Source organism: Dictyobacter arantiisoli (genome assembly GCF_008326305.1).
Taxonomy (GTDB): Bacteria; Chloroflexota; Ktedonobacteria; order Ktedonobacterales; family Ktedonobacteraceae; genus Dictyobacter; species Dictyobacter arantiisoli.
This window is the reverse complement of record NZ_BIXY01000037.1, coordinates 1-57,671: the sequence shown is the minus strand read 5'-3', so window position 1 is coordinate 57,671 and position 57,671 is coordinate 1. Positions and strand designations below refer to the sequence as shown.

46 protein-coding genes, 1 other RNA gene and 1 pseudogene are annotated in these 57,671 nt (G+C 51.1%); 18 read left to right on the top strand and 30 right to left on the bottom strand.

The window, feature by feature from the left end:
- Positions 1-419 precede the first annotated feature (419 nt).
- The 5 genes from F1593_RS13620 to F1593_RS13600 form a co-directional block, all read right to left on the bottom strand.
- Positions 420-2,117 (bottom strand): peptide ABC transporter substrate-binding protein, encoded by a 1,698-nt coding sequence (locus tag F1593_RS13620; RefSeq protein WP_149402119.1) that lies wholly within the window; start codon positions 2,115-2,117, stop codon positions 420-422.
- A gap of 412 nt (positions 2,118-2,529) precedes the next feature.
- The gene (locus tag F1593_RS13615) at positions 2,530-4,293 is read right to left on the bottom strand and encodes a peptide ABC transporter substrate-binding protein (RefSeq protein WP_149402118.1); all 1,764 of its coding nucleotides are present in this window, start codon (positions 4,291-4,293) and stop codon (positions 2,530-2,532) included.
- A gap of 422 nt (positions 4,294-4,715) precedes the next feature.
- Entirely contained in the window at positions 4,716-6,161 is a 1,446-nt protein-coding gene (locus F1593_RS13610; RefSeq protein ID WP_149402117.1) for a hypothetical protein, read from the bottom strand.
- Between the two features lie 53 nt (positions 6,162-6,214).
- Positions 6,215-6,994 (bottom strand): hypothetical protein, encoded by a 780-nt coding sequence (locus F1593_RS13605; protein ID WP_149402116.1) that lies wholly within the window; start codon positions 6,992-6,994, stop codon positions 6,215-6,217.
- A gap of 209 nt (positions 6,995-7,203) precedes the next feature.
- A complete protein-coding gene (locus tag F1593_RS13600; RefSeq protein ID WP_149402115.1) occupies positions 7,204-9,444 on the bottom strand; it encodes a tetratricopeptide repeat protein in 2,241 nt (746 codons plus the stop codon).
- A 283-nt stretch (positions 9,445-9,727) separates the two neighbouring features.
- Here F1593_RS13600 and F1593_RS13595 point away from each other — a divergent pair, with 283 nt between their 5' ends.
- A complete protein-coding gene (locus F1593_RS13595; protein WP_149402114.1) occupies positions 9,728-10,153 on the top strand; it encodes a cyclic nucleotide-binding domain-containing protein in 426 nt (141 codons plus the stop codon).
- A 135-nt stretch (positions 10,154-10,288) separates the two neighbouring features.
- On the opposite strand, the gene nrdR is transcribed toward F1593_RS13595, so the two are convergent.
- Together nrdR and F1593_RS13585 are read right to left on the bottom strand one after the other, a co-directional pair.
- Positions 10,289-10,810, bottom strand: coding sequence for a transcriptional regulator NrdR (gene nrdR / locus F1593_RS13590; protein WP_149402113.1), 522 nt, complete (start codon positions 10,808-10,810; stop codon positions 10,289-10,291).
- 185 nt (positions 10,811-10,995) lie between these two features.
- Complete coding sequence (locus tag F1593_RS13585) at positions 10,996-11,292, bottom strand: DUF6788 family protein (RefSeq protein ID WP_149402112.1); 297 nt, start codon at positions 11,290-11,292, stop codon at positions 10,996-10,998.
- A gap of 442 nt (positions 11,293-11,734) precedes the next feature.
- On the opposite strand from F1593_RS13585, the gene hpf reads away from it, so the two are divergent.
- Positions 11,735-12,346, top strand: coding sequence for a ribosome hibernation-promoting factor, HPF/YfiA family (gene hpf, locus F1593_RS13580; protein WP_172632105.1), 612 nt, complete (start codon positions 11,735-11,737; stop codon positions 12,344-12,346).
- Between the two features lie 125 nt (positions 12,347-12,471).
- On the opposite strand, the gene F1593_RS13575 is transcribed toward hpf, so the two are convergent.
- From F1593_RS13575 to F1593_RS13565, 3 genes are read right to left on the bottom strand one after another with little or no spacing between them, the layout of a single operon-like run.
- The gene (locus F1593_RS13575) at positions 12,472-13,107 is read right to left on the bottom strand and encodes a ClpX C4-type zinc finger protein (protein ID WP_149402110.1); all 636 of its coding nucleotides are present in this window, start codon (positions 13,105-13,107) and stop codon (positions 12,472-12,474) included.
- 36 nt (positions 13,108-13,143) lie between these two features.
- Entirely contained in the window at positions 13,144-14,037 is an 894-nt protein-coding gene (locus F1593_RS13570) for a type 1 glutamine amidotransferase (RefSeq protein ID WP_149402109.1), read from the bottom strand.
- A 3-nt stretch (positions 14,038-14,040) separates the two neighbouring features.
- Positions 14,041-15,747 carry a MurT ligase domain-containing protein gene (locus tag F1593_RS13565; RefSeq protein ID WP_172632104.1) on the bottom strand — a complete coding sequence of 569 codons (1,707 nt, stop codon included), beginning with the start codon at positions 15,745-15,747 and terminating at the stop codon, positions 14,041-14,043.
- An 87-nt stretch (positions 15,748-15,834) separates the two neighbouring features.
- Between F1593_RS13565 and F1593_RS13560 the strand changes: the two genes are divergently transcribed.
- The 3 genes from F1593_RS13560 to F1593_RS13550 all read left to right on the top strand — a co-directional run bounded on the left by F1593_RS13560 (position 15,835) and on the right by F1593_RS13550 (position 19,897).
- Positions 15,835-16,101, top strand: coding sequence for a hypothetical protein (locus F1593_RS13560; protein WP_149402107.1), 267 nt, complete (start codon positions 15,835-15,837; stop codon positions 16,099-16,101).
- 101 nt (positions 16,102-16,202) lie between these two features.
- Positions 16,203-18,707 carry a type I DNA topoisomerase gene (topA, locus tag F1593_RS13555; protein ID WP_149402106.1) on the top strand — a complete coding sequence of 835 codons (2,505 nt, stop codon included), beginning with the start codon at positions 16,203-16,205 and terminating at the stop codon, positions 18,705-18,707.
- A gap of 104 nt (positions 18,708-18,811) precedes the next feature.
- Complete coding sequence (locus F1593_RS13550; protein ID WP_149402105.1) at positions 18,812-19,897, top strand: isocitrate/isopropylmalate dehydrogenase family protein; 1,086 nt, start codon at positions 18,812-18,814, stop codon at positions 19,895-19,897.
- Positions 19,898-20,350: 453 nt separating this feature from the next.
- Here the strand turns inward: F1593_RS13550 and glpX are convergent, their stop codons facing one another.
- Together glpX and gmk are read right to left on the bottom strand one after the other, a co-directional pair.
- A complete protein-coding gene (glpX, locus tag F1593_RS13545) occupies positions 20,351-21,355 on the bottom strand; it encodes a class II fructose-bisphosphatase (protein ID WP_235932575.1) in 1,005 nt (334 codons plus the stop codon).
- Positions 21,356-21,359: 4 nt separating this feature from the next.
- Entirely contained in the window at positions 21,360-22,019 is a 660-nt protein-coding gene (gmk, locus tag F1593_RS13540) for a guanylate kinase (protein ID WP_149402104.1), read from the bottom strand.
- Between the two features lie 521 nt (positions 22,020-22,540).
- Between gmk and F1593_RS13535 the strand changes: the two genes are divergently transcribed.
- Positions 22,541-24,532, top strand: a complete 1,992-nt coding sequence (locus F1593_RS13535; RefSeq protein WP_149402103.1) for an Rqc2 family fibronectin-binding protein — start codon at positions 22,541-22,543, stop codon at positions 24,530-24,532.
- 57 nt (positions 24,533-24,589) lie between these two features.
- Here F1593_RS13535 and rpoN read toward each other — a convergent pair whose 3' ends face one another.
- The 6 genes from rpoN to F1593_RS28340 all read right to left on the bottom strand — a co-directional run bounded on the left by rpoN (position 24,590) and on the right by F1593_RS28340 (position 29,588).
- On the bottom strand, positions 24,590-26,050 hold the full coding sequence (rpoN, locus tag F1593_RS13530) for an RNA polymerase factor sigma-54 (RefSeq protein WP_172632103.1): 1,461 nt from the start codon (positions 26,048-26,050) through the stop codon (positions 24,590-24,592).
- A 184-nt stretch (positions 26,051-26,234) separates the two neighbouring features.
- A complete protein-coding gene (gene rnc, locus F1593_RS13525) occupies positions 26,235-26,921 on the bottom strand; it encodes a ribonuclease III (RefSeq protein ID WP_149402101.1) in 687 nt (228 codons plus the stop codon).
- Complete coding sequence (gene selD, locus F1593_RS13520; protein ID WP_149402100.1) at positions 26,921-27,979, bottom strand: selenide, water dikinase SelD; 1,059 nt, start codon at positions 27,977-27,979, stop codon at positions 26,921-26,923. Before selD ends, rnc begins: the two co-directional genes overlap by 1 nt.
- Positions 27,980-28,339: 360 nt before the next feature.
- The gene (locus F1593_RS13515; RefSeq protein WP_149402099.1) at positions 28,340-28,942 is read right to left on the bottom strand and encodes a hypothetical protein; all 603 of its coding nucleotides are present in this window, start codon (positions 28,940-28,942) and stop codon (positions 28,340-28,342) included.
- Between the two features lie 67 nt (positions 28,943-29,009).
- Positions 29,010-29,147 carry a hypothetical protein gene (locus F1593_RS28345; protein ID WP_172632102.1) on the bottom strand — a complete coding sequence of 46 codons (138 nt, stop codon included), beginning with the start codon at positions 29,145-29,147 and terminating at the stop codon, positions 29,010-29,012.
- Positions 29,148-29,438: 291 nt separating this feature from the next.
- Positions 29,439-29,588, bottom strand: coding sequence for a hypothetical protein (locus tag F1593_RS28340; RefSeq protein WP_172632101.1), 150 nt, complete (start codon positions 29,586-29,588; stop codon positions 29,439-29,441).
- Between the two features lie 216 nt (positions 29,589-29,804).
- On the opposite strand from F1593_RS28340, the gene rnpB reads away from it, so the two are divergent.
- Positions 29,805-30,187, top strand: an RNA gene (rnpB, locus tag F1593_RS13510) — RNase P RNA component class A.
- 143 nt (positions 30,188-30,330) lie between these two features.
- Here the strand turns inward: rnpB and F1593_RS13505 are convergent.
- Together F1593_RS13505 and F1593_RS13500 are read right to left on the bottom strand one after the other, a co-directional pair.
- Positions 30,331-30,702, bottom strand: a complete 372-nt coding sequence (locus F1593_RS13505) for a Tn3 family transposase (RefSeq protein WP_268907049.1) — start codon at positions 30,700-30,702, stop codon at positions 30,331-30,333.
- A gap of 48 nt (positions 30,703-30,750) precedes the next feature.
- The gene (locus tag F1593_RS13500; RefSeq protein ID WP_149402097.1) at positions 30,751-31,656 is read right to left on the bottom strand and encodes a LysR family transcriptional regulator; all 906 of its coding nucleotides are present in this window, start codon (positions 31,654-31,656) and stop codon (positions 30,751-30,753) included.
- Between the two features lie 145 nt (positions 31,657-31,801).
- Here F1593_RS13500 and F1593_RS13495 point away from each other — a divergent pair, with 145 nt between their 5' ends.
- Together F1593_RS13495 and F1593_RS13490 are read left to right on the top strand one after the other, a co-directional pair.
- Entirely contained in the window at positions 31,802-32,215 is a 414-nt protein-coding gene (locus F1593_RS13495; RefSeq protein WP_149402096.1) for a PPOX class F420-dependent oxidoreductase, read from the top strand.
- A 56-nt stretch (positions 32,216-32,271) separates the two neighbouring features.
- Positions 32,272-33,564, top strand: coding sequence for a multidrug effflux MFS transporter (locus F1593_RS13490; RefSeq protein ID WP_149402095.1), 1,293 nt, complete (start codon positions 32,272-32,274; stop codon positions 33,562-33,564).
- 409 nt (positions 33,565-33,973) lie between these two features.
- Here the strand turns inward: F1593_RS13490 and F1593_RS13485 are convergent, their stop codons facing one another.
- Together F1593_RS13485 and F1593_RS13480 are read right to left on the bottom strand one after the other, a co-directional pair.
- A complete protein-coding gene (locus tag F1593_RS13485; protein WP_149402094.1) occupies positions 33,974-34,174 on the bottom strand; it encodes a hypothetical protein in 201 nt (66 codons plus the stop codon).
- Positions 34,175-34,481: 307 nt separating this feature from the next.
- Entirely contained in the window at positions 34,482-35,636 is a 1,155-nt protein-coding gene (locus F1593_RS13480; RefSeq protein WP_149402093.1) for a glycerate kinase, read from the bottom strand.
- A gap of 226 nt (positions 35,637-35,862) precedes the next feature.
- Between F1593_RS13480 and F1593_RS13475 the strand changes: the two genes are divergently transcribed.
- Positions 35,863-36,744 (top strand): cytochrome c oxidase assembly protein, encoded by an 882-nt coding sequence (locus tag F1593_RS13475; protein WP_172632099.1) that lies wholly within the window; start codon positions 35,863-35,865, stop codon positions 36,742-36,744.
- 44 nt (positions 36,745-36,788) lie between these two features.
- On the opposite strand, the gene aat is transcribed toward F1593_RS13475, so the two are convergent.
- The 4 genes from aat to F1593_RS13455 form a co-directional block, all read right to left on the bottom strand.
- Positions 36,789-37,376: a leucyl/phenylalanyl-tRNA--protein transferase gene (gene aat / locus F1593_RS13470; RefSeq protein ID WP_149402091.1), complete on the bottom strand. Its 588-nt coding sequence runs from the start codon at positions 37,374-37,376 to the stop codon at positions 36,789-36,791.
- Positions 37,377-37,407: 31 nt separating this feature from the next.
- Positions 37,408-39,081 (bottom strand): lipopolysaccharide biosynthesis protein, encoded by a 1,674-nt coding sequence (locus tag F1593_RS13465; RefSeq protein ID WP_172632098.1) that lies wholly within the window; start codon positions 39,079-39,081, stop codon positions 37,408-37,410.
- 135 nt (positions 39,082-39,216) lie between these two features.
- Positions 39,217-39,675, bottom strand: a complete 459-nt coding sequence (locus F1593_RS13460) for a hypothetical protein (protein ID WP_149402089.1) — start codon at positions 39,673-39,675, stop codon at positions 39,217-39,219.
- A 22-nt stretch (positions 39,676-39,697) separates the two neighbouring features.
- Complete coding sequence (locus F1593_RS13455; RefSeq protein ID WP_149402088.1) at positions 39,698-41,056, bottom strand: glycoside hydrolase family 3 protein; 1,359 nt, start codon at positions 41,054-41,056, stop codon at positions 39,698-39,700.
- Between the two features lie 375 nt (positions 41,057-41,431).
- Here F1593_RS13455 and F1593_RS13450 point away from each other — a divergent pair, with 375 nt between their 5' ends.
- The 3 genes from F1593_RS13450 to F1593_RS13440 all read left to right on the top strand — a co-directional run bounded on the left by F1593_RS13450 (position 41,432) and on the right by F1593_RS13440 (position 49,287).
- The gene (locus F1593_RS13450; RefSeq protein ID WP_149402087.1) at positions 41,432-46,690 is read left to right on the top strand and encodes a HEAT repeat domain-containing protein; all 5,259 of its coding nucleotides are present in this window, start codon (positions 41,432-41,434) and stop codon (positions 46,688-46,690) included.
- Between the two features lie 36 nt (positions 46,691-46,726).
- On the top strand, positions 46,727-48,688 hold the full coding sequence (locus tag F1593_RS13445) for a WD40 repeat domain-containing serine/threonine protein kinase (RefSeq protein ID WP_149402086.1): 1,962 nt from the start codon (positions 46,727-46,729) through the stop codon (positions 48,686-48,688).
- Positions 48,689-48,780: 92 nt separating this feature from the next.
- Positions 48,781-49,287: a pyridoxamine 5'-phosphate oxidase family protein gene (locus tag F1593_RS13440; protein WP_149402085.1), complete on the top strand. Its 507-nt coding sequence runs from the start codon at positions 48,781-48,783 to the stop codon at positions 49,285-49,287.
- A 47-nt stretch (positions 49,288-49,334) separates the two neighbouring features.
- Here F1593_RS13440 and F1593_RS13435 read toward each other — a convergent pair whose 3' ends face one another.
- The gene (locus F1593_RS13435) at positions 49,335-50,300 is read right to left on the bottom strand and encodes a helix-turn-helix transcriptional regulator (protein WP_149402084.1); all 966 of its coding nucleotides are present in this window, start codon (positions 50,298-50,300) and stop codon (positions 49,335-49,337) included.
- Between the two features lie 112 nt (positions 50,301-50,412).
- Between F1593_RS13435 and F1593_RS13430 the strand changes: the two genes are divergently transcribed.
- On the top strand, positions 50,413-51,978 hold the full coding sequence (locus F1593_RS13430; protein WP_149402083.1) for an MDR family MFS transporter: 1,566 nt from the start codon (positions 50,413-50,415) through the stop codon (positions 51,976-51,978).
- A 131-nt stretch (positions 51,979-52,109) separates the two neighbouring features.
- Positions 52,110-53,252, top strand: a complete 1,143-nt coding sequence (locus F1593_RS13425; RefSeq protein ID WP_149402082.1) for a winged helix DNA-binding domain-containing protein — start codon at positions 52,110-52,112, stop codon at positions 53,250-53,252.
- On the opposite strand, the pseudogene F1593_RS13420 reads toward F1593_RS13425, so the two are convergent.
- Both F1593_RS13420 and F1593_RS13415 read right to left on the bottom strand, forming a co-directional pair.
- Positions 53,203-53,787, bottom strand: a pseudogene (locus F1593_RS13420) (alpha-ketoacid dehydrogenase subunit beta); the annotation flags it as partial. The gene F1593_RS13425 and the pseudogene F1593_RS13420 overlap by 50 nt on opposite strands.
- 193 nt (positions 53,788-53,980) lie before the next feature.
- Positions 53,981-54,277, bottom strand: coding sequence for an EthD family reductase (locus F1593_RS13415; protein ID WP_149402080.1), 297 nt, complete (start codon positions 54,275-54,277; stop codon positions 53,981-53,983).
- Positions 54,278-54,480: 203 nt separating this feature from the next.
- On the opposite strand from F1593_RS13415, the gene F1593_RS13410 reads away from it, so the two are divergent.
- Both F1593_RS13410 and F1593_RS13405 read left to right on the top strand, forming a co-directional pair.
- The gene (locus F1593_RS13410) at positions 54,481-55,179 is read left to right on the top strand and encodes a TetR/AcrR family transcriptional regulator (protein ID WP_149402079.1); all 699 of its coding nucleotides are present in this window, start codon (positions 54,481-54,483) and stop codon (positions 55,177-55,179) included.
- 137 nt (positions 55,180-55,316) lie between these two features.
- On the top strand, positions 55,317-56,366 hold the full coding sequence (locus F1593_RS13405; RefSeq protein WP_216368865.1) for an amidohydrolase family protein: 1,050 nt from the start codon (positions 55,317-55,319) through the stop codon (positions 56,364-56,366).
- Between the two features lie 377 nt (positions 56,367-56,743).
- On the opposite strand, the gene F1593_RS13400 is transcribed toward F1593_RS13405, so the two are convergent.
- Positions 56,744-57,316, bottom strand: coding sequence for a carbohydrate ABC transporter permease (locus tag F1593_RS13400; RefSeq protein ID WP_235932574.1), 573 nt, complete (start codon positions 57,314-57,316; stop codon positions 56,744-56,746).
- Position 57,317: 1 nt separating this feature from the next.
- On the opposite strand from F1593_RS13400, the gene F1593_RS29295 reads away from it, so the two are divergent.
- Positions 57,318-57,548, top strand: coding sequence for a hypothetical protein (locus tag F1593_RS29295; RefSeq protein ID WP_235932573.1), 231 nt, complete (start codon positions 57,318-57,320; stop codon positions 57,546-57,548).
- Positions 57,549-57,671 lie beyond the last annotated feature (123 nt).

The window sequence follows — 57,671 nt, the reverse complement described above, 5'->3', positions numbered from 1 at the left end:
TGTTGCTCGCCATCCTTGAACCAGATAACGTAAGGGACCTTTCTCTTGTATCTTCTGCGGTTGGTTGCGCCAGGAATACTGGAAGCGATGGCACATTCGCCTGGTTTACCCTGTTCAACCGAGATGCCGATATCGATACATGAGCCAGATTTTTTGCTATTTTATGTGAGGCCACCAGTATTGTCAAGGCGAGTAGCTATTGGAGGGAGAATAGTATCACTCTTTTTACGTCTCCCTATCCATGCAGTATCTCTACCTGACATAGAACCTTTTCTTACTTTGCTGTCTGTTTTTTTCTTCTTATAGTAGATAGTACGAAAAAAGTAGGGATAGTGAAAACACTGCTGTTTCGCTATCCCTGAGGGTGCAATAGAGGCACTCAAAGCATGTCTTTGTGCGCCCCATTGCGGGCTGAAGGGCTAGTGACTGCTGACAGTCATCAGTGCCCAGTCATCAGGCGCATTGAAGTCACCGGCATTGAAAGCACGGCCATGAATGTAGGACTTCAAGACGCGAGAACGAGCTTTCTGGTAGATCGGTAGCCAGACCACATCGTTGATCAACTGTTGCTCGGCAGTATTGTATGCCTGCAGGCGCTTGGTGGGGTCTTGCTCGATATCGGCGGCAGTCAGGGCTTTCTGAACCGCAACTTGCGCCGCAGCATCGCTTGAGTGGTTCTGACCATAATTGGTCTGGTTATTGGGGGAGCCAGCAGCGAACTGAAGGGTCAGGAAGTCCTGAGCATCTGGATAATCATCACCCCAGCCGGTCTGGAACATCTGAATGTTCGCTGTGCCAACGTTCTTGGGCAATTCTGTGCTTAGCGTTTCAAAGTCTGTGGGAACTTGCTTCACTGTGACACCGAGGACATCTTTCCATTCCTGAGTGGCGATAGTGATTTCTTTGTCAAGGTCAGCGCCACCACTCTGATAGGGGAATTTGAGTGTTGGCAGAGCGGCCGCGTTAGCATAGCCTTCTTCCTTCAAACCTTGTGTGAACAATTGCTTAGCCATCGTTGCATTACCTGCGGTGCTGGTGGTGCCGTCGACACCTTTCAGGTTTTCATTATAACCAGGCATGCCTTGAGGAACGATATGATTGGTTGGCACATTAATGCCTCTCCAGGCAGTCTTGTTGATCTGGTCTTTGTTCAGCGCGAGGGCGAAGGCCTGGCGGATATGAATATTGTCGAAGGGTTTGGACAGATAATTTAGTCCATAGTAGAAAATTGAGAGAATAGGGACAATGTGATACTCTTTGGAGTTTTTTACCTGAGCCAGATCCGGAGACGGCACTGCCGCCTGATCGACCTGTCCATTCTGATACGCCTGGAAAGCTGTTTCAGCGGTTTTGTAGAAGGTTGATACGACTTTAACCGTCGCCTTTGGTCCTTCATAGTTCGGATTAGGCACGAAGATGATGTCTTTGCCGTGCTTGTATTCTTGAACCTTGTATGGGCCACTACCGCCGCCTGTGGTTAAATGGTCGGTGAAGTTTTTGTTGCCATACTGATCGATCAAGCTTTTCTCAACCACAAAAGCGGTCGAGTAGGTCAACGAGGCCAGGAAGTAACTGGCTGGCTTGTTGATTTTGATGGCCACTGTGCTGGCATCTGGCGCAAGCAGGCTATCACCGATGAGCGTATTGATCGTGCCACCCAGACGTTTGTCTGAGTCTTTGATCAGATTCAAATAGCTGGGTGACGCAGGGGAGTTGAGATCCTTGGATAAGGCGCGATCCAGGCTATAGACAACATCAGTTGAGGTCAGAGGTTTGCCATCGCTAAACTTCAAACCGGGTTTCAATTTGAATGTCCAGGTCAAGCCATCCTTACTGGTGGTCCAGGATTGGGCCAGTTCTGGAATAACTTTCTGATCTGCATTCAACGAAACCAGGCCGACGAATACCATATTAATGGCCTGTGAGGAGAGTTGGTCTGTTGCCATAGCAGGATCAAAGGTGGCAAGGTCTGCAATTCCTGCCAGTGGATAGTTAAAGACGGGAGTTGCGGTTGGGGTCGACGAGGAACCACTGCCGCCACAGGCGCTCAGCACGACACCCAGGAGAACCAGCATTGTTGTGATGATTCCCAGGGCTGACTTTTTGGTCGATCGCATGAAGATTTCTCCTTGTATAAAGGAATAAAGATAACTACGTTGGGAGTATTCTTTGCTTATACTGTATCGGCATCAGTCTCAGGTAGGACTATACAGAATAAACATATCCCTGTCTCCCATGTGTTTTTCATGGATTACATACATATTGATATATATTGTTCCATGAATTCATTGGCAATGATTTTTTGCTCAGACCACAATACCGAATTGTGTACAGCCGGTATTGTGGCATTTAAAATAGCTGGCAAAAAAATCTTTCTGTAATAATTACGTCATGTCTTGAGTAAATCTCACCAAAAAACGAGGAATTTCAAGATTTCTTTGGCTTCTGGAGTTTTTAGGGAGTGAATAGGGAGTCAGGAGAACATCTCCATCCTCGGCAGGGGGATGGTTGTCCCCCTGTCAGGAGATTTTACTGTACGCGGTAGATGTGCGCCCAGTCGTCGGGTGGGATGGTGTTCTGGGCGTTGTCGGAGATGCCGACGATGTTGGGATTGCGCAGGAATGTCTGGGTGACCTGTTCCATAGGGAGCCAGGCGACGTCGTTGATCAGACTTTGCTCGCTCTGAGCATAGCCTGACATGCGGGCGCTGATCTTCACATTGCCGTCATCTGTCGCAAGTTGCTGCTGTACGATTTGTTGCTGGGCCGCGTCGCCACTGGTATTTTGTCCATAGTTCATATTATTGTTGGGCGAACCGGCCCCGAATTGTTGCGAGAGCCAGTCCTGGGGATCTGGATATTCTCCTACCCAGGCCAGCCCCCACATTTGAATGCCGTTGGTGTTACCGGTCGCGCCTGTCACTTTGTCGAGCAGGGTATTGTAATCAACGGGATTGGCCGCGACCTGTACTTTGAGGACCGTTTGCCAGTCCTGTATCATTGCCTTTACCTCTTGATCGAAGCTGGTCACTCCACTGACATAGGTGAGTTGAATGGCTGGCATATCCGCCACTGATTGCCATTTCTCTTCATGAAGCCCCTGTTGGAGCAGCGACACGGCCTGTTGCGCGTTCCCTTTCAAATTGCTGTTGCCAGCGGGTCCGGTGATCGCGGCATTGTAATCAGGCAGTCCCGGCGGCACGATATGGTTGGTTGGCTGCACAGTATTCTGCCAGACACTGCTGGCGATAGCTGTTTTGTCGATGGCAAGTGCGAAAGCCTGACGAATGTGAATATTATCGAAGGGTTTTGTCAGATAATTCATGGCATAGTAGTTGATCCACAATTGCGGCGTTCGATGGAAATCTTTGCGTTTCTGGTCACTACTCAATGTATTGCCTGGCACGCCAGTGAGATCAATTTTGCCATTCAAATAGTCCTGATAGGCCTCCTGGGATGTATGGTAAAAGGCAAAGGTGACCTTTTGCAGTTGCGGTTGCACGTTGTAATACGCTTTATTGGGCGCGAAATCGATGTGGGAATTATGGACATAGTTTGCCACCGTGAAGGGACCCGAAATGCCTCCTTCATTTAAATGATCGGTGAAGGCTGTTTTATATCTGGTGAGCAGACTCTTTTCAACGACAAAGGCACAGGGATAGGTAAGCATCGCAGGAAAATAGGCCGCATGTTTGTTGGTAGTGATGACAATCGTGCGTGCATCAGGGATTTGAATACTATCCCCGATCAGGGTTGAAATGCGCCCGGCCAGGAGTTGATCTGAATCCTTGATCAGGCGTAAGTAGATAGGGGCGACGCTCGATTTGGTCGCGGGTTGCAAGGCACGATCCAGGCTGTAAGCGACATCCGTTGCTGTCAGGGGACTGCCATCATTAAATTTTAGATGAGGTTTTAAGGTAAAGGTCCAGGTGACACCATCGCTCTCGAGTTTCCAGGATTGTGCCAGTTGCCCTTTGACATGCAATGTATCATCGGCCTGTACCAATCCTGTATAGAGCATCTGGACGGCGCTGATCGAGGCTGGATCGTGGGCCAGCGCGGGATCGAGGGTATCCAGATCGGTGATACCAACTTCGGGAATCGTCAAGGTTTGTTTATTGGCAGGGGCTTTCACCAGAGATGGGGCAGTATTGGTGTCGCCCCCAAATGGATTGCTACAGGCGGCCAGTAGCAAGGTTAGCAAGGTCAGCCTGATTAGCTGGCAAAAGAATAGGAGGCGAGGTGATATTGGGGGCATCCTATGTTTTGCGCTAACAGTATTTTTATCGATCATTAGGCGCAGCTCCTCCAGGCGCGTTAGAAAATTTTTAAGCGATCCATGCGATGTTGGGCTAGAAGTGGATGGACAAATCGGGATTGGAGATCATGATGGGCACTGTAGGTGCGTGCCAAGGTCGCAACCGAGGTGCGCTTTCCCCTTCACGTATCACCATCTCGCTCCAACTGTGACTGGCAGGACGGTTATGGTACGAATGAGCCTACGAGCGAGGGATCCGGACGATAATGGGGAAAGCGGGACTCACGTTCGTTCGTGCTGCACCTACGTTACCCATCATTTGCGGTTTTCCTCACATTCCTCTTCTTTGAGCGGTATTGCCCGTGAAGGATTAATAGGGGGAATATCCCTGTACATGTCAATTGATGGTGTTGTCAGAGGAATCTGACGCGTATAGGGATATTCCCGCAGATCTTGGGTTATACCTGTGCGATTAATGTATCGCGTTTACCCAGGGCGGCGGCACGCAGTGCTAACTGCAGAAACACATCGATATTGGTTGTCGAGAGATCTTTGCCCCAACTGGTAAATTCCTCACCGGCTGCCTGTACAATCTGCAATGAATGGCCCTGATCGAGCGTGGTATCGTTCCATGCCGCAACCAGTCCGATGGTACCGAACAGGGCACGGGGATCGTGACCCAGTTTGAGGTAGCGCTGTGCAGTGCTGTAGGCTCCGTGGATATCCTTATTCTTTAATTGGGCTTCCAGTGTCTCCAATTGAGTGACCGCGATCAAGCCGCCACCCACGGCTGCTGCCGGGGCGCTACTTGCTGTCGTACTCTCTTTACTGGCGAGCGGCGCAATTTCCTTATACAGGGCATTCACATACGCAGCAACCGTAAAGACCAGAGTGAAGAGTTCCTCATCCTGTACCTGGCGTAACGCGTTACGTGCGGCGGAGGCGAAGAGCAATCCATGGGAGGCGCGAATAAAGAGATCGCGATCAGCATCCCCAACGGATTGGAGCAGCTCGGCGGCGGCCAGTGCAGCAACCGCGGTCACGGCCAGTGGTGTTGCCTCACCAGTAATAATCGCATCATAGACCTGCTGACAGACCGCGCCCGTCTCTGCATTGCTGAGGATAACCTGTTGTAACGGCAATGCATTGGCGTTCTTTGGTGCGGATAATCTGGTGCGCACACTGGCAATGCTATGTTTGGAATCGGCAACGAAATCGCGTACCGTCTGAACCCAGGCCGCATTAGGCTTATTGGGTTGAATTGGCAGTTGTGGTGCCAGCCAGTGCAACAACTGCGGTACCTGTTTGCCCCATTCCACCGCATCCAGCAACTGGAAGCCGCGCACGGTATCCATCAAAGGATGTCCACCATTGGCAAAGGTTGTTGCGACCGCCTCATAGGCACGAACCTGAAGCGTGCGATAGTCTGCGCCAGTGCTATAGAGGCCCAGCAAGAGACGTTCGGTCAGGGCAGCGTCATTCTGTTGAATTGCGTCATTCAAGACCTGATTGACACTTTTTCCCTGATCCAACAACTCGCTAGGGAAGAACGGGCGTGGGCTTTCCAACTTCGCATCTTTGCCCTTGCGAATCGCGGGTGCGGCCGTGCTGAGGGCACGCACGAAAAGGGGCAGAGCGCGTGTTTGTAGTGGTGCCTCGGTATCCAGGGGAGCGGGACGGGCGCGCAAGAAGCGTGCCAGCATCGCGGCTGCTGCCAGTGTAATACTGACATGACCTTCGGGATCGCCCTGGCTTGCCAGAATGCCAACGCGGCCAATCAAGACATCGGCATTGCGTTCTTGTTCCAAAAGACTTCGTGCACTGGAGATAATTTCAGCATTATCTCCTTTCACTACTGCATCAATCAATGTTGAGAGGTCCACTCTCAGTTCTACTGCAGCCATATATGACTCCTACATATGTAAGTACGTATTTATTAGAACATGCATAGAAGGTGCTACTCTTCTTTTAATTCGCGAATAGCACTCTCAATGCGGGGGATTTCAGCATAATCTTCATCCAGCAATTTATATGCTCGACTTAAATAAAGTTCCGCCAATTTTGCACCGCGCTCTTCAGGTGCGGTTGCGGCCTTGACGATTTCAGCCCCGCGATACTTTTCAGGCAAAGAACGTGCGAATTGTTCGATGCGTCGTCTGGTATCCTGAAGGAGGGCTGTATCATGACCACCCAATGCATAGCGAGCCATACCCACCAGTTTGCCGACCTCGGCCAGTTTTTGTCGTTCCGACAAGGTTTGGATCAGTAATTCTTCTGCATCCAGATTATCAATCGGAGCGGTTTCAGTCACAGCCGTTTTGGCATGTGAGGCTGGCAACTGGCTGGCATGAGAAATATAGGTGGCATAGAGTTGAGCATATTCCTGACTGCTCATCGTTGCCAGTTGCATGCGCTCAATCTCTTCGGTCGATGTGCTGCCAATATCGCAGAGATCATCGCTACGGCGTTCGGCCAGTGCCTCCAACTGTGCGAGGCTCATACCTTCTTCTAACATTGGAGGAATGGGCATGCCGGAAATGTTCTCTGCGCCCTGTAGTTCTTCCGAAGGGATTTGGGCGGCGAAGAGAGGGGGTAGGTACTTCGCAATCGACATGGGTATTGGTGGTACAAGACAGTAGGTGCTATAGACAACCTGTGAGTTGCTTCTACTTCTTGCTATGAAAATAGCATGCCCCCTGGGAGCTTGTGAATCTCCACGTAAGAATTGTATACCCATAACGAAGTGTCCCTTCAACTTTCAGTGCGAATGACAGTGTTTCTATGCATTGCCATGCCTGGTCGTTTCGTTTTTTATACCCCTCAGTTGTGGCTATGCCACTTTGCAGAGGGGATATCCTTGAAAAGAAATGAGTGATTGTTCTTTTGAGTCCTGTGCCAGGCACATGACACGCCTTCTAGTATATCATTGATAGCAACATTCATGCCTTAAAGGCGGTGGCGAATCTGGCTTAATCTTTTCACAAGATCGGTATTCGTTTGTATTTCCTCCGCGGAAAGCTCTTCGCCCGCAGTTGGAATCGATTCCTCATAACTTTGCAGATAGCTGACGATTTCTGTCTTGCCAGCAATCTTGACGAAGTTCTGTAATAGCGTGCTGACCTGTGCGTCATTATTCAATTGTAGTTCTGTGACAGTGGTATCCGCATACTGCTCGGCGTACTGGCGTAAGAACGTGCCCCAGCGCTCCGGTGTCTTGATGCTATTCATGACTCGCTCAACCTGGATGATAGCCTTGCTCTGTTCATCGTGCGCACGCTCAAAGTCTTTACGCAGCAGATAGATAGCTCCTCGGGCAAAACGTGTATCTGCCACACCCAGTGGACGACGTTGTTGATGATAGAAGCGCAGTGCCTGTTCAAAATCCCCTATTGCGTTATCAAACGCTTCATTTGCGCGTTGAACCAGGCCGCGAACCAATAACGCATCGGCCTCGCTGGGTTGATCATCCGTCTGACGGAAGCGAATCAGGGCAGCCTCGCAATTTTCCAGGGCCTCATCATTCTGTTTCTGCCCAATATTGACCTGCGCGACACCAAGGACGGATAGCCCATCGCCATTGGTATCTTCAAGCAATTGGAACTGACGACCGACCTCAAAGAACGTATTCTGGGCCGCTTCCAGTTCACCCTGCGCCAGTCTGGCCTGTCCCTGTCCCAGCAGCGCTTCGACCGCCAGATTCGCCTGCTGTAACGCCTCGGCCTGATTATGCGCGCTGCTATAGAGAGCCTCGGCTGCTGCAAAATCTCCCTCAGTCTGGCGTAATTGTCCACGCATCGCCAGGACCGCAGGCAGAAGTTGCGCAGCCTGGGTATTCTGTTTTGTTTTGGCCTCGGCGGCATCCAGATAATCTTCTGCGTCGTTGAGATTGCCGCTCAGAATCGCCAGCCGAGCCAGATTGATCTCGGCTAGCACGATATTGGGTGTTCCCACGCGCTCATCCGCTTTTTCTGCCAGGGCATGTGCCTCTGTGAAGATGTTCCTGGCGGGACCCAGTTCACCCTTCTGGCGTTGTACTTCACCCAGACCAAGCAGGGCGCGGGTTTCCAGTTGACTATCCTTCAGGGTATTGGCCTGTTTCATGGCGCTCTCCAATGTTTGTTGGGCGCGACTCAAGAAACCACGGCGAAACTGGATTAAGCCCAGCACAACTGATGTCTCTGCCTGTCCCAGGCGGTAGGAGACTGCCTGATAGGTACGCAGGGTACGATCCATAATCGAATTGGCGTACGCGAGTTGTCCGCGCCGCAGATTCACTTCACCGAGTAAGCGGCCAGCATTCGCTGTGCCCAGACTATTATGTTGATCGGTATAGATCTGTAAGGCGGATTGAGCACCAATCAAGGTTTGATCGATATTGGATTGCTGAAAATTGATCTCGGCCAGACCCAGATTGGCATCGGCCTGCCCCAATTCATATTCGATCAGGCCTGAACGTGCCAGGGCATCTCCCAGGATCTGAGCTGCCTCATCAAAGCGTTCCTGCGCGGTATAAATGTTGCCCAGGCCAACCTGAGCATCGACGATCCCATAGTTATCGCCTGTGTTCTGATAGATCTCCAGGGCACGCTTGTAGCCCGTTTCGGCTTCTGTGAACTCGCGCCGCATGCGCTGGATATCAGCAAGGCTCCGTGCGGCATCTGCCTCATTAGTCTGCTCGTTCGCTTCTTTAAAATAAGTAATCGCATCCTGATAATGTTCGGCTGCATAGGCTGTATTTGCACGCTGCAATTCGATATGGCCTAATGCAAGCTCGACGTTGCCAAGTCCTTTGGGATTCTGCTGTTTGCGATAGATCTGTTGTGCGTTTTGATACGCATCCTGCGCTTGATCGAGATGAGCGAGCTTGCGCTCAATGTGGCCGCGTGAGAGTTCGCTGGATGCTACCAGCAAGGGACGGTCTGCCTCTTGATAGTGACGGATTGCTCGCTGATAACTATTGATCGCCTGTTCTAATGCGTTATTTTGCTCATAGATATCCGCAATCATGGCGCGGCAATCACCGGCCCGCTTAAAATCGCCAGTCATACGAAAGCGGATCTCAGCATCTCCAAATGCCTCGCTTGCCTGATCTAACTTTCCATCATTATAAGCGTTGAAGCCTGCATCAAGACGCTTTTCTGCTTGCTGTCGGTCTTTTTCTTTTTTTTCGTTCTCTGATGTGGTCATAACTATATATTCCTTAAACTCATGTCTAGCTGAGCATAAATGTTGAATGCTTTGCGTTCTGTATGCATTGTATATTCACTTGCTTTCGAAAGTCAAAGTTACCCGTGAGAGATCAATAGATGCTATCCACAATCGTGCTGGCTAATGCTATAATAGAAGAGGAATTTATAACTATATGCACATCTTTTTACGCTGACATGGTTGCTTTTGTGGCGCAATTCCTTTTTTTTGAAGCGTTGGCCAGAAAGTGTGTATGATTATTTTTTGAAAGGTAGTCCCCATTATGTATGAAGACGCTCTTTCACGTGTCGATCTCTTTTCAGAATTAAGCAAGAAAGAACTTCAGGCCCTGGCAAAGAGTTGTCAGGAGCGTTCATATAAGGCTGGCTCAACTATTATCGCTCAAGGTGATAGCGGTGTTGGTCTTTATATCATTACGGCTGGGAACGTGCATGTGACCAGACAGACTGCCGGTCATGAGGAAGAGGATTTAGGCACGCTGGGTGCTGGCAATGTGTTGGGAGAAATGGCCCTGCTCGATGATCTACCCCGTTCGGCCACTGTGAGCGCGGTTGATGATGTCACAGCCCTGTTATTGCCAGTCTGGGAGTTTCGCTCTTTCTTGCGCGATCATACAGATGTGGCTTTAAAACTGCTGGTTGTGTTGAGCCGCCGCTTACGCAAGGCTGAGAGCCAGCACGCCGAATAAGGTCCCTTTTTTCGGATAGACCTGAAAAAACGCACGAAAGTATGAGAGTGTCTTAACAGAGAAGCTTACACAATATGATCATCTGTTGAAATACTCTTTTATGATTCATCACATTCTCGACCATGAATAGCTCAGTTAGAAATCGTCGCGGCGATAGCTATCCGAGCTTTCATTAATTATTATCTGTTGGAGGTTAGCCGAGTCTGGTTTTTCGCGATTGAGCAGTTTCTGGATCTCCTCGAACATGGTCTCAACATCTCCAAATGATCGATAGACGCTTGCAAAGCGAATATAGGCGATTTTATCGAGCTGTCGGAGATGTTCCATAACGCGTTCTCCTATCACACTACTCGGAATCTCTTGCTTGCCAAAGCGATAGAGTTCTTGCTCAATCTCTTCAACGGCGTTCTCAATTTCGCCTGCGGGTAAAGGACGTTTCTCACAGGCTTTGCGAATTCCTACGTAAAGTTTCTGTCGATCAAATGCCTCACGACGCTGATCTTGTTTAATCACCATCAGGTGAAACTTCTCGACGCGTTCGTAGGTGCTAAAGCGGCCTTTACAGTGCTCACATTCGCGTCGCCTATGAACGGCATCTCCAACGTCGCGGGAATCTTTAACCCGTGACTCTGTGCCTCCACAAAAAGGACATTTCATCGATATCTCCGCTTGTTTCCTCCCTGTGCCTTCATCGATATCTCCAATGCTGGATCCCCTGCATGTATGCCTGGGGAGGAAACAATTGTTGCCCGAAGGCAGAGCGTTTTTGCATGGGAACGCCCAAAACCTTGCTCTTCCTCTGATTCAGGATTATTCTATCACAATCCTCGATTTTTTGGTTGTCATCTGCGTGCAGAGGAGGTCGTGGTTGTTGCGGAGGCTGCTGAGACTGCGTAGCTGTGTGCTACTGCTACTGGTTGCTCTGCCAGCTCTTTCGTTGTGACTGAGGCTGCCGTTGAGAGCTGACTTGGACGCACTTTCCCGATGTAACCTGAGCGTAACCGTGAGCCGACACGCCAATAGGCGTACCAGTAGGGCCCGTGCCCTTGACCGTTACGACAGGTGCTACATGATGCCTTGCCACATTTGCGATACTGTAACTGGTAGGTAATATGTTGATCGCTTGGTATAGTTGTCATGAGTCACTTACCCTTCCACAAATCAATTAACTTCAACATGACCTTCAAAGATAGTTCTATGATAACATCATTCGATGAACATTTTATGAATTTGTTATATCTGATTATTAAACATTGTTCATAATTTGCGCCAATTCTTCTGCATTGATATGTTTTTGTATAACACCTTTTTCATATACAAGAGAACTCATTCTTTCAGCTTTTTAGGTACAACCGTTTAAACATATCTATGCAATTCTTCTGGCAAAAAGAAAATTCGCTATAGACAGTTTATGTCATCTACAATAAGTGCTGTGAGTATAGAAAAGGGGTAGAATGTGTCAACATATACCCACTACGTTTGGGGAATGGTGATATAATGGTGTCTGTACCCGCTTTTTTCAGCAAAGAGCCATCTGTTACGTTCGTTACACTGTGTTGTTGGATTGAAAGAGAGCGAACTATGCAAATAATTATCAAAAGCAGACAGATGCAAATTACACCACAATTACGTGCAAAGATTGAGCGCAAGGTTCAGCGCCTATCACACTGGCTGAATGATGATGCGCGTGTTGAAATAACCGTCCTGGAGGAACAGACGCGCAGCGCCGGGGATCGTTACACCGTTCAGCTTGCCCTGGCAAACAATCCATTTCCTTCGCGAAGTGAGGTAAGTGCTTTAACCGCGACTGCGGCTCTTGATCTGGTGCTCGATAAAGTGGTGGCACAACTGGGACGTCAGAAAGGTCGTGTGACGACGAGACGCCAGAAGGCTGAACCCATTAAGATGCTTGCCCTCTCCCGTGGTGGTGCACTTTCCACCTTTGATGAATATGAAGACACCGACCTGCCTCCCGCCCCGGTTGATGAAGAAGATAATGAAGAGATCTGGACTAAAGTCCTGGAGATCCGACGTTTGCCGACCACATCCATGACGGATCATGAAGTGATCGAGCAGATGGAGAAAAGTGGCACCTCCTATTATCCCTTTTTCAACTCTGAGACCAATAGTGTCAATGTCATGTATAAGTTGGATACCGGCGGGTATGGGTTGCTAGTTCCAGCACAGGAATAAATAGCGTACTGGCTTTGAACTGAATAAAGCGGAAATGGAAATGCAGTATGTTGCAAAAGTGGCACATTTCATAGATTTGAAATGTGCCACTTTTGTCATATTTGCTGTGAGCGTGTCGACTTCTATTACAAGGTTATTTCGAATTCCCAGGGGCGTGGAGGGGATTCTTCAAATTGTCCCAGGGGATCAGCGGCGCGGATTGTCAATGTCCGTGCTCCCGTTGAGGGTAGGGGACGAAAACGCGCGCTTCCCTGATAGACGGCATTATTAGGGCCACTCGCCAGATCAGGGCGGGCCAGAATCATGCCACCGCGATCTCCTGTCCATTGGGCGCCTGTCGTATCCTTCAAAAAAAAGATGATGCGAGGGACAAAGGCAAAGCCCGCGGTAAAGGGTGGTCGAATCCACAGATACTGAAGCTCAAAGACATCCTGGTAGTATTGAATACGGTGTAAAATCAGGGTGTTTCCCTGTTGCTTCTGCTCAAGCTCAAGGATAACTGTACGTACAGGCTCACGTGTCGTCGTTGTTGTGCTTCGGTCCTCTCCCAGCGGCGGGGGTGCCGCAACAACCACCGGAGGACGAGAAGCTAATTCCAGAGCCTGGGGTGAAAACGGCGTTGGATCGCGGAGAATATCATTACATACCTGTAAACAGTCATCGCAAATGTATGCTGCTCCTGGTCCAGCGATCATCCGTCGTACATCCGAGGAATGACGACCACAAAATGAGCAACGAGCCATTGACCGATCAAAACTCATAGCATATTCCCCATCAGGTAAACCAGTGAATCAAGCCTAAACCAGCCTAAATGAGTCAATATGAGCGCGCAAAACAGAGGCAGCCTCAGTATATAATCCAAGGCGCTCCAGTAGAGAGGCGTGTGCCTCCCATTCTAACGTATCATCCAATGGTGCCAGGAGTGATGGCAAACTTGTTCTTGGTAATTCTAACACAGTGGATCCATGTTCCGTAGCGACACTGTTGAAAGATGGAACATTTTCCGACTCGGCATGGTTATATTTGCGTTGCAGAGCTAGCTCGAGTAAATAATCCGCGAAGTGTGGATTTTTTGGTAACAGCGAGCCATGCAGATAGGTGCCGAATGCGTTGCGATAGATCGCGCCTTCCGTATGATCCTCAGCGTTATTGCCATGGCCTTTGATAACTCTCCCCAATGGTTGGGCGGTTCCCAGATACGTACGACCGCCATGGTTTTCAAAACCGACCAGCGTCTGGTCGCCCCAGCGAATAGCGATATCTCCGATACAGCGTGGCACCTGAGATCCTTTATGCTCTGTCCAGGCGTCAAAGACACCCAGGCCACGCATATCGGGACCTTCGGCGGGACGATAATAATGGGCGAGCAGTTGAAAGCCGCCACACACCGCCAGTACAGGCATATCATCCTCGATAGCCGCCCACATCCCAATCCCTTTCATTTCATGGAGATCCTGCGCAACGGGAGCCTGTTCTTTATCTTGCCCACCACCAATAAACAAAAGATCATACTCATCCGGGGCCAGCGCATCGCCGACGCCCAATCCTACGACCCGCAATTCAATACCCCGTAACTGGCAACGCCTTTGTAACGTCAGGATATTGCCACGATCCCCATATAAATTCAATTGATCGGGATAGAGATGCCCTAACGTCAGGCTAAGTTTTTGTGAGCGATAATCTGAGATCATCTTTTATGCATCTCTTCCTTCCCAGTAGCGCGAGGTAAAGCCACGCTGTTCCAGTTCACGATGTAATTCAAGTAATGCTGTATACGTTGGTACGATGAAAAGTGTTTCGCCTACAGGTGTTTTTTGTAACGCGCCATCCAGGGCGTTTTTTATCCCATAGACATACTCAGGTAATTTTATATTCTCTTGCGTATTATACTCTACATTGTCCTTCTTTGCGCGCCGAATATGGAGCTTTTTCTGCTGGCGGCTGTGGGTGGTATGCAGTGTCTTAAGCGCCTTAAGTGGTGTAGGTGGGACGACCATAATTTTTTGCTCATCTACGCCCGCATATTGCATACGTAAGGCCAGATCGAAGGCCCGGGTGCCGCTGACAACAAGCGTTTCAATATGGTGGACCGCGCGCTCAAAATCCACATCCCAGATCCAGGAAATATCCTGTCCATCTGCGATGTTGTCATTCAGGATGAAGAGGATGTGGCGTGAACTATTATCCGAGAATAAGGTGCGCAGGACCTCGTTGAAGCCGGTAGGATTCTTGGCGAGGAGCAGGCGAATGGTTCGCCCCTCGACTTGAATGCGTTCGCCGCGCCCGAAGACTGGTTTGGATTGTTCAATACCAGTGGTCACGGCATCCCAGCCAATCTTCATTGCATGCGCAACGGCTGCCGCCGCCAGAGCATTGTAGATATTATAGAGTCCAGGTAAAGGTACGATTATTTCGTGGGCTGCCTCTTCGCCTGTCGCGATCTGTAAGCGGATACGATCAAAGCTCTCCATCTCCACCCGGCTAATACGGATATCGGGGGTTGGACGCCGCTTGCCGCACGAGGGACAATAGTAATGTCCCATGTGGCTGTAGAAGCGGGCGCTATATTCATATTCAGCACCGCAGTGAGCGCAGGTGCGGGTATCCAGTACCTGATAGCGTTTCTCTGTATCAGTCTCGGCTGGCTCTGCGGCCTCCAGTTGAATATCATCAATGCCATAGTAGATGATGCGACCGGGGAAGTTCTCTCCCAGTTGGGTAATTGTAGGATCATCGGCATTGAGAATTAATGTAGTACTTGCGGGTAACTGGGCAATCGCTATTTTCCATTTATTGACAACACTATCCACCTCACCGTAACGATCCAGTTGATCGCGAAAGAGATTGGTAAAAACAACGATGCGTGGTGGGATAGCGCGAACCAGTTTGGGGAGGGCTGCCTCATCGACCTCTAAAATCGAGATGGCCGCGCCAGAGCGGCGCAGGTGACCATTGGGTTGGGCGCGAATGACCAGAGAACTGGCGACGCCGCCAACCAGATTTGAACCTTCACGGTTGCGCCAGACACGCAATCCGTCGTCGCGTAGAATGGCGGCGATAAAGCTACTGGTCGTGGTTTTTCCATTGGTCCCCGTCACCATGATGCTGCCGTGTTCAAGTTCCGTCGCCAGATGAGCGACGATATCGGGGTAGACACGCTGGGCAACGACACCGATGATGCTTGTTCCGCCGCCAATATGGAGTCGACGGCTCAAAGCCCCGGCGGTACGACCAGCGATGACAGCCATACCGGCGCGCGCCGATCCTCGTTGACGCTTCTCTGCTGACTCCTGATGTGCTTCTGCTGGCACTGTGGGAAGCGAGGCGGCATCGGATTGATTCGTTTGTTGCGAGTGATCGGTATCAGGCGGAATTGGCTGGGATGGTTGTTGTTTTCGCATACTGTTCCTCCGCATCGGCGCTCCTGCTTCTGTCCTCTATAGTAGATGCATGCAGCATAGCATGCATGCCTTGATGGGGTCAAGTATATGGTAAAGATAGCTCCCTGGATGAGCTTTCTCCTCTTGTCAGAGTATGGTAAAGATAGATATGCTACTGAAATAACTCTTGCCAGGTATGGTATGCTTCAAAAGAAATTTTTGATGCTCCCTTTCATCCTGTCTGGAATAATGGCCCGTATAGAGCGGCAGGTTGGTGGTAGTGGAACAATGGAATGCAAGATGTTCATGGAAAGCCGGAAAAGATTGCTCGACGAGCTGCAATCCACAGACTGGCTTGCAATAGCTGTAAAATAGGATGGAATACCTACTTGTCAAACTATGCTATTCTATCCTTTAAGACAAACACTTATAACTGTGCGGGTTTTGTTCAATAACGAAGGTCAGGTATCAACTCAATGGCGAAAAAATTAGTAATTGTCGAGTCACCGGCCAAAGCAAAAACGATTGAAAAGTTTCTTGGTCGCGATTTTGAGGTCCGTGCTTCGATGGGCCACATTATCGATTTGCCTAAAAAAGGGCTTGGCGTGAATACGCGCAAAGACTTCGCTCCTAAATATGAGATTATCGAGAAAAAAGACAAATTAATCGACGAGCTTAAAGCTGCGTCAAAGCGTGCCGATGAGGTGTATCTGGCCCCGGACCCTGATCGCGAAGGCGAGTTTATTGCCTGGTCGCTCAAATATATCCTGGATTTAAAGAATCCTCATCGTGCTGTGTTTAATGAGATCACCAAGCATGCGGTCCAGGAGGCTATTCGCAAGCCCCGACAAATTAATGAAGACCTCTTTAATGCGCAACAGGCACGTCGTGTGCTGGATCGCCTGGTCGGCTATAAAATCAGTCCTCTGCTCTGGCGCCGCATTCAATCCGGTACCAGTGCTGGACGTGTGCAATCGGTGGCTTTGCGTCTCATTTGCGACCGCGAGGCTGAGGTGCGCGCATTTATCCCTGAAGAATATTGGAGCATTGCTGTTACGCTGAGTAAGCAGCAACAAAAAGAGCGCTTTGAGGCGCAGTTAATTTCTCGCCTGAATGATCTCGAATCCTTAAAGAGCGCTGAGTCGGCTGCTGATAAAGATGAGGCCGCAACGCCGGAAGGATCAGAGAATGGTGCGAAGGCAGGCAAAGCCGCAAAAGGACGTATTAAGATTTCCTCGCAGGCTGAATCCGATGCCATTATGCAGGAATTGCAGGGTGCGTCCTATCGCGTGCTGAAGTATGAAGAGCGCGAGCAGCGTCGTCAGCCTCCCCTACCGTATACCACCAGTACCTTGCAGCAGGATGCATCACAGCGGCTCTACTTTAAGCCGAAAAAGACCATGAGTCTGGCTCAACAACTCTATGAAGGCATTGAAATAGGCGCACGCGGTCATCAGGGTCTGATTACCTATATGCGTACCGACTCGACCCGTATCTCGGAAGAGGCACAGAGTCAGGTGAAAGCATACATTGCGGAGGCGCATGGTCAGCCCTATGTGGGTCAGGGGCGCGTTGGTAAATCCAAGGCTACGACCCAGGATGCCCACGAGGCTATTCGTCCGACTGAAGCCGCACTGACACCACAGGATGTCAAGTCGTATCTGACGCCCGATCAGTTTAAGCTGTATAATTTAATCTGGCGGCGCTTTGTAGCCAGCTTTATGACGGCTGCGATCTTTGATACGGTGCGTGCCGATATCGTTGCCAAAAACTATGTGTTCCGCGCCACCGGTTCCAATCTGAAGTTTCCTGGTTTCTATGCCGTCTGGTCGCGTGAAGAGGATGAAAAGCTTCTGCCTGCCATGAAAGTCGATGAGCCGCTGGATTACCATGGTTTGAAGCCTGAGCAGCATTTTACTCAGCCACCCCCTCGTTTCTCTGAGGCCAGCCTGATCAAAGAACTGGAAGAGCAGGGCATCGGTCGTCCAAGTACCTACGTTCCTATTATCAGTACGATTCAGGATCGTGGTTATGTGGATCAGGAGCAGCGCCGTTTCGTGCCAACCTGGTTGGGCGAAACGATCAATGAGGTGATGAATAAGCATTTTCCCAATATCGTGGATACCGGTTTTACCGCCGATATGGAGCGCAAACTGGACGATGTTGAGGATGGGCGACGTTCCTGGATTGAGTTCCTGAGTACATTCTATGGCGATTTTAAGACGACGATGGATAAAGCTGAAGTGGAGATGAACCGCGTTCAGAAGCCATTGGAGGAGACCGATGAGTTGTGTCCCGATTGTGGCCGCAATCTGGTGATCCGTACCGGACGCTTTGGACGTTTTATCTCATGTTCTGATTTTCCTGAGTGTCGCTATCGTCGCTCGGTTGTCAATAAAACAGGCGCGCTCTGTCCACAATGTGGAGGGGATCTGGTCGAGCGTAAGACACGGATGAAGAAACGCCTTTTCTATGGCTGTGGAAACTATCCTACCTGTAACTTTGCCATCTGGGAACGTCCAGTGCCGGATCTCTGTCCCAAATGTGGTGGTCTGATGGTGGTACCGAAAGGTGCGCAGGAACCTGTGTGCTATCAGGATTTCCTGGCTCAGCATACTACTGAGGATAAGCCTTTACTGGATGGTAAGGCTAAAGCCGCCCGTGCTCCGCGCACAACCCGTAGCAATGCGACCACGACAGACGGTGCCACCTCTCCTGCTACGAAGACACGCCGTAAAAGTGTAAGTGCAACGACAAAGGCGACGGACGATACGGCAAAGAAAACGACCAGGCGGAGTGCGAGCACGACCACTAAGGCAACGACAAAAACAGCTACACGCACGACAGCGAAGCGTACGACGAAAACGACAAAAACAGCTACAGCGAAGGCCAAAGCAAGCAGTAAGACGCCCACACGCCGTACTACTGCGACGACAAAGGCCAATGCGGCGTCAAAGCGTGAAACTGGCGCGACACAGTAACCAAAAAAGCAGAATCAAGCCTTTGGTGTATGATATAATCGGGAAATAATTGCGCTCTCAAAAAACGCGAATTGTAAGAGAGTTCTGCTTAAATGGAGGATTACATGCCGCATGCAGTGACGCTGATTCCCGGCGATGGGACTGGGCCCGAAATTTCTGAGGCGACGCGCCGTGTCCTTGAAGCGACGGGTGTACAATTTGACTGGGATGTGCGACAGGCAGGAGCGGAAACGCTGGCAAAGCAGGGGACCGTTTTACCGGATGAAGTTATTGAGTCGATTAAACGTACCCGGGTGGGTCTGAAAGGTCCAATTACGACCCCTGTGGGAAGAGGGCAACGTAGCGCCAATGTGACGCTGCGCAAACAACTCGATCTCTATGCTAATCTGCGTCCTGCCAAAACATATCAGGGCCTTCGTTCCCGGTATGAGAATATTGATCTTGTGATTGTGCGTGAAAATACTGAAGATCTTTATGCTGGCATTGAGTTTCAGCGTGGCACTTCTGAATATGAAGAATTGTTGGCGATGATCGGACGTACGACGGGCCATCACATTGATCCTAACTCAGCCATGAGTATCAAGTATATCTCAGTGGCGGCGACGCGGCGGATTGTCAAATTTGCCTTTGAATATGCCCGTGCCAATAAGCGACGCAAGGTGACGGCAGTGCATAAAGCCAACATTATGCGCATGTCGGATGGCCTGTTTTTATCCACAGCACATGAGGTCGCCAGAGAGTATCCCGATATCCAGTATGAAGACCGCATTGTCGATAATATGTGTATGCAACTGGTCCAGAAGCCCGAGCAATACGATGTCCTGGTTCTGCCTAATTTATATGGCGATATTATCTCCGATCTATCCGCTGGCCTGATTGGTGGACTGGGAGTGGCTCCGGGGGCCAATATTGGCAGTAATTATGCCGTCTTTGAACCCGTTCATGGTAGTGCCCCGAAATACGCGGGCCAGAACAAGGTCAATCCTATGGCGATGATGTTTTCTGGCGTCATGATGTTGCGACACCTGGAAGAGCGGGATGCCGCGCTCCGCCTGGAAAAGGCCTTGATGCAGACCCTCGCCGAAGGGAAGTCGGTGACCTATGATTTGAAGCCGCGCCCTGATGATCCAGGCGCGGTCGGTACATCGCAAGTTGCTGATGCGATCATCGAACGCTTAAAATCCTTTTAAAGTTGTTTTTATCCCACAGTTTCTATGATCCCTAGATGACTTTTCGCGCCAGAGGCGCTCAAATATTTTATAGTATATGGTGCATAAGCCGTTCAGAGAACGGCTTATGCACCATATACTATAAAATATTTGAATCGAAGCTAATTTGAACTTTTAGGTTTTTATTACAAAGTGTTTGATTCCCATCACCAGCGGTATTTTGCTGTTTGACCTACTGGCAGGCGCAGGCGCGCCTGCGCCCTTTTTAATGTGTGGTGCAGGAAAGATACACAGCACATTTCCTGTTTAGTATGTAGTGTAGAAAAAGTTCGAAGAACTTTTTCTACACTACATACTCTGTTTGAGCACCGTAGGTGCGAAAAGTCGAGCGCGCAAAAAGCTTTTTTGAGATAATTCTAGTGAAGAAAAGGGCAGCATTTCCAGTTGGAAGCGCTGCCCTTTTCTTCACTAGAATTATTCTTGTACTACGCCTTTGCGCCATTTGTGGCGGGCCTGGATGTAGCGGACAGTGCCGGAATGTGAGCGCATCATGATCGATGAGGTACGCGCGCCCCAACCATAGTACTGTACACCATCCAGCATTTCGCCGGTGGTGATACCGGTTGCGGCAAAGCTGACATCGTTGCTGCTAACCAGATCGTCAATACGGAAAACACGTTCAAGATCGATACCGTCTGCTTTGAAGCGCTCGCGCTCCTCTTCTGTGCGGGGCCAGATCTTGGTCTGAATTTCACCGCCCAGGCATTTCAATGCGGCGGCAGCCAATACGGCCTCTGGTGCACCACCAGTCCCCATCAGGACATCAAGACCACGATAATCTTCCATGGCGGCCTGAATGGCGGCGGCCACATCACCATCGGTGATCAGGCGGATACGGGCACCGGCGGTACGGATTTCCTGGATCAGTTCCTGATGACGGGGGCGATCCAGGACGGCAACGGTGATATCATCAATATGGGCGTTACGGACACGTGCGATACGGTCGAGGTTGACTGCCACTGGGGCATTGATATCAATCACGTTTTTGAATGCAGGACCAACGGCAATCTTATTCATGTAATAGACTCCGGGAGGGGCCGAATACATGCTGCCGCGACCAGCGGTGGCGATAACGGCCAGCGCACCTGGTGAGCCCAGGGCCAGCAAACGTGTGCCATCGACAGGATCAACTGCTACATCGACTTCAGGCTTGTTGCCATTGCCGATCTCTTCACCAACATACAGCATCGGGGCTTCATCTTTTTCGCCCTCACCAATCACAACCACACCATGCATATCGACACCATCCACAGCGTGACGCATGGCATCTACTGCGGCCTGATCGACCATCTCTTTATTGCCGCGACCCATCCAACGACCGGCGCTCAGGGCTGCGGCCTCGGTAACGCGAACAAGTTCCATACCCAGATTGCGCTCTACTGTGCGCGAAGGTTCAAAACGTTCCATTTCTACTGACATGCTTTTAAATCCCTTTTGTGTTTATTTGTACGTACCGGGGATGTGTGCGGCAACGCTCAGCTTGCATAATGGCCTGTAGATTATCTACCGCCTCCTCAAGTCTCCCCTGTCGGTTCACAATGACATAATCATAGTGTTCTTGTTGCGCCAGTTCGTGCTGGGCATCGGTGAGCCGACGTTGGCGTTCTTCCTCTGTCTCTGTTTGACGGTTCGTCAGACGTTCAACCAATTCATCCAGGGACCCGGGCACCAGAAAGATATAAATAGCTCCTGCTACCTTTTGACGTACCGTCGCTGCACCCTGTACATCGATTTTGAGCAATACGTCTTTTCCCTGTTGGATGTTGTCTGTAATTTGCTGTAAGGGTTGTCCATACCAGTTTCCGTGCACTTGCGCGTACTCAATGAGTTCGTCATGTGCAATCATGTCTTCAAAACGTTCATGATCGACAAAATAGTAAGGGTTGCCCTCAGTTTCACCGGGACGAGGGGCGCGTGTCGTTACAGAGGCAACGACATGAAAAGAAACTCCTCTGGCCTTCAAGGCGTTGATAACGGAATCTTTTCCGGTCCCAGACGGCGCAGAAAGGACAAATAACAGTCCTTGTTTCACTGATGCGGCCTGATTCGACGGTGTCACTGTCGATTGAATCTCAAGTTGCATGCTTCTCTTCCTGGTGTTGCTCAATGAGAGAGAGGATTGGTGTACGAACAAACATCTCTTTGTTATACTGTAATTTATTGCTGCTAGCCCTGGCTCTCTGTAGCCAGTTGCCGTATCATATACTGATGCGTCAAGGCATGCTTGCCCTACTATTGTACAACACGGAAGGGTATCTCGAAAGGCGCCCGGGTACACTTCTCCGCTGCATGGGCTTGTTTTTTTACAGCTCATACCTGTTAAAAATTCTTATAAACGTGCGTTATATCTCTAAAGAGGAATATCGCGTCAACCTGCCTGATTGAAAAGTAAGTCGATGTCGAAGTTAGCCGCAAGCAAGCGGTGTTTCAGAGTGTTAGGCTCCCATGCTCTCCACGATCTCTGTGCATGAGTTTTCGCACCGCTGGTGCTCAAACCAATGTTTAGTGTGTGGTGCAGGCGCGTCGGCGCCTGCTAGCAGGTGAACAGCAAGATCCCGCTGGTGATGGGAACGCAAACGCTTTGATAGAACGGATACTGCTACTATGTATATTGATGCTTTTACCCTTGCCTGTGTGGCCGATGAGTGGCGCAAGTTGCTCATTGGTGGGCGTATTGATACTATTATTCAGCCAACTGAGCATGCCGTGGCGTTGCAATGCTATGCGCCAAGTTTCCAGGAAGGGGTGGGTGGCAAAAATCGCTGGATCTATCTTTCCGCCCATCCCCAACTGGCACGGGCCCATATTACGGCCTTGAAGCCGCAGAAGATTGCGAATGAGCCGCCCGCTTTCGTGATGCTGCTCCGTAAGCATTTAGAGGGTGCACGTATCGAAGCAATTGAGCAGCCACGCTGGGAGCGCGTGATTGAGATTGTCGCTGGCTATCGCAAGAGTCCCGAGAGTGATGAGCGTATCCGTTTTCGCATTATTATTGAGGCGATGGGACGCCTGAGCAATATCGTTTTTTGTGATGAGCAGGGGATGATCCTGGGAAGCTTGAAGCGTGTGGGATCGGATGTAAACCGCTATCGCGTGATTGCGGCAGGCGTCCCTTACATGCCACCACCTCCCTTGCAGCGGACCCTGGCGGGTCAGCAATTGCCACGCCTGGAGCCGAGTACAGTGACGGCGGCCCAACTCTCGATCTGTGCCAGCGATGAGACGGTACTGGAGAATGAGTCCACGCATGCCAAAAAGCGTAAGAAGTCTCAGGAAGAGCCCAGGCTCTGGCAGTTGCTTTCCAAGCATGTGGCTGGCTGTAGTCCTATCGTGGCGCGTGAAGCGGTCTATCGGACCACTGAGAATGCGGAGACGCCAATCTCTCAGGCCGATCAGAATTTGTGGGACGAACTGGCCTGGAATATCCAGGATCTCGCACAGGGCTATGATAATCGGCGTTGGCTACCACAAATGGTGGAGCGGCAGATGACGGCGGAGGAACTGCAAACATCCTTTGTTGCCAGCGGCTCGGATCGCTATGTTCCGCTTGCCTTTGCCGCCTACGCGCTAGAACAATATAGCACGCGTTCCGACATTCGCACGCGCCAGTCGCCTTCGATGAATGTAATCCTGGATGAGTATTTCGCCCGTGCCGAGTGGCGGGATGCATTGGATGGCCTGCGTGGTCCCTTGCGCCGTATCTTACAGACCAATCTGGATCGTTGCCAGCGCAAAGCTGAACTATTACAGCAGGAGATGGCGAATTCAGAGGAGGCCGCCCGCTATCGCCTCTATGGGGAGTTGCTCTTAGCCTATCAGCAGGAGGTAACGCAGGGACCGAGCAGTATTGTGCTGCAAAACTACTTTGATCAGGCCGATGGCGGGGATACCGTTGCGGTGACGGTCCCACTCGATCCACGCTTTGATGGTGTTGGCAATGCCAATCGTTACTTTAATAAATATCATAAATTGCGCCGCGCCCTTGGTTTGATTCCTGCCCAGATTGAGTTGAATGATCTGGAATTGGCAACCCTGAAGCAGCTAATGACTGATTTGAAGCTGGCTGAGAATGCCGCCGAGGTCGCACATGTCAGGCTGGAGGTGCAGGCGGCGGGCTACATTCGTGGCAAGGCCCTGATTGATAAGAAGGCGTTAAAGGCGGCAAAGAAGGGTAAAGGGGGCAAGCAGGCAAAAGGAAAAGGCAAGTCAGTGGCTCCGGGTGGTGGTGTGCCCTTACATATGCAGAGCCGTGATGGTTTTACACTGCTGATCGGTAAGAATAGCCGCCAGAACGAGGAGGTTACCTTTCGACAGGCGACATCCAATGATCTCTGGTTACACGCACGTGGGGTATCTGGCGCGCATGTAATTATCAAGGCGGCCGGACGTGATGTTCCGCGTAGCACCATTGAACAGGCCGCGAGTCTGGCAGCCTATTATAGCGAGGCACGTGGTTCAACCAGCGCGCCGGTAGATTATACCTTGCAGCGCCATGTACGCCATATGAAAGGTGGCGGCCCGGGCATGGTAATCTTCGATCACGAACAAACCATCTATGCCGAGCCAGATGCGGCTGTACAAATGCTCAAGGCATAAACCATCTCCTTTATGGTTGGTTGGATTACTGGACTGGAAGAGTGGGCAATGAGCTTGTTATGTGCGTTCGCGTGATGAGCCAATTCCCATCTCTTCGCGGTATTTGGTGATCGTACGGCGTGCCAGTGGGATACCCCGTGCCGTCAGCTGGCGCGCCAGTTCTTCATCGCTCAGACGGTGATGGATATCTTCAGCTTGAATGAGTTCGTGTAACATATCTTTAATCCTCAGAGAGCCATCAAAGAAATAGGCGATAGGAATGAGTTGTCCGTTGGGTAGCAAGGCGTATTTGTTGGCGGTGGCGCGGCTGACGGTCCCTTCATCGAGATGCAGGATGCTGGCAACCTCGGCTCGCGTGAGGGGATAGAGATAGCGAATGCCTTTTTCAAGAAATTCTCTTTGGTGATTGATGACGATTTCCGCGACGCGTTTCAAGGTGCGCCAGCGCCGATGGATACAGTCCACAAAGAACTTTGCCCGGTCGCGATTCTGATACATATAGCGTTGCATATCACTGCTGCTCTCGCTGGAGAGCGGTTCAGCATGATCGCCGGGTAGTACATAGTTGGTATCAATGCGAAAATTATAGCGTTTCTCTTCCATCAGTTCAACCTCGAAGCCGTTCTCGCCCTGACGAATAATGATATCAGGGTGAATGTAGGAGATGCCGCTACCCAGCGGGGTGTCATGATGGGAGGAGCGGTAGAGATAACCTGGATAGGGATGCAGGGTATTGCGAATATACTGACAGGTCTGACGAACCTCGCGTTCTGGAACATGCAGTTGGCGGGCAATTTCCGTGTACTGGTTATGTCCCCATTGCTTTAAATAGCGGTCAATCAGAGCATAAGCCAGTGGATGAGGCGTCTGTTGCTCGCTGATGGCCGCAAATTGGATCAGCAGACATTCGCGCAGGTCGCGTGCGCCCACACCCAGGGGTTCCAGCGTCTGGAGCTGGCTCAGGACAGTGGTTACACGTTGGATGGGCACCTGCAAATAATCCGCAATTTCTGTCACGCTGATCTCCAGATAACCCCGTTCATTGAGATTGCCCACCAGTTGTTCGGCAATTGAGGCATCCTCCGGCGAGATCAGTGCCATTAGTTGTTGTAAGAGTTCCTCTTCCAGTGTCTCGTTGGTAGGAATGCGGGCCATTGGATCATAACTATCCTCATTATCGGCATCCGCGAAGCCATAATTGTCGTTATCGTAGAAGAATGCATAGGATGGCTGTTCCCATGATCCTTCCTGGAGCATGCACTGTTGCTGCTGCGAGTCGATGGAAGAAGCGTTTTGTGTGAAGCGACCGCAGACAGTACAGGATGAGCCATACAATGGTGTTGAGCAGAAGAGACAAATAGTTTGCTCGGTCACTTCGAGGACAGGATTCTCGTTCTTTTCCTGATTGATCGTGCTTTCAAGCTCGTCTGCTGAGAGATGTAAGATCGTACTGGACGTGACAAGCCGAGCACTGATTTTGACGGTTTGTTCTGTTCGTGGCGTTTGTTCCAATCGCATACAATATCCCCTACTAACCCCATTACGCGCCTCTGAATGCATGTTACGCCATTAGATGTGTTTTTTATGGTCCGGTTGTATGGTAGCCGTGCAGTGAATGCGCTGACGCCTGTCTTGTAGTCATGGAACACGATCCATAACCAGAAGAGCGTGCGTCATGCCTTCACCTGTTGTTATACTCTGCTCAAGAAATCTGCCAGCCCTGGCTGGCGATAGCGCTACGCGCGGCCTCTTGTTCCGCTGTTTGCTTATTGCGTCCCTGACCTCGTCCGGCCACCTGTTCACCAAGCATAACCTCGACCGTGAATTCGCGATTATGCGAAGGACCTTCTTGTCCGACGAGACGATAAGCGGGCGTAATCCCTGCATGGGCCTGCGCCAGCTCCTGGAAGAGCGACTTATTATCCTTAAACAGCCGTTTGGTCACAATGGTCTGTGCCAGTGGCTCCAGCCGTGGCAACAAGAACTGGCGTGTTGCCTCCAGACCTTGATCCAGATAGATTGCGCCCAGAATAGCCTCAAAGGCCGAAGCCTGTACGCGTTGTCCGCCGCCGGTATTTTGTTCGCCTTTGCCCATCAACAGAAATTGTCCCAGATTGATCTCGCGTGCGAAATTTGCCAGGGTCTCAGTTCGTACCAGGACTGCCCGCACATCGGTCAACTCGCCCTCAGTGAGTGTTGGAAAGGTGCGATAGAGAAAGTCCGCACTAATCAACGCGAGGATCGAGTCACCTAGAAATTCCAGGCGCTCGTTAGAGCTCAAGCCGACTCCAGGAGTCTCGTAAATGTATGAGCGATGGGTCAAAGCCAGTTTTAAGAATTGTGGGTTCTGAAATGTAACCCCTAAAATCTCTTCTAAATTATCGTGCATTAATATACCTCTAAAGTAACGTTGGCCTCATCGGGAACCTGTTCGGTCACATCTCCGATATGCCAGAACTGTACGTCCGGGTTCTGTGCTACCAGTGAAGACCAGATGGCTGGATCAATGGCTGATAAAAGGCCACCCGATGTTTGTGGGTCCCAGAGTATTATACGCTCATACTCAGCGAGTTTTGTGTCAAACTGTACATGTTTCTGTACGTGATGTTGATTGCGTAGCGAGCCGCCCGGAACGCAGCCCAATTCGGCATAACGCTGGACATTTGGAAGCAGAGGCAACGAGGCTGTGCGGAAACGCATATTCGTGTGGCTTTGCAGTGCCATCTCCCAGGCATGCCCGAGCAGGCCAAAGCCAGTTACATCAGTAGCCGCGTGCACGCCTGCGCCTGCCTGTACCAGTGCTTCGCTGGCTCTGCGGTTCAAGCGCGTCATCGAAGCAATCGCGGCCTGTAGATCCTCATCTGCCACCAGTTCGCGTTTCAAGGCGGTTGTAATTAGACCGGTCCCCAATGGTTTACTGAGGATCAGCATATCGCCAGCACGTGCGCCACCCTTGGTAAGAATATGATCGGGATGCACCATACCTGTCACAGCCAGCCCATATTTTGGCTCGCTGTCCATAATTGTATGTCCCCCTGCTATGATACCACCTGCCTGTGACATGATGTCCATCCCGCCACGAAAGATCTCACCCAGGAGGCTCGTATCCAGATCTTCAGGCCAGGCCACAAGATTAAGCGCGATTAGCACCTGACCGCCCATGGCATACACATCGCTTACCGCATTGGCTGCAGCAATAGATCCAAAAGCATAAGGATCATCAACCACAGGAGGAAAGAAATCAGCGGTACTGATAATCGCTTGCTGATCATTCACGCGATAGACCGCTGCATCATCGATTTCATCCAGGCCCACCAGTAAATTGGGAAGAGCCAGACGCTGCTTAAGCGGCTGTAAAACTTGCGCCAATGTCCCCGCGCCCATTTTTGCGGCGCAACCGGCGCAACTGGCTAAGGAAGTCAAGCGAATCTGTCGATCTGTATCCATCGTTTAAAAACCTTCTATCGGTCTCTAGCAGTTTTTATTGTAGCCGTCATTGTAGCGCGTTTTGGGGGGAACTGCAACGCTACTGTATAGCAATATCCGGCTGTATCAGACGCGAATAGACCGTATTCGATAACTTTACTGGTATACTTATTGGACTTTTGGCATTCTCAATGCTGAATGTGCGAATACATGTACCAAACATCCCTCTTTGTACACCAGGCCCAACGCATGTAACTGTTCAGACTTAGCTTAATGGGTTTGGTTGGATGTCCATGACAAAATGCAGCGTCGTATTTTTGAAGTATTCCGCTTGGAACCCTGCCATGGACGACTCCGCATGATCTTACGAACAGAACCCTCTTACTTCTCTCTGAATGTTCCGTACCAGTCGTAACCCGTCAGGAGTGATTGAATCCCATCGACCGTCTTTGGATACGTGATTTTTTTCTCTTTCGAAAAGAACCCAGACCGCATCACAATTCCCACGAACTCTTCGATCAACACATCCCACAAAGCACGGTCTGTTCTGTCAACTGCTGACACGGCCATTCGTAAATCCTTTGTAAATTGTTCAGTGTCATCAGACATCATCCACAATTCGGTCAGATCGATATGCACATATTTCGGGGGAAGAGCTGGGTGGGGAGCAAGACCTTTCAGGAAACGAAGCCATTGCTGATAGAGATCCGTATAAGAATGAGGAAGGATGTGAAAGACGTTGTTTGCTCTTTCCTCAGCCCTCTCTATCCCTGTTGGCAAGTCGACGACGAGAGTAGGCACTTGCTCTATGGGAGCATCATCCATCTCCACATCCATCAAAAACACATCGTTGGGTGAGTACAGAGTAAACCAAAATAAAGGGATGGAATAATTACATGCCAATAAAGCTTTTTCGTTCTTATCGATTTCATCGAGGATGGGATTCGCAGAATCATTGACCACCAAGAACACTTGATTTGCCATAACAGATTCTTCCCTTTTTCAAGCTACAAAGAAAGCTTTTCTTCAAAAAAGACGACCCCTGGCTTTTTCACGTTTGCTTTGACAAACGCAGGGGAGGTGTCTTCTGCTTTTCCAGCTCCTCGATGCGGGTCAGTACCTGGCTGAGAGCTTCTCGTAGCGCCTGGTTTTCTTCTCGAAGATGAGCGATTTCTTCCTCGTGTGTCATAGCTTGAGTTTACCAGAGAGGTCAAGTCTGAACACTTTCCAACGCATTCGAGTAAGAGCCGAGAACCAAAGTAGCCGCCACCGTTCTACGGTGGAGTCGTACGAACATCGTGCACCATGGTGAGATACGCGTACAAATCCTATCCCTGAAGCTCTCTATTCGTGCCCAAACAGATAAAGATGAGTATCATAGATGAGTGTTGGGGCGAGGTGTGTGTACGATTCACGAAGCTCGATCCTGCGTGGTTGGGCTTTCTCTGCTTGTTTTCTATGTGCATTGAAAAAAAGAGTATCACTTGAGAGGTTCATTCTCCTGTGGCTGTTGCGTCTGGCGATTGGTCCATTGCACATCCGCCAGGCCGCTCCGGCCATTCTCAAGATCATCCTGGCCGCGCTTCTGATGGGCGTAACCGCCTGGATTGTATAGCTTCTGCTGAAACATGTCACACTCTTCTCACTGGACTATCTGATTGGGTGCTTCCTGACCGTGCTTGTCGTTGGTGGTCTGGCCGTGGTAGTTTATATCAGTGCAATCCTTCTCTTCAATGTAGAGGAAGTTCACCTGTTAAAAGGCGCACTGCTAGCAAAGCTGGGAAAAAGATAGCTATTGCTGGCTAGACGATTCCGATGGGATATGGTACTCTTAGGTGCGTGGGTTTGAGGAAGACTGGTAATTGCGGTCCTCTTAGGGGTCCGAGGAAAGTCCGAACTCCATAGAGCGAAGATGCTGGTTAACGGCCAGTGAGGGTGACCTCAAGGAAAGTGCAACAGAAACATACCGCCTGAGTGCAAACTCAGGTAAGGGCGAAATGGTGAGGTAAGAGCTCACCAGCAACCAGGTGACTGGTTGGCTGTGCAAACCCCATCTGGAGCAAGACTAAACAGAAGGGACAGGTCTTTGACCTGGCGGGCTGCTCGTCTGTTAACCTTCGGGTTGGTTGCTTGAGGCGATAGGCAACTATCGTCCTAGATAGATGATTACCGCCTATCCCGGCGTAAGCCTGGATGGGTACAGAATTCGGCTTACGGCTTCCTCAAACCCGCCACCACACATCTCCCCCAATATCCCCATAAATTCGATATCTCCATGCTCAAAAAAGGCTCATCCATATTCAAAAATGGAGCCGAGTTATGAGACAGAGCGTTGGGGCTTTCTGGCACGTACGACCAACTCGACCGTAGGCTCATCCGTAACAGTGGCGAGGGATAGAGACAGTAGTCGGCCAGATCCCGAATGTGCGGGAGAGCTTGAAACCCTGCAATTCATAGAGGGCATGCATCAATTCGATAAATCCTGCCGTATCGACCATTATTTCCTCAATCGGGAGTTCGGTTTCATGATGGAGCGTCACCCCGCGCCAGGGGCCAAAATGTCTGGAATGGTACTGTGCATGCAAGGACCGGGTCGCAACCTCAAAGCAAATGCCATCGGACATGGCAGTGGCACCCGGGCCAAAGGTGGAGGTGAGGTCCAGGCTGTGGTGATAGTCCACCACCCTGGTAATCGCCCGCCGCACGTTCTCTTTGCGGAGATACCAGTTGGAAGCATGCGTCAGAATCGTACCATATAACTATATTCCCTTGTGGAGTCGTTTCCAGGAAATTCAACGAGTGCTAGCAAGCAGCGAAGCCTGCCCTTGCGCCCAGGTCAGGGCTGTCTGGATAAACAACTTCGCTCCTCTTGATGCCATTTTTTGCGACTTGACAGCGAGACCGATTTGCAATGGTGGTGGTGGATCAAGGGGAAGAGCAACCATCCCCTCAAGCCTTTTTGGGAGCATCATACGTGGCACGAGAGTGATACCGAGTCCCTCACGAACCATCGCAAGGATCGTTGCGCTATCGCTGGCTCGATAACGAATATGTGGTCCGGTTCTGCTCTGCTCAAGGCCAGCCTTCTTCATGAGGTGAAGTGAGCATGCGGTCTTTTCCATCACAAATCCTTCTTCACGCAGTTCTCTGGGCGTCACGACCGTTTTCGTATGCAGACGATGCCCGGACGCAACGAGGATACACAGTTCGTCGGTGGTAATCAGCGTACTCTCGATCTCTCCCGTCGGAAGGACCACGAACCCGACATCAATGATGCTTTGCTCAATCCACTCACCCACTTCGTGCATCGCGCCTTCAAACAGCACTACTTCTATGTCTGGATACGAGGCTTGAAAGCTGGTTAAGACACTGGCAAGCAAATTTGGGGAGACGATAGATTCGATACTGCCCAGGCGGAGTTTCCCACTTACCTCGCCACGCGCAGCCTTTGCTTCTTGTTCGATGGCCGAGGCCGAGGCTAGCAAGGCGCGCACGTGTGGTATGATCGTTTGTCCGGCGCTTGTCAGCACCACTCCCCCTTTGCGGCTGCGCTCCAGCAGGGTCACGCCCAATTCGCTTTCAAGAGCCGAAAGAGCGTGGCTTACCGCTGATTGTGTCAGGTCAATACTGTAGGCTGCTTCCGTGAAACTGCCCGTGTCTACTAAGGCCACAAAGCTTTGGAGTTGCGAAAAGTTCATGTGAATATCTTTCATAAGTTTATGATAAAGATGATTTGCGTTCATTGTAGCAGATCAGGTATACTCCTGGCAAGCAAAGCAATGGAGAACAGCATGCTCCCGCTCCTCGCGAAGCGAGAGCATGAAGAAAGGAACCTTTTCAAGCATGTCAACTATTCCAGAATCCCATCTCGATATCCTGCAATCGACCGCAGTTGCCTATATGGCGACCATCGGGCCAAAGGGGGAGCCGCAGACAAGCCCTGTTCTGTTCGGCTGGGATGGCACACATCTCTTTTTCAGTATGAACAAAATTCGCCAGAAACACCGCAATCTCCTGCGCGAGCCACGAGTCGCGATCGCGATCGCTGATTCGACTAACCCCTACCGCTCTCTTGAGATTCGCGGCAGAGTGGTAAGCATAGATGACGATCCCGACTACCGCATCGCCAATGTGCTGTCACAAAAGTACACTGGTCAGGATGCGACCCCCAATATGCAGCCAGGAGAGCAGCGGGTCGTGGCTATTGTCGAACCGGAACGTGTTTTTGTCTTCCCGTTCCAAGAAGGCACAAAATAATCAGGGACTAATCGGCTGATCATTCCTCCGAAATGGAATGACAAAAAGGAAAGAGCATGTCCAACCAGAAACTTTTATCAACGCAACAAAGCAATCAGGAAACGACACTTCTCCCCATCGCTGCGGAAACCGATCAGAGAGTGACAGAAAGCAATGAGACAGCGACCCGAGTCCGTTTGAAGCATGTGCTTCTTCTGGGTGGGCTGACGGCATTTGCGCCGCTGTCCACCGATATGTACTTGCCCTCGCTTCCTGCGGTGAGCCACGATCTGAGCGCTACAATGGCGCTCACTCAGATCACTCTGACTGCCTGTATCCTTGGTCTCGCATTTGGTCAGGTCGTCGCCGGGCCGATCAGTGATGCTCGTGGGCGGCGGTGGCCTCTGCTCATCGGGATTGCGGTCTACATGCTCGCGTCTCTGCTCTGTATGCTTGCACCTTCGGTAGCCATTCTCTCGCTCTTGCGTTTTGTGCAAGGATTTGCTGGGGCTGCTGGGATTGTGATTGCACTGGCTATTGCCCGCGATCTCTACGCCGGAAGCGCTCTGGCTCGTTGTATCTCGCTGCTGATGACGGTTAACTTTCTCGCTCCCATTGTCGCACCTGTGCTTGGCGGTCAGTTGCTCACGTTTACCTCCTGGCGTGGAGTTTTTGTCATGCTGGCTCTCCTCGGTCTTGTGGCACTGCTGGCCTCCGCATTTGGACTGAGCGAGACACTAGAAACGTCCCATCGTCAGAGCGGCGGTGTCTCAGCCACCTTACGTTCTTTCCGAGGTTTGCTGGTCAACAAACGTTTCGTTGGCTATGCTCTTTCTAGCAGTTTCGCATTTGCAGCCGCTATGATCTACATTTCCATGTCCCCATTCGTCTTAGAGAATATCTACGGTCTTTCGCCCCAGATCTTTGGCCTGTTATTCGGCATCAACGCCCTCGGACTCGCCAGCATGAGCCAGGTCAGTGGCAGGCTCGTGAGCAGGGTGTCACCACAAAGGTTGCTGATCGGGGGAGTTGTGGCTCTCGCCATGGCTGGTCTCGCCTTGCTGGTGGTGGTGATCACGGGAATTGGTCTCGTCGGAGTGCTACCACTTTTGTTCTTCCTCGTTGCCAGTCTGGGCTTTATCGCGCCGAACGCGACAGCACTGGCGCTTGGCACCACTGATCCCCAGACAGCCGGAAGCGCATCGGGGTTGTTAGGGATGTTGCAGTTTGCCATTGGCGCGGTCATTGCGCCGTTGGTTGGTCTTGCTGGAACCTCGACAGCCGTGCCAATGGCAGGAGCCATTGCTGCCTTTGGTGTTGTCGCCTTGCTCACCTTTTTCGTTTTCTGCCGCCCTGCCCCAGTACGATAGATGGGCTTTTCTCCAAGAGAGCAGATATCGAACAGCGCTTCTTCCAATCATCGCGTCACTGTTTCCTTGTGTCTGCTCTCTGGAGAAGAAGAAAAATGTAGCATATAACCATTAATATAAGGAAAGGGTCGCTCCTGAAGTGGTTCCCCAGGAGCAGAGGGAGGGACAGCTCTGTCCATGAGGAAACAGAAGCAAAGAGCAGTGAGCCTTCGGTTTCACGACGCTGTTGGTAGTTTCCTTATTACAACGCTAATCGCTTAGCATTGTAATAAGGAAACCTGAGGGGCTACTTTGAGGACTTAGCGTTGTAAATTTCTCCGGCGGGCCTAATAGGCCGTATAGGGTTAAAAACTCTGGTAGCTTACTGCATTTACTGTATGGGACAATCAATGAGGAGGTATCAGGAGGTTTAACGACTGATACGATCATGTTCAATCAGCCAGCGCATAAAATCGAGGCGGCGACTCTCTTGTAATAATTCCCGATATTCGGTTTGCTCAGTAACATGGTCTTTCATATGGACGAGCTGTGCGGCTTCGGTTTCTGAAAATCCCATGGAAAGCAGACGTTGGAAGTCAGGACTTTCGGTTGTATATGAATAATCTGGCATAATGACAGCTCCCTTAGAGGAATAACCGAACAAACTACGCGGTTGGGTTTTTGTGGAGACCTTTTCGCTGGCACATCTTTTTCTGGGATATCATGGCCTCTTGCGCTGACAAAACTATCCCCGGGCATAAATGAATTCTTACATTCTCTATAACATCCATTTCTTGCTAAAAATTTCCCTGGCTACGAACATTTGCTACAAAAACTGGTAAGCGAAATGCCTCTTGCATTGATGGCAAGAACTGGTAACTGCATAGGGGATAACATGGATATGGAAGCCACACCGCCAGTATTGATCTATCTTATCTTCATTGTTCATCTGGTTTGAAGTGCATGCCCAGACGGAACAGCTTCAGCGCTCGTTCGGTTGCATCACTCGTCAGAAGTGCTGCATGCTTCATAGCATAGACTAATGGCATGGGACCAGTGGGTAATACTGTAATCGCATCAATTCCCAGGTCGTAAATACCTCTATAGTTATCTCCTAATCCTCCTGCAATAACCAGGACGGGTAAGTTATGCTGTTTCGCCAGGGTCGCGAGCGCGCCCACGCTCTTCCCATAGGCCGTTTGGTCATCCAATTGGCCTTCCGCGCTAATCACCAGATCGGTGTTTTTCATATATTCTTTTATCTGGATAGCATCAAGGATAATTTGCGCTCCGGGTCTGAGAGTGGTATTGAGAAAAGCAAGCATCCCTGCTCCCAATCCACCAGCCGCGCCAGCTCCTGGAATAGTGGCAACCTCGCGCTGTACGTCCCGCTGAATAATCGTGGCATAGTGGGCCAGGGCCGCATCCAGCTCCTGAATCATGGCTGGCGTGGCTCCTTTTTGCGGACCATAGATGGCTGAGGCGCCCGTGGGACCACAGAGAGGATTGGTGACGTCACTGGCGAGCTCAAAGTGGCACTCCTGGAGACGTGGATCAAGCTTTGCCAGCGAAATATGGGCCAGTCCTGCCAGTGCTGCACCGCCGCGCGCCAGTTCCTGCTGCTGCTGATTAAAGAATTGAATTCCCAGTGCCTGGGCCATACCCGCGCCTCCATCATTGGTAGCGCTGCCACCCAGGCCCAGAATAAAGTGTCGGCGTCCTTCTGCAAGCGCCGCCAGGATCAGTTCCCCAACCCCAAAGGTAGTGGTGAGGCGGGGATCGCGCCGCTCCGGTGGGACCAGGGGTAAACCAGAGCTGGCTGCCATCTCGATGACAGCAGTATGTCCATCGCCCAGTAAGCCATAGAACGCCTCGACAGGCTCATTGAGTGGACCAGTCACTGTCGCGGTGCGGATTTCTCCTCCCGTCGCATCTACCAGCGCCTGGACCGTTCCCTCTCCGCCATCCGCGATAGGAATGATCGTCGTAAGCGCGTCAGGAAAGACGGCGTGTACTCCTCTGGCGATAGCCTCTCCTGTTTCGGTCGCACCGAGGCTGCCTTTAAGGGATTGGGGGGCAATCAGAATACGCATAACATATTGCTCCTTTGCTTCTCATTTCCATCATTGCATTCCTCGCATTATAGCAAATGCTGTACAAGGCAGAGGCAGTTGAATAGCACCCAGGGTGCGAAAATTCACACGTAAAGATTTGCGCGTTCGATTATCCTGCCCTATACTACGTGATAGAATTGTCACGTTGCGTCTTATGGCAACATCTGGTCATACTAAGCATTGGCTTGTCTTATGGAGTTTTTCTATGTTGAATGGTCTCACGCTCTCCTGGTCCTGGAGTCTGGGTGGTTTTGTCTGTATGGTGCTACTGGCAGCACTCTATCTATTTGGTTTATGGAGGGTCAACCTTCGGCGGCGTCAAGATCCTCAGGCACCTACTGTCCATCCTATACGTATCGCTGCTTTCTTTGTGGGATGGTTGCTTTTCGCGCTCCTTTTCTTTTCGCCCATCCATACTATCGGGCGCACACAACTCTTCTCCGTCCATATGGCGGAAGTGGTCACACTTACCACGCTTTGCGCGCCGCTTTTATTGGGTGGTTGCTCAGCCGTCCTGCTGGGACCGGCACTGGATAATCGGATTACGGGTAGCATAATCCGTTTCCTGACACATCCTGTTGTCGCCTCCGTCATCTTCAATGCCACTTTCCTGGCCTGGCATGCCCCAAAGATCTTTAATGGTGCCATGGGTAGCGCCCCACTCTATAACACCATGATGCTCACGATCTTTCTGACTTCGCTCCTGAACTGGTGGCCCATCATTGGTTCTATTTCAGAACTCAAGCAGCATGGCTATCCGCTCCAAATGCTCTATGTTGTGCTGGATGGTCAGCCGGTGGATATCTTTGCCTTTCTGCTCGTTTTCAGTGGCGTTGGGCTCTATCCCCACTATCTGATCCCTGCCCAGATGAATATGAGTCATTTCGCTGATCAAGCGGTAGCCGGAGCCATTCTTTTGATCCCTGGTCTGGTCGATCTGGCCGTGATGACCCCGCTCTTTATCTCCTGGATGGGTCTGCTAGAGCAAAAAACGCGTCTGGCCGACGAACGCCGTGCCCGGGCCCGCGAACTCGATGATGATGAGGAAGATGAGGATGCCCAGATAAATATGGGCCAGGCTTTTTAAGCCGTAATGTATCTGATGATAACCGCCTAACCGCCCCGCAAGGATTACCAGGTGCAGCGCAGCTTCAGGGCCGCCTGCAGACGCTTTTCGTAGTCGGTGCGTGGAATCTCTGTGACGCCGAGGGTGGCGAGATGGGGCGTGATAAACTGGGTGTCGTGGAGTATATAGCCGTGGGCCTGAAGATGGTCCACGAGGGCTACGAGGCAGACTTTAGAGGCGTCAGTCGCCAGCGAAAACATGCTTTCACCCATGAAGGCTCCTCCAAGGGTGACGCCATAGAGACCACCGACGAGCTGGCTGCCTTCCCAGGCTTCAACGCTGTGGGCAAAGCCCTTTTGATGTAAATAAGTATACGTTTTGATAAACTCTTCATTAATCCATGTGTCTTCACGCGCTCCACAGAGGCGCATCACCTGTTCGAAGGCGCTATCCGTGCGGATCTGGTAGCGGCGCTTGCGAATGGTGGTTTTGAGTGAATGCGAAAGGTGCAGGTTGTGATGTTCCAGGATGGCCCTGGGATCAGGGGCGTACCAGGAAATCTTGCCCAGTTCATCGGCCATCGGGAAGATGCCTTGCGCATAGGCGTTGATAACAAGGATCGGATCAAGTGGCTCTGGCTGTAGTTGTGGCATAAATCTTTAACCGTTTCTTTCTGTTTTTTCGCTATGAGCGCTGCCGTGTGAAGAGCTTCAATAGTCGGGCGATGCGGGGTCTGGTGGCCTGGATCATTTGCGTGTCCGCGCTACTGAGCGGTTTGATCAGCAGGAGCAGTCCCAGACATAAGATGAGGAAGATGCCGCCCGATACGCCCAGTAAGAGGCGATCATTGGGATGCCAGAGGAGCGTGGGAAGGGCCGCCAACGCCAGCGCCAGCATGACGCGCACAGTGAAATTAAGCAGTTCACGGCTCTGGTGCCGGGGAATGGAGCGGATAATAAAGATCAAGAGTAAGATGCCGGTGATCGTTTTGGCGATCCCATCCGCGATCAAGGCTCCGGCAGCCCCCAGCCTGGGAATCAAGATGATGGCACATCCGATCATTACGAGAATGCCAGTCCATTGACCGATGACTACGGCCCGCGCTTTGCCTACGACATAGAGGCTGGCCTGATGAATGGTGGTGCCCAGGATACGTACGATGAGGTTAAAGAAGAGGAAGATTGCCAGCAATGGCCCCACCGGATCATAGGCGCTGCCATAGAGGATATGGGCGATAGTGCTGGCATTGAAGAGGCAAAAGACCAGTCCGGGCGCGGCGATTAGCGTCTCGACTTTAATCAATGTCAGCCAGGTCTTGCCCAGGCGCTCCGCATTATTGCCGACAAAGGCTGCGGCAAGCGCTGAACCTCCCACACCTGAGAAGCCAGCGACCAGTAGGACGTTAGCCGAGTCAGCCAGTTGGAACGAGAGATTAAAGTAGCCAATACTTACATACGAGACCATGAAGATACCAAGCAGAGTGATGGAGATCTGCTTGAGAAGCGCGCCGGAGGCGAGATTGGTTAGCCAGGCTGAGAAACTCAGCTTGAGCACTCCCGCCAGCGGAAGTTGTACGCCAGAGGGCCGCTTCCATAGATAGGGTGTTTGCCAGAGTGCAAAGGCCAGCGCATTCGCCAGCGCGATGGCGGCTTGAAGCCAGAGAATACCGGTAATACCCTTCCCCTGTGTCAGTAGCAGAAAGCTCAGGAGTAACAGGACCAGTTGTGTGATGCCATTGACGACCAGCACGATTTGCATGCGCATCTGGGCCGCGCAGAGGGCGGTTAGAGCATTCCCGATACCAGTACCAAAGAGATAGAGAACAATGGGGAGATTATATTGAACCAGAATGGGATTTTGCAGTACCTGCACGATAGCTTGTGTGCCGTGAATGGGGAGCATGGAGATACCCAGCGCCAGCCAATGCAGACCAAATAGTAAAATGCCAATACTGATCACTAGAAAGAGCAGGCGCACTCCAAGAATAAAGCGTGTCAATTTAGCCGCGGCCGCCAGTCCATATTCGGCCAGCATACGGGGGATATAGACGCTGGTAGCATCTTCCAGGCCGAACGCGATCAGATACATGATCGTGTTGAGCGTCGTCTGGATGATGGCATAGACCCCGTATTGGTCGGCTTTGACCGCCCGTGTCAGTATGATGGTGAACAGAAATGATGAAATATAAAACCAGATATTATATACCTGATTAAAGAGATAGCTTCTGGGAGCGCGCTGCAGTAACTGCTGTGCCGTGTCGCGCTCCTCGACAGTTTGATCCTGTGTTGCAGTAGCTTGCATAGGGACTGATGTTTCTACAGATTGTTTCTGCATGGTATTTTTTTTATGTTTTAACATTATAGGTTGAGATCCATCAAATGTGTTCTTCCTTGCATCAGGTTGCTGATCCAGCGGACGTGTCGCTGTTTTTGATTGGGATGCTATAGGTAGTAAACGTAAAGGTTTCAACGGTAGTTTCTGCATGGTTCTATTTTAACTTATTTTTAAAAAATAGCGACCTAACCAGCCAATTGATCCTAGCAGGGCGAACAATTCTAGGAGACTTACATTGGCTGTTATATGATCGCTGCTGAAAATATAAAAGGCTCCGACTTTAGATGTGGCTGCGACCGCAAAGATTCCCAATCCTAACCAGGCTGGCAAAGTGGCGAGTAAGAGTGCTTTTTGCCAGCTATAGCACGAAAAGCCAATCGCCGTGGGCAAGAGATAGAGCAGCAACGTGATCAGGGGAGCTATGGTGGCGGGATAGGGTCCGTTGAGGGCGCTATTGGAGGAGAGAGGGATGAGACGTGTCCACAATTGCGCCGGGATGAGTGCGGAACAGACAAGCAGGGTTTCGAGAACGACGATCACTCCCAGTGCAAGATTCCTATAGCTGATCGCTTTGCGCGAGAAGATACGCGCCTGTAGTTGCGCTAATAATGATGACATCTATTCTTTTCCTTCTGTCGCTTTATTGCTTTGGGATCGGCAGTAATCCCATCTGGTACTTCATTAATAGAATGCGTCGCACCGATTGATCGATGCGCGCAGGTTGAAGCGTACCTGTATCCAGCGCCTGTTTGATCCCATTGAGCATGGTGGCAACCTCATCAGGGCTGCTGGCTCCCATGATGATATCTGAACCAGCCTCAATTGCCAGCGCGGCTGCTTGATCCGGGCTATAGTAGGCAGCAATGCCAGCCATTGTCAGGCTATCGGTCATAATGACTCCTTGAAAGCCCATTTCCTGGCGCAAGATACCCTGCACAAGCGCAGGTGAGAGGGATGATGGCTTGTTCGGGTCAATCGCAGGTATCATCTCATGCGTGACCATAATCGCATGTACCAGGCCCTGCATGATCAAGGCATGATAGGGAGCCCAGTCGGTATTCTCTAACTCGGCTTTGCTGCGCGTGATCGTGGGTAGTCCCACATGTGGATCGACGCTGGCGTCTCCCAGACCAGGAAAGTGTTTCAGGGTTCCCACAACCTGCTGGCTCTCTTGCAATCCTTGCAGATATGCTCCTGCCATCCTGGTGACGCTATCAGAGGTTGTCCCAAAGGTACGCATATCCTGATGCAGCTCGGAGGTAGGATCATTATCAACATCCACCACCGGGGCTAGATTTAAATTAATGCCATAGCTGGTAAGATCAGCGGCGGTCTGCTTGCCTATTGTGCGTGCATATTCAATGCTATTGGTCGCGCCAATCTCCGCCTCAGATGGTCGTGGCCCATCTAACTGTTGCAAACGATCCACTGTGCCACCCTCTTGATCCAGCGCGATACTGGGTGGAAGTGCACTGGAAGCCTGCCGTATATTCTGTGTCAGACTCTTTAATTGATCTTTATCGATGATATTGCCATTAGCAGAGAAGAGCAGGATATTGCCGACATGATATTGATTGAGCATACTGGCTAAGGCTTCTGAATAATTGGCACCCACGAACTGTACCATCATCATTTGCCCCAGTTTTTGATCGCGTGTCAGATGGGAGACGATCAGATCAATATACTGCTGTGGCGTGAGTGATGCCTGATGTCTGGTTGTGGTTTGATCAATATGTCCCGCTTGATTGATGACTGGAAGAATATTGTTCTGTGTCACCATTTGAGGATAAAGGACCGAGGCCCATCCCTGCCCGCTGGTCAGTTGCGATAGTCCTTGATTGGATGTTTGAATCACAAGCAATAGCAGGATGATCATCAGGCCGGCCATCTTGACTCTCGATTTTCTCTTCTGCTCGTCGAAGTATGCTGGCTGATCCCGCTGCTGTCTTGTTGTCTCTCTATCTGATGCCTCTGTTGTTAAGGGAGTGTTTGGCTCCATTCAGATCCCCTTTGAATCCTGTCATCCCGGTCTGCCAGCATGCTCTATCTATCATACAGGACCGCTTGCCATGTTTGGTCCGGTGTTCTATCGATTATGCGCAAAAAAAGCAGAGAAAATGGATGTGCTTGCTTACGAGAAGAACGTTCTACAATTGATGTGCTACAAATAAATTCGTCTAAGTATATATAGAAAATAGCAGGAACCTTTTAGAAGTAAAACATATATTCCACCAAAAAACCAGTGCTCGCTCGCTAGATTTTAAGAATAGCAATGGATGCCTATGGGACCGTATTACATTTTGCTTGTTCAGATGGATACGCTGCGATATACTGTTTTTATTATGTTTAAAAAAAGAGATCCGGGGTATGTTCTATGAAACAAGCTCAAAAACTTAGTATTCCCCTGAGCACGGGAGGTGGGCGGCGTACAGGCATCGCGTCGCAACGCCTTTTTGTGTGTGTGTTAGTAGGATTAGGCCTGACAGCCCTGCTAACCCTGATCATTGTATTTGCTCTTCTTTTTCCTTTGCATCTTCTGGCTCAATTGACTTTTGTACTATTATTAGCCCTGCCTGAATTATTCATTTTTACTGGCGCCGCTGTGTTGTCTGCCAGACCCCTGGCTGTGACACGTTATTTGCGCAAGGTACGCGAGGCCCAAAAACCTTTCAATGATTTCTATACACCCCTGACTGGTTTAACGAATATTCGTACGACGACGGCATTTTCGCAGGCTGTGGATGGTGAACAAGAGGTGGTTGGTCAGCGCGATATTTCTCTCTTGCAACTGGTTGAGGATCAAACAACGCATCTTTTAGTCCTGGGTGTGCCGGGGGCTGGCAAGACGACGGCGCTACGGGTCTATCAATATCTTGCCTCACTGAAAGCGGCGAAGTTGGCACTGGCGGGCGGCAAAATTCCTGTCTATGTGCCAATGAAGAATTATAGTCTGTTCCTGAAGCAGCAACAGCAGAAGGAGAGCAGCGTATTCGCCGGAGAAGAAGGAGAAGAGATGCGTGCGGTCTCGACTGCATCCACCTCCTCATTGTTGAGTTATTTGTGCCAGAGCGATCTGCCTGGTATGCGTTTTCTGCGTTCCGACCTGCCTGTCTTGTTTGGGCAAGGACGTTTACTCCTGCTCTGTGATGGCTTAAATGAAATTGATAGTAATTATCTGGCGCAGGTAAGTGCGGAACTGGTCGAACTGATGCGTACCAGCCAGAATCGGCTGGTGATGACGTGCCGTGAGGTTGACTATCGTGAGCAGGCTGATTTCGCGCAGTTGGTGAACGATGGTCAGGCGATACGCGTGACGGTCTATCCGCTGCAACTTGAGCAGGTCCATGAATTTGTCACTCGCTATGTAGAGAAGCAAACGCAGCAATGGGTGCATACGGCCGAGCAGATTATGCAGGTCATTGATCGCAGTCGCTTGCGCTACCACTGTACCAATCCGATGATGCTCTTTACGTTGATGGAGATTATCGATACGCTGGGTCTCGATGAAGGGGCACAGATTGATACTCGTGGACGTTTGTTGCGTGAGTCGGTGCGTCACTTGCTGCGCAAAAGGATTGCTGCCTGGGAGGGTACCCCACCTGGTGAGCAGGATGTCGTGCGCTTCTTGAGTGAGGTTGCCAGCGCCGCTCGCTGGGCCCAGGATCGCAATGCGATTCAGCTTGCGGTTTTTCCCTCGGCAGGAGGTGCTGGCGGTCGTGGCGGCATCAACTATGATGAGGTGCGTGATGAGCTCAAATACTGGCTGGATGAGCATCCCGCACAGGGGCCATTTGTAGATGGGCAGGAGCCTCTGGCCGATCCCTATGATGATATTGCCTTGCTGTTGCACTTCGCGAAAGAGGCTGATCTGATCGATATCAGTCCTGACGGAGTGCTGAGTTTCCGCCATGAGTTGATCGCTGAATATCTGGTGGCTGAATATTTTGCCTCCTGTGCCCAGCATTCACTGGCAACCCTGACGATCCGTGAGGAGTTGTTAGAGGATGTCGGGCGCTGGAGTGAACCGGTGGCTATCTGGGCTGGTTTGTTGGATGATCCCCTGGAGTTGGCTGAATGTTTTGGCTTGCTGGGTATCAGTCAGCAGGCGTATGTCTTGCAGGCATTGACACTGGGTTTGATCTGTATCGGTGTGCTGTGGACGCCACCCCAGGCTGATATTCAATATCATGTGGTGTTGCCACCCAGTATTGAGGAGGCGTTGTCCATCGCGGTGCGCAATAAGGCGGCGCGCGAAGAACTGGCCCAGTTATTTACCCATAGCGCTGAAGAGGGTGGTCAGGAGGTCTATCGCTCACTGCTCCCGATGATTACGACCGATGGCGTGGATGATTTGTTGACCCTGTTGGATCGTGAAGTAGTGCCTACTATCCTGTTTACGCAGTTAGAGGATGCGGTAGATAATGTAATTTATGAGCAGCAGGTGAAACGCATTGTGCGGGTGCTGGGACGCTTTGGAGCCACCGTTGTGCCACGTGCTACTGAATTGAGTCTGCCGGCCCCAGAACGGTCGCTCCGTTTGCGTGCCGCTGCGGTTAATACGCTTGGTGGCACCAATGATAGTCAGGCCGTTGAGACCTTGCTGGAGCGTTTACGCGATAGTGATCTTTTCATTGTGCAGCGCGCCACCAATGGATTGATCCGCCTGGGACCGCAATTAGTGCTACAGCGTATTATGGAAGAGTTTGAGGATCGTAGTGAGGGACCATTTCAGGCACGTGTGCATCAGGCCCTCCTGACGGTTGTAGAGCGTTTCCTGGATGAGAAAGAGAGCGAGAAATATCAGATTACGCTGATCCAGTATCAGCATCTGCTTGAGCATGTGGTGCCGATCCTGACATCCCAGTATCAGGATGAACCGGAGACGCAACAGATTGCGCGTGAGTTTCTGGTGGCGCAGGGACAAAATACCTCCTTGCAGGCTAGCCGTGAGCGTCGAAGTGAGAAGGCTATCGATGCCTTGCTGGGCTATCTCTCTTCCCAGAATGAGAACGCTGTACAGAATATAATTCTGGTCTTACAGGAGATTGGCGAGCCAGCCGTCCCGCGCCTGATTGAGCGCCTGAATAATCCTTCGGAGATTGTCCGTATTCGTGTGATCCAGATTCTGCGTGAGCAGCGAGATTTCCGGGCGCTTGATCCTTTGCTGGGCATGCTGGGAGATACACAGCTAGCCGTGCGACAGCAGGTCATGCAGGCTTTACAAAGCTATGTGCCTGAGAGCATTCCAGGCTTGATTAATATCCTCCTCACAGGTTCTGATGATCTCGTTGCGGAACGTGCTGTAACGATTCTGGAAGCAATTGGCGAGCCTGTGGTGACACCTGTCATTGACTCATTGACGACCAATATTTCGAGCCGCACACGTTTCCTGGTACAGGTCCTGGAGCATCTCCATGATCAACGCGCCCTCCCGGCTTTGATCAATCTGTTAGAGCGGGCGCAAGACGAGGATATGTTGACGCTGGCAATCATTCGTGCACTGGGCCAATTTTCCGATAACCGCGTGGTTGCGCCTTTACTGAGTGTGCTGACGACAACAAATGTGATGGTCTCTGAGGCGGCTATCTTTGGCTTGAGCCAACTTGGGCTGGTGGCCTTTGCTGGTCTGGTGCAGGCATTGGATGTGCCAACCGATACCACATGCTCGCAACGCGTGCGCCGCGCTGTGGTTATGATGTCGCCGTTTCCGGGTGCGCAGTTGATTGGAGTCCTGGAGCAGCCACGCAGTCAGGCCCAGGCTCAACAGGTATTGATGGTCTTGCGCGATAAGGGCAGTGAGGCGGCGACGATCCTGGTGAAAAATCTGCTGCATCGCGATGAGACGGTACGTGAATATATCTATCAGGCATTGGAGCAGATGCCAGGCACAACCGTCGTCCCGGCGCTGCTGGATGCCCTCTATCAGTCCACCCTGCGCAATGCTGTCTCAGCTCTGCTCTTGAAGTATCCCGAGGCGGCTATCCCTCCACTGGTGGGTTTGCTGGCTGAGCATGAGCGGAGCGTGATTGCTGTGGATCTCTTGCCACGCTTCGGTCTGGCTGTGCTCCGACCGCTGGTCGTAGGCTTGAATGACCAGCGTGCTACGGCACGTGAGCAGGCACAACGCGTCTTGATTGCCCTGGTGCGGCAGCGGCAGGGAGATGGGCAACAGCAGATGCTGCGAGAAGTGGTACGTCTCTTTCATCCAACCCTGCCGCCCTATGCGCGTGAGGCACTGCTGGATCTCTTGACGGAGACGTTGAGTGATGTGAGTATGCTGGCCTTGTTGGATGGATTAGAGGATGCTCGCCTGATTGAAGATGTGGCTGAGGCATTTGTCCGGCTGGCGCGTAAACCGGATATGCAGGATCTGGTACTTGATCGTCTGGTGGATGCGCTGTTTATGGAAGAGCAGCGGCGTGGCGCGGAGATTGCTTTGATTCGTAACGGCGGTCTGGCGGTCTCGCGGGTTGGGGATCTGATCGTCAATGCTAATCCAGCGGTCGCCAGAGCGGCGCAGTTTATTCTGGGCGAGATTGGCGTTCCGGCGCTCTCCTTTATCTGGACGGCGCAAAGTGATCGCAGCAACCTGTCGCGTCGTGAGGCGGCGATGGCGGTCTTTCGCAGCATGCCGCCAGAGGTGATCAAAGATGAACTGGTCAATTTGCTGGTCGGTGATGATCGCGATGATATAGCAATGGCGGTCTCTCTGTTGCTGGCGCGTATCCACGAGGAGGCCAGGCTTGAGTATCAGGAGCATGTCATGGTTCCTGAACTGATCGAATTTATCCAGACCAGTACGGTCCAGGAAACCAATCTGCGTATCATGGCCTTGCTCCTCTTGATGGGCGAACCTGCGGTTAATGATCATTTATTGCAGGCGATTAGCGAAAGCCCGCAGGAGAGTCGGCAACTGCTCTATCTCTTCTTCTTGCTGAGTCCCAAAACACAACGTCAGTTGCTTGAGATGTTTGAAGATCCCGCATCATCGCTGGTATTCCGAACTGAAGTAGCCCCTATCCTGAGTATGACGCTGGCACCTGAATCAGTGACGGAATATGCCTATATGTTGAGCCGCTTTGGTATCGCGAATAAGCGTCCGGGAGCGGCCTATCCTGAGCAACTGGCGGTCGCGCTTCGTGTGGTCGGTGGTTTGCTGGCGAGTGGTCAGTGGGATGTTCGTCAATTGCAGGCGTTACGCGATGATGAGGGGGGCGCACTGCATGAGGTTGCGAATGTGCTGCTGGGCTGGCGCTATGAACCACAGATCACCCGCTTACAGCAGGAGTCTGAGGCGCAACGCGAGACCTTTAAGCAAGAATTGCTGGCTACGACTGTCAAGATGGCGGATCAGCAACGTCAGATTTCTAGCCTGGAGAGCGAGCTAGAAAACTATCGTGAAGAGCAGGGTATCAGCGAAGATGAGCTGAAAAAGTTGACCCGCGAAAGGGATATTCTGCGGGCTAATGCGGATCAAATCAGTAAGGAGCGGAATCGCCTGCGCCTGGAACTTGATCAGGCCGACAAGGAGAAACGAAACATGTTGCAGCAGATTCAATCCCTGCAAAGGCAGTCACAACAGTCCGCCAGAGGATCAGGATCAGGATCGGGAACGCATTCCCAGATGCGTTAACCTTTCCCAATCAAGCTGTAGGAGGAGGGCGAGCAGATGGGGCTTGAGCGCTATCTTTTCAAAAAGAAGTTGCCGAGTGGGCATATGAGCGAGGTCTGGCTGGCGGTGGATCGCGAGAGGAATAAAGAGGTGGTGGTCAAACTGATGAAGGTCCATGAAGGTGAGCATGAAGATGTTATCTGGCGCAATCAGAAGACTGAGGAGCGTTTTGAGCGTGAGATAACCATCTTGCGTACATTAAGGCACGTTCAGATCTTACCATTACTGGATTCTGGTTACTCAGCATATAACGGCCATGTCATACCTTATCTGGTCTCTCCCTATATTCCTGAGGGCTCGCTGGCATCATTGATGTCCTTGCGTCCTCCCTGGCGTTACTGGTCTTTACGCCAGGTAGGGGATGCAATCATGCAGGCGGCTGCCTGCTTGCAGTATTTGCACAATAGCGATCCTCAAATTATCCATGAGGATATTAAGCCGGGGAATTTTCTCTATCGTTCTGTCAACACTCCTGAGCGGGCTGTCTATCTCTATCTCTTTGATTTTGGCATCTCGCGTTTTAAACATCAAACCTTTGCCATGACGAGTGAAGTGGTTGGCACCTTCGCATTTATGGCTCCCGAACAGATCGCACAACAGGTCGATGCCGCCACGGATCAGTATGCCCTGGCTATCATGGCCTGTTTATTGTTGACCGGCGAATTTCCTATTTATGTGCCGGATCAGCAGCATCTGGAGGCGCATCGTTATGAGCAGCCCAGACCACCCAGTCTCCTGGCTCCGCAACGTTTCCAATCCGAGCGTATCGATCAGATTATCTTACAGGCTCTGGAAAAGCGTCCCGAAAAGCGTTTCCCTTCGGTATTGGAATTCGCCCGGGCATTCCAACAGGCCATTGATGCGTATGGTGAGGAGCAGACCGAGCCTGTCAGATTAGCAATCACACCGACGCCCCGTTTCTTGTTACCGCGCGATTCCACGGATATCGATGAGCGACATATCCTGGATGAGCCATTGCCGATCAGGCCCGCCAGAGCTATTTCCCTGGATGCTCAGCACCAGGGCGAGGCATTAGTCCTGCATCCGCTGTTACTGCAAGGACCTGAGCGTATCTCATTGCCGATGCGTCTCAAAACCGTCTGCTGGTCGCCCGCTGGCTCGGCCCTGCTCTGCATCCTCTATGGATCGCTATCTGTCTATCTACCTGTCAGTGGTCAACTGCAACCAGTTACTACCGTGAATGCGGGGCGCGTGAGCACTGCTTGCTGGTCACCAGATAACCGTATTGTAGCGGTCGCAGGTGATCATAAGATTTACTTCTGGGACATCGAACGCGGCCTGACCCTGCCACTAACCCTGCAGCTCTCTATCAGTACACTCCAGGGGATGGACTGGTCCGTTCGGGATCAGCTGGCGATCTGGGTTGAGGATACGGTTCGCATCTATCAGTTATCTGAGGCCCGCTTACAACAAAGTCGCCCCGCCACGCCGCAAACCATCTCTACCGGCACGTTGCGTTGTGATAATCTTGGCACATTGCGCTGGTCACCCGATGGATTGTCCCTGGCAGCGGGTTCCAGTCATGGAGAAGTGATCTGCTGGTCGGTCGGGGGCAAACAATCTCCCTGGCAGGTTGCCTCGACCGGCCAAAAAGTACAATCCCTGATCTGGTCGCCAGATGGATCGCTCCTGATCGTGGCGACCAAAGATAAACGTGTCTCTGGCTGGCACACCCATACCCATGCATCTATCTTCAACTGGGCCAGACTGCCAGCCTTGCCGCGCATGCTCTCCATCTCGCCACGGGAGCGCATCACTATCGCCTCTAACGACAAGCAACTCGTGCTTGGCTTTCCGCAGGACTCCACCCCTACAGCCACGCTCCCCGGCCAACTTATCGCAGCCTGGTCGCCTACTGAAAATCGCCTTGCTACCCTGGATGAGCGTAATGCCAATACCCTCATTATCTGGACCGAAGAATCTGATAAGACAGTATAGACAATGCATCCTCTGCTCATGTTTCTCCGTATACCAGAATGTAGCGACAAAACGAATGTGTGGTGTTTATTGCCGTAGATTGGAGGGATGTTATGAGTTCATCCACAGAGCACAAGAGCGATGCTAAAACATTAAGCGAAAAAATTAAAGATATCCACATCGCTATGATGACCACGGCGGAGCCCGATGGTACCTTGCGTAGTCGTCCGATGGCGTCCTTGGATCTCAAGACGCTCGAAACCGATGGTGACCTCTGGTTCCTTACCTCAGTCAGCGCCCATAAAGTAGAAGAGGTGCGGCAGTCTCAACGTATTAACCTGAGCTATAGCAAGCCCGGCGACAATCTTTTTGTTTCAGTATCTGGTACCGCAGAACTTGTGCATGATCAGAAGCACGTCAAGAAACTCTGGAAATCAGCATATGAAGCCTGGTTCCCAGATGGACCTGATGATCCTGCTCTGGCCCTGCTCCGTGTCCATGTGGATGAGGCCGAATATTGGAACGCGCCCAGCAGCAAAATGAGAGGCATCTTTAAAGTCTTCTCCTCTCACAAGCAGCAGCCACCGACCGGTGCAGATGTCAAACTTGATATGCATTAGAGATGTCTGCCCTCGGATTGCTCAGCTTGTTCCACCGCACGCAGGCTTCAATGAGCCTGCGGTGGAATGGGAGTATTCGCAATCTGTATCATCTGTTCCCCCAGATGCCGGAGTGTGTCGCGCAATTCCAGTGGTTGATGGATCAAAAATGGCATATTGAGCGCCATCAAATAGCGAGCAGTGCTTTCTATATCATAATAGGTTCCCTGAAAGAGCACTCCGGTTGCGCTAGGTGTCAGGATGCCATAGGATGCGGGGATCTTCTGTTGTACAGTTGCTAGATCCGTTTGAAACTCGACTTCCAGGTTGATAGGGCCGATATTGCGATTATCCCTGATAAACGCCTCATGATCGAAATCCGTAGCTTTCTCAAAGGTTTCCGCAAGAATTGTGATGTGCCGAATACGATCCAGTCGAAAAACACGGTATCCCTGACGCAGGCAGCAATATCCCACCATATACCAGCGCCCCTTCCAACCTGTCACACCATATGGTTCAATCTTGCGCTGTGTATCTTCTTTGTGATGAGATGTATAATTGATGAGAATTCGTTGGCTTGCATGAATGGCTCCGCTCAGATCGATCAGCAGGGAGGCGCTGGGCCGCGCCTGTTGGCTGGGGGGATAGAAGGAGAGATGGGAAGAAACTGCTTGCAGGCGTTCTCGTGCCTGCAGTGGTAGCACCCGTGAGACTTTTGCCAGTGCCCCTTCAATCGCGGCTGATGGTTGTTCAATTTCCAACCATGAACTCATCAGTAAACCCAATATAATGGCTGTAGCTTCCTCTTCTGTAAAGATCAATGGCGGCAGTTTAAAGCCCGGGCGTAGCCGATAGCCACCATGCCGACCAATGGTCGCCTCAACCGGAATACCGACATCTTGCAGGTGCATGATATAGCGGCGTACGGTGCGCACATCCATCTCCAAACGCGCGGCTAGCTCGGGACCGCTGATGGAGGGTTTGGCCTGTAGCAATTCAAGTACCGTGAGAACACGACTGGTTGGATGATACATGTACGTTTTCTCTTTTCACAATCTTCGCATAAACAAGGATCGATTCTGTCCTCTTTTTAGGATATACTTTCAGTATAAAATACGTCAAGCGAAATAAGAGAGGAAATACCTGATGTCTCATTCTGCCACTGCTGAAATCCACAGCTTGCCGCGTCTGCGCGGCTTTGCGCTCATCTCTGTGATGATCGCCCTGATGCTGACACTCTTCTTAGAAGCGCTCGACCAGACGATTGTTGGTACTGCCATGCCGCGCATCATTGCAGAATTGCACGGTCTGGATCGCTATAGTTGGGTTGTGACAGCCTATATTCTGGCTAGCATGACAATGATACCGATTGTGGGTAAACTCTCGGATCAATTTGGTCGTAAATGGTTTTTGCTCATTGGCACTACGCTATTCCTGCTGGGTTCCATGCTGGCGGGCGCATCCCAGAGCATGAATCAACTGATTCTCTTCCGCGCCGTACAGGGACTGGGATCGGGTATTGGTATGGCTTTAATCGGCACCATTATGGCCGATCTTTTCCCGCCGGAGCAGAGGGCGAAATGGAGCGGCCTCTTTGGCCTGGTCTATGGCGTTTCTAATCTGTTTGGTCCCACGATTGGTGGTTGGTTTGCTGAGCATGGGCCACTGTTAGGAAATCTCATCACTGATGCCACACGCTGGCGCTGGGTCTTTTATATCAACCTGCCCATTGGCTTGATTGCAGTCGCGTCTCTGTTAATCTTCCTGCCTGCTAACCTCTCGGTGCGCACCAGCGGCTGGAACGGCTGGCAGTCATTGCGTAGTATTGATTTTCTGGGCGCTCTGCTTTGTGCCGCGGCAACTATCTGCCTGATGTTGGGATTAACCTGGGGCGGGGAGCAAGCTTCAGCCTGGGTTTCTCCGCAGGTACTTAGCATTCTCGCTGCGAGCATTCTCTTGTTCGTCTTGTTCATTAGCACCGAACGGAAAGCCCATGAGCCAATTTTACCATTGGACCTCTTTCGCGATCCCATCTTTAGCACCAGTGCGTTGCTCTCATTGTTACAAAATATGGTATTACTTGGTCTGGCGCTCTATTTGCCACTCTTCTTCCAGGGCGTGCTGGCTGTCTCGCCCACTAATGCAGGTCTGGTCATGACCCCTTTCTCAGTGAGCATGGTAATAGGGGCTATCCTGAGCACCCAGATGATTGGTAAGCTCAATCGCTATCGTATCGTTGGCATTATCGCGGCATTGCTTATGAGTATCGGCGTATTCCTGATCACATTTATGAATCCAGCGACTGGAGTCGCACTTGCCATCGCGATTCTCATCCTGACTGGCATTGGTATTGGTCCCTTCTTCTCTTTGCCTATGCTGGTAGTTCAAAATGCCCTGCCTGCTGAACGTCTGGGTATTGGCACTGCCGGCTTGCGCTATCTGGGACAACTGGGTGCGTCGCTGGGTATCGCGATTGTGGGAACCGTCGTGAGCAGTTCCACCTCTGGTGATCTGATGAGCCATTTGCCAACCACCGTGGTCTCCAAAGCAGCGTTATCCTCCGCGCTTCAGCATGGCTTTATCGTTGTATTAGTTTTTTCCATCATCGCCCTGATCGCCACCTTCTTCTTGAAAGATACAACTCTCAAGCAGGAACAGCGGACAGTTGCTTCGGAGAACGTGGTTCCAACCCCCGAAGAAGCCCTCATTTAGAGTGCTTCAAGATCAAAGAGGAACCGAACCGTACCCCAAATGCTTTCACCGTGGTGAGACCCAACCCGTGACGAGTCTCACTGCGGCCCTCCGGTGCTAAGAGATGATTTGTTTAAGGAAAGGATGAATGTATGATGATTTCGGAGCTAGTGCGGCAACGGCTTGTCAATCAGCATATTGCGCGGACTTCATTGGCAAAACCTGAGGATGTGGTGCAGTGGCTGGGTGCTGTGCAGGCGCAGGATTATGCGGCCGCCAAGTGGGCACTCGGCCTGCGTTTGCCGGATGCTACGGATGATGTTATCGAGCAGGCCTTTACCGCTGGTACTCTTCTTCGAACTCATCTGATGCGCCCTACCTGGCATTTTGTTTTGCCTGCAGATATTCGCTGGTTGCTTGCATTGACAGCCCCGCGTGTCAATGCTGCCAATGCCTATTGGTATCGGAAACTTGAATTGGATGAAGTTATCTTCAAGCAGAGTAATGCTGTGCTGATAAAAGCTTTGCAGGGTGGTCGGCAGTTGACACGTCCAGAACTCGTCTCTGTACTCCAACAGGCTGGCATTGCTACTGATGCGGTACAGCGCTTCACTGCTATCATGATGCGGGCCGAGTTGGCTGGCATTGTGTGTAGTGGCGCAAGACGTGGCAAACAATTTACCTATGCCTTGCTGGATGAGCGGGTACCCGCGACTAAACCCCTGAGACATGCTGAAGCGCTGGCCGAACTCGTTCTACGCTATTTTACCGGCCATGGACCGGCGACCGTGCAGGATTTTGTCTGGTGGTCTGGCCTGACTGTAGCCGATGCCAGAGCGGGCCTCTCCATGGTTTCATCTCAGCTTATCCATGAGACCGTTGATGGTCAGACCTATTGGCTTGCCACGCCTACTGCCTCTATCGTATCCCCGGAAGCTAATTCGATGGCAGCTTACCTGCTACCGAATTATGATGAATATATTGTTGGCTATACAGACCGTAGTGCTATCTTTGATGCGGCCGATACTGAAAAATTGGATTCGCGTGGCAATGTCCTTTTTAACAATACCCTCATCATTGATGGTCGCGTGGTTGGCATCTGGAGGCGTACGCTAAAAAAAGATCGCATTGATATTGTCCTGAGCCTCTTTGCTTCCTTGAATGATGCTGAAATGCATGCCTATACCACAGCGGCGCAGCGCTATGCTGCGTTTTTTGGCCTACCTGTCAATACAAAATTTCAAATGCATCATGGACAACAATCGCGCGTCCCGTTTTTTCGACCGAATGGATAATTGTATCGGCGTCAAAAGGCGAAAGGGTGCGCAGATCGATAACTTCAGCCTCGATCCCCTCATCTGCCAGGAATTCGGCGGCTTTGAGTGCGCTATCGACCAGCGCGCTCCAGGCTATGATCGTGATATCGCTGCCTGCACGTACCAGGGCCGCATTTCCCAGGGGAAGTATATAACTGCCATCAGGCACCTCCTGGCGCCTGGCGCGATAGCTACGTAGCGGCTCAAGGAAAAGTACCGGATCAGGATCGGCAATGGCGGCCAGCAATAAGCCTTTGGCATCATAGGGTGTAGCTGGTGCGACGACTTTCAGGCCAGGAGTATGCACAAAGTGGGCCTCCAGGGCATCGCTATGGAGTTCAAAGCTGTGGACACCGCCTCCAAAGGGTGCGCGTACCACCAGTGGACAGGTGAAGCGTCCCTGTGAACGCATACGAATACGTGCGGCCTGTAGCAATAGTTGTGCGAATGCCTGCACTGAGAAGCCCAGAAACTGGATCTCTGCAATTGGATGCCATCCATAGACGGCTAAACCGAAACAATTCTGGAGGCTCTTCAAGCTGTGTGCCTGCTTGTAAGGTGCCATCGGGAGCCAATACACGGATCGGCTCCGGTGGGCGTACATCCTGCATCGTACCTGTCATGGCTTCTTCCCCATATGCTAGGAATTGCATACATCTGCATCGATGAAAATACTACGCCATAGTACATGAATGGAATAAGCGTGCTTAGAGAATCTCTGCGAATGCATTGGTCACGCTGTCGGGCGCGGCGAAGTTCGCCACATCAGCCGCCGCAGCCTGTCCTTCAGGCGAGCTAGCAGCCGCCTGAAGGGCTTCTTTATTCTCAAAGTAGAGGGTTGCCATCAAATAGTAGGGAGCCTCTTTACTGGTAAAGCGACTGACCTCAAACTTTTGCAGGCCCGGCATTTTATGTACCAGAGGAATGTGGGTATGCATGTAGTGCTGCTCAAATTTCTCACGATCCGCCGGCTCTTTATAGAATACTACCATAGTAACTGCCATTAACATTTTCTCCTTCGTTTTATCTTCTCTTTCTGTTCCACTGTTCACGTGTTCAAAGTGCTTAACTTTGTCACACACTTGCCAGTTTTTTTACCAGATGGTAAAAATATAGCCAACAATCCTGCAAAAGTCAATCCTGTTTCGGGCAGAACCTTTGCTATGGTAAAATGGAACCATCTGCACAAAATAAGGAATAAAAAGGTATGAAACAAGATCAACCCAAAGCGCCGCTTTCCACGGATGACCAATCATCTTCCAGGCGAGGCAAGAAGCGGGCTGGTGCCGGTGAGGAATTAAAGCGTACCCGTTTGACGCAGAAGGTAATCGTAGAAACGGCGGCTGGACTCTTTGCCGAGCGTGGCTTTGGAGCGACCAGCCTGAATGATATTGCTGATGCGCTTGGCGTGACGAAAGTCGCGCTCTATTATCATATCAAGAATAAGGAAGAGATTTTACGCTTGATCTATCTGACCGTGCTCAACATGGCTGAGGAGCCGTTGCGAAGAATTGTGGAATCCGAGCTTGATCCGCGTGAAAAGCTGCGTCAGGCGGTCATGCACCATATCTCGATAACTGTCAATGCATCGCCCGCAGTCACCGTCTTTTATCGTGAGCAGGCGCACCTGACAGGTCCCTTTGCCAGAGAAATCGTGTTGCGCGAAAAGGCATACCAGCGTTATTTTGAGCAGATTATTCAGGAGGGCATCGCACGTCAGACCTTCAAGGCTGGCTTTGACTCACAGGTGATCACCTTTGGCGTCCTGGGCATGTGCTATTGGCTCTCGCATTGGTACAAACCCACGGGACGCTATTCTCAGCAACAAATTGCCGATATGTTTATCGATATGGTTGAGGGCGGCTTACTTACCCCCGCAGCTCTTGCTCCCTTTGCACAGACATAAAAATAGCTAGCTATCTCACCAGTACTATTTTTACCAGACGGTAAAAATAGTACTGGTGAGATAGAGAGTGTGCGCAGGGGAGAGGGAATGGATGCGTGTGGATGTTTCAGCCTTTCATTTGAGTCCTGAAGGCTGGTATGCGGCGTTTCTGTTATAGCGATGCTGTGACGATTGGTTATTTTATTGCCTGCTTGTTTGTTTCTATTGGAGGAGCGGCCATGCGTGTAATTGCTATCGAAGAGCATTATAGAAATGCTGCGATTAAGAATGCTACAGATAAACAGAATGCTCATCTGCATAATCCTGATTTGCTGGCTAATCTCTGGGCGAATTTGGACGATCTGGAGCTGTTGCGTTTGAACGCGATGGATGAGGCTGGCATCGACATGCAAGTCTTGTCGCATACAACTCCGGCGACAGAGATATTAGCGGCTGAGGAGGCTGTTCCACTGGCTAAGGATGCCAATGATCAGTTGGCAGCCGCGATTGCTGCCCATCCTGATCGTTTTGCTGGTTTTGCTACGCTGCCGACTCCTAATCCTGTGGCGGCGGCGGCGGAATTAGAGCGAACGGTGCGCACGCTGGGTTTTAAGGGGGCCATGATCAATGGACATACCAACGGACGCTTTCTGGATGATCCTTTCTTCTTGCCCATTCTTGAGAGTGCCGCGGCACTGGATGTGCCACTCTACCTGCATCCCACACTCCCCATCGATGCTGTTAAGAAAGCATACTATAGTGGTTTTGATGAGGCCGTGAACTATTCACTCTCAGCCGCCGGTTGGGGTTGGCACGCTGAAACCGCTCTCCATGCCCTGCGCCTGATTCTCTCCGGTATCTTCGACCGTTTGCCACACCTACAGATCATTATCGGGCATATGGGAGAGATGATTCCTTTTTATCTCGGACGTATTGATGGAGTGCTCTCGCCGGTTGCCAGGAACTTGCAGCAGCGCATCGGTGACTACTTCCTGCAAAACTTCTATGTTACCACCAGTGGCATCTTTACCTATCCACCGTTGTTATTGGCCCTGCAAATGCTCGGCGTTGATCGCATCATCTTCTCTATCGACTATCCTTATAGCACCAACATACAGGGAAGAAGCTTTCTTGACCATATACCTCTCAATCCTGTTGGCAAAGAAAAGATTAGCCATGGCAATGTTGAAAGATTGCTCAAGCTTTAATCTGCACTACCGACACGTAAGGGTTTCAGGTCATTCCCTGAATGAAATATGCAGCCAGGCAGGTGCAAGTGACCCGCCTGGCTGCATATCTGTGTTATGCGTCTTTTTGAGAGTGTGTCGGACTCCCATGCTTTCCACGATTTATGCGCATGAGTTTTCGCGCCTACGGTGCTCAAACAGATTTTTAGTATGTGGTGTAGAAAAAGTTCGAAGAACTTTTTCTACACCACATACTAAAAAGGGCGCAGGCGTGCAACGCCTACCTGATGACCGGGCCAGGCGAGGTGATGAAAAGCGTTTGAGAGCGTATACTGGCGAGAGTACAGGTCGAGTGACGGTGTACTCTCGCGCTTTGTTGCTTATGTTGCTTGGCCAGATTAGCCTTTGATGCCGGTTCCGGCGATACCTGAGACGATCTGGCGTTGGAAGAAGATGAAGACGACTAAGGCTGGTATACCGCCCAGGATGGCGGTTGCCATGATCTGTGCATAGCGAATACCAAAGGATGTTTGCACGGTCGCCAGTCCGACTGGCAAGGTCATCATGTCATTGCCGGTGATGACAATGAAGGGCCAGATGAAATTGTTCCAGGAGGTGACGAAGGTGAAGATGGCGACCGTGGCGATGGCTGGTTTTGCCAGTGGCATCCAGATTTGCCAGTAGACGCGCCAGCGACTCGATCCATCCAGGATGGCGGCCTCTTCCAGTTCAGCTGGAATGCCATCGAAGTATTGCTTAAAGATGAACATTGCCACCGGTGAGACGAGCTGGGGGAGAATAATACCCCAGTAGGTATCGACCATATGGAATGATTGCATCTGGGTAAACAGGGGCACGATCAGGGTCTGACCGGGCACCATCAGGCCAGCCAGAATGATCCAGAATAAGATGTTCCGGCCCCGGAAGGGGATGCGCGAGAAGGCAAAGCCCGCCAGACTCGCCAGGAGCACCGTGAGGATACTGATAACCGCTGAGGTGAAGAAACTGTTCCAGAGCCAGAGCGGCAAACTACTGGTCGCCAGGGTACTGGTAAAGGCTGTCAGCGTGAAGTGCGATGCCAGCCAGGAGAGCGGAACAGCGGTAGTTTCTGACTCCGGCTTGAGGGCGGTATCCAGCGCCCAGAGTAAGGGAAGCAGCCAGATAAAGGCCAGGACAACCAGGAATACAAAGGAACCCCAATAGGAACTTATCCGAAAACGTGGAAGGAGATGATAGAATCAAGAACAAGGAAAGGAACACGAATCCCCCAAGCAAAGGAGAAACCAAGATGGCCCGAACCAAACCGTGGGAAGTCAGTGACCAATT

Excerpts from the sequence above, each read along its gene's own strand:
- F1593_RS13480 (WP_149402093.1), bottom strand. The coding sequence starts at position 35,636 with ATGCGTATTCTGATTGCCCCCCAATCCCTTAAAGGCAGCCTCGGTGCG.
- F1593_RS13550 (WP_149402105.1), top strand. The coding sequence starts at position 18,812 with ATGCCGCATGCAGTGACGCTGATTCCCGGCGATGGGACTGGGCCCGAA.
- F1593_RS13440 (WP_149402085.1), top strand. The coding sequence starts at position 48,781 with ATGAGTTCATCCACAGAGCACAAGAGCGATGCTAAAACATTAAGCGAA.
- F1593_RS13585 (WP_149402112.1), bottom strand. The coding sequence starts at position 11,292 with ATGACAACTATACCAAGCGATCAACATATTACCTACCAGTTACAGTAT.
- F1593_RS13410 (WP_149402079.1), top strand. The coding sequence starts at position 54,481 with ATGAAACAAGATCAACCCAAAGCGCCGCTTTCCACGGATGACCAATCA.
- nrdR (WP_149402113.1), bottom strand. The coding sequence starts at position 10,810 with ATGAAATGTCCTTTTTGTGGAGGCACAGAGTCACGGGTTAAAGATTCC.
- F1593_RS13425 (WP_149402082.1), top strand. The coding sequence starts at position 52,110 with ATGATGATTTCGGAGCTAGTGCGGCAACGGCTTGTCAATCAGCATATT.
- F1593_RS13460 (WP_149402089.1), bottom strand. The coding sequence starts at position 39,675 with ATGTCATCATTATTAGCGCAACTACAGGCGCGTATCTTCTCGCGCAAA.
- F1593_RS13435 (WP_149402084.1), bottom strand. The coding sequence starts at position 50,300 with ATGTATCATCCAACCAGTCGTGTTCTCACGGTACTTGAATTGCTACAG.
- F1593_RS13485 (WP_149402094.1), bottom strand. The coding sequence starts at position 34,174 with ATGCCAGATTATTCATATACAACCGAAAGTCCTGACTTCCAACGTCTG.
- F1593_RS28345 (WP_172632102.1), bottom strand. The coding sequence starts at position 29,147 with ATGACACACGAGGAAGAAATCGCTCATCTTCGAGAAGAAAACCAGGCG.
- F1593_RS13405 (WP_216368865.1), top strand. The coding sequence starts at position 55,317 with ATGCGGCGTTTCTGTTATAGCGATGCTGTGACGATTGGTTATTTTATT.
- aat (WP_149402091.1), bottom strand. The coding sequence starts at position 37,376 with ATGCCACAACTACAGCCAGAGCCACTTGATCCGATCCTTGTTATCAAC.
- F1593_RS13575 (WP_149402110.1), bottom strand. The coding sequence starts at position 13,107 with ATGAGTTTTGATCGGTCAATGGCTCGTTGCTCATTTTGTGGTCGTCAT.
- F1593_RS13620 (WP_149402119.1), bottom strand. The coding sequence starts at position 2,117 with ATGCGATCGACCAAAAAGTCAGCCCTGGGAATCATCACAACAATGCTG.
- topA (WP_149402106.1), top strand. The coding sequence starts at position 16,203 with ATGGCGAAAAAATTAGTAATTGTCGAGTCACCGGCCAAAGCAAAAACG.
- F1593_RS13600 (WP_149402115.1), bottom strand. The coding sequence starts at position 9,444 with ATGACCACATCAGAGAACGAAAAAAAAGAAAAAGACCGACAGCAAGCA.
- hpf (WP_172632105.1), top strand. The coding sequence starts at position 11,735 with ATGCAAATAATTATCAAAAGCAGACAGATGCAAATTACACCACAATTA.
- F1593_RS13595 (WP_149402114.1), top strand. The coding sequence starts at position 9,728 with ATGTATGAAGACGCTCTTTCACGTGTCGATCTCTTTTCAGAATTAAGC.
- glpX (WP_235932575.1), bottom strand. The coding sequence starts at position 21,355 with ATGTCAGTAGAAATGGAACGTTTTGAACCTTCGCGCACAGTAGAGCGC.
- F1593_RS13490 (WP_149402095.1), top strand. The coding sequence starts at position 32,272 with ATGTCCAACCAGAAACTTTTATCAACGCAACAAAGCAATCAGGAAACG.
- F1593_RS13450 (WP_149402087.1), top strand. The coding sequence starts at position 41,432 with ATGAAACAAGCTCAAAAACTTAGTATTCCCCTGAGCACGGGAGGTGGG.
- F1593_RS13615 (WP_149402118.1), bottom strand. The coding sequence starts at position 4,293 with ATGATCGATAAAAATACTGTTAGCGCAAAACATAGGATGCCCCCAATA.
- F1593_RS13515 (WP_149402099.1), bottom strand. The coding sequence starts at position 28,942 with ATGGCAAATCAAGTGTTCTTGGTGGTCAATGATTCTGCGAATCCCATC.
- F1593_RS13415 (WP_149402080.1), bottom strand. The coding sequence starts at position 54,277 with ATGGCAGTTACTATGGTAGTATTCTATAAAGAGCCGGCGGATCGTGAG.
- rpoN (WP_172632103.1), bottom strand. The coding sequence starts at position 26,050 with ATGCGATTGGAACAAACGCCACGAACAGAACAAACCGTCAAAATCAGT.
- selD (WP_149402100.1), bottom strand. The coding sequence starts at position 27,979 with ATGGATACAGATCGACAGATTCGCTTGACTTCCTTAGCCAGTTGCGCC.
- F1593_RS13605 (WP_149402116.1), bottom strand. The coding sequence starts at position 6,994 with ATGGGTATACAATTCTTACGTGGAGATTCACAAGCTCCCAGGGGGCAT.
- rnc (WP_149402101.1), bottom strand. The coding sequence starts at position 26,921 with ATGCACGATAATTTAGAAGAGATTTTAGGGGTTACATTTCAGAACCCA.
- F1593_RS13475 (WP_172632099.1), top strand. The coding sequence starts at position 35,863 with ATGTTGAATGGTCTCACGCTCTCCTGGTCCTGGAGTCTGGGTGGTTTT.
- F1593_RS13445 (WP_149402086.1), top strand. The coding sequence starts at position 46,727 with ATGGGGCTTGAGCGCTATCTTTTCAAAAAGAAGTTGCCGAGTGGGCAT.
- F1593_RS13570 (WP_149402109.1), bottom strand. The coding sequence starts at position 14,037 with ATGATCTCAGATTATCGCTCACAAAAACTTAGCCTGACGTTAGGGCAT.
- F1593_RS13430 (WP_149402083.1), top strand. The coding sequence starts at position 50,413 with ATGTCTCATTCTGCCACTGCTGAAATCCACAGCTTGCCGCGTCTGCGC.
- F1593_RS13500 (WP_149402097.1), bottom strand. The coding sequence starts at position 31,656 with ATGAACTTTTCGCAACTCCAAAGCTTTGTGGCCTTAGTAGACACGGGC.
- gmk (WP_149402104.1), bottom strand. The coding sequence starts at position 22,019 with ATGCAACTTGAGATTCAATCGACAGTGACACCGTCGAATCAGGCCGCA.
- F1593_RS13535 (WP_149402103.1), top strand. The coding sequence starts at position 22,541 with ATGTATATTGATGCTTTTACCCTTGCCTGTGTGGCCGATGAGTGGCGC.
- F1593_RS13455 (WP_149402088.1), bottom strand. The coding sequence starts at position 41,056 with ATGGAGCCAAACACTCCCTTAACAACAGAGGCATCAGATAGAGAGACA.
- F1593_RS13465 (WP_172632098.1), bottom strand. The coding sequence starts at position 39,081 with ATGTTAAAACATAAAAAAAATACCATGCAGAAACAATCTGTAGAAACA.
- F1593_RS13565 (WP_172632104.1), bottom strand. The coding sequence starts at position 15,747 with ATGCGAAAACAACAACCATCCCAGCCAATTCCGCCTGATACCGATCAC.
- F1593_RS13610 (WP_149402117.1), bottom strand. The coding sequence starts at position 6,161 with ATGGCTGCAGTAGAACTGAGAGTGGACCTCTCAACATTGATTGATGCA.
- F1593_RS13495 (WP_149402096.1), top strand. The coding sequence starts at position 31,802 with ATGTCAACTATTCCAGAATCCCATCTCGATATCCTGCAATCGACCGCA.
- F1593_RS13560 (WP_149402107.1), top strand. The coding sequence starts at position 15,835 with ATGGTAAAGATAGCTCCCTGGATGAGCTTTCTCCTCTTGTCAGAGTAT.
- F1593_RS28340 (WP_172632101.1), bottom strand. The coding sequence starts at position 29,588 with ATGTTTCAGCAGAAGCTATACAATCCAGGCGGTTACGCCCATCAGAAG.